Source organism: Novosphingobium sp. YAF33 (genome assembly GCF_052113265.1).
In the GTDB taxonomy this organism is placed as follows: domain Bacteria; phylum Pseudomonadota; class Alphaproteobacteria; order Sphingomonadales; family Sphingomonadaceae; genus Novosphingobium.
This window is the reverse complement of sequence record NZ_JBFRCW010000019.1, coordinates 1-49338: the sequence shown is the minus strand read 5'-3', so window position 1 is coordinate 49338 and position 49338 is coordinate 1. Positions and strand designations below refer to the sequence as shown.

General features: G+C 67.3%; 47 protein-coding genes and 1 tRNA gene. 25 read left to right on the top strand and 23 right to left on the bottom strand.

All coding sequences use genetic code 11. From position 1 onward, the window contains the following. From AB4Z00_RS24435 to AB4Z00_RS24380, 12 genes are all read right to left on the bottom strand, one after another. Positions 1 to 156, bottom strand: a 156-nt coding sequence (locus AB4Z00_RS24435) for an FAD-dependent oxidoreductase (protein WP_442047583.1), incomplete at its 3' end; no start/stop codon positions are given. Positions 157 to 158: 2 nt separating this feature from the next. Next, the gene (gene pcaF, locus AB4Z00_RS24430) at positions 159 to 1361 is read right to left on the bottom strand and encodes a 3-oxoadipyl-CoA thiolase (protein ID WP_442047578.1); all 1203 of its coding nucleotides are present in this window, start codon (positions 1359 to 1361) and stop codon (positions 159 to 161) included. Positions 1362 to 1366: 5 nt separating this feature from the next. Next, positions 1367 to 2137, bottom strand: coding sequence for a 3-oxoadipate enol-lactonase (gene pcaD, locus AB4Z00_RS24425; protein ID WP_442047577.1), 771 nt, complete (start codon positions 2135 to 2137; stop codon positions 1367 to 1369). Positions 2138 to 2140: 3 nt separating this feature from the next. Beyond that, entirely contained in the window at positions 2141 to 2458 is a 318-nt protein-coding gene (locus tag AB4Z00_RS24420) for a 2Fe-2S iron-sulfur cluster-binding protein (RefSeq protein ID WP_442047576.1), read from the bottom strand. A 14-nt stretch (positions 2459 to 2472) separates the two neighbouring features. Further along, a complete protein-coding gene (locus AB4Z00_RS24415) occupies positions 2473 to 3120 on the bottom strand; it encodes a 3-oxoacid CoA-transferase subunit B (protein ID WP_442047575.1) in 648 nt (215 codons plus the stop codon). Then, positions 3120 to 3827, bottom strand: a complete 708-nt coding sequence (locus AB4Z00_RS24410) for a CoA transferase subunit A (protein ID WP_442047574.1) — start codon at positions 3825 to 3827, stop codon at positions 3120 to 3122. Before AB4Z00_RS24410 ends, AB4Z00_RS24415 begins: the two co-directional genes overlap by 1 nt. Positions 3828 to 3838: 11 nt before the next feature. Next, positions 3839 to 4624, bottom strand: a complete 786-nt coding sequence (gene benD / locus AB4Z00_RS24405; protein ID WP_442047573.1) for a benzoate diol dehydrogenase BenD — start codon at positions 4622 to 4624, stop codon at positions 3839 to 3841. Positions 4625 to 4780: 156 nt separating this feature from the next. Further along, complete coding sequence (gene benB, locus AB4Z00_RS24400) at positions 4781 to 5293, bottom strand: benzoate 1,2-dioxygenase small subunit (RefSeq protein WP_442047572.1); 513 nt, start codon at positions 5291 to 5293, stop codon at positions 4781 to 4783. Continuing rightward, positions 5290 to 6633, bottom strand: coding sequence for a Rieske 2Fe-2S domain-containing protein (locus tag AB4Z00_RS24395; protein ID WP_442047582.1), 1344 nt, complete (start codon positions 6631 to 6633; stop codon positions 5290 to 5292). Before AB4Z00_RS24395 ends, benB begins: the two co-directional genes overlap by 4 nt. A gap of 40 nt (positions 6634 to 6673) precedes the next feature. Then, entirely contained in the window at positions 6674 to 7594 is a 921-nt protein-coding gene (locus tag AB4Z00_RS24390) for a dioxygenase family protein (RefSeq protein WP_134095922.1), read from the bottom strand. Positions 7595 to 7634: 40 nt separating this feature from the next. Then, positions 7635 to 7925, bottom strand: a complete 291-nt coding sequence (catC, locus tag AB4Z00_RS24385) for a muconolactone Delta-isomerase (RefSeq protein WP_086489968.1) — start codon at positions 7923 to 7925, stop codon at positions 7635 to 7637. A gap of 3 nt (positions 7926 to 7928) precedes the next feature. Further along, positions 7929 to 9086: a muconate/chloromuconate family cycloisomerase gene (locus tag AB4Z00_RS24380; RefSeq protein ID WP_442047571.1), complete on the bottom strand. Its 1158-nt coding sequence runs from the start codon at positions 9084 to 9086 to the stop codon at positions 7929 to 7931. A 112-nt stretch (positions 9087 to 9198) separates the two neighbouring features. Here AB4Z00_RS24380 and AB4Z00_RS24375 point away from each other — a divergent pair, with 112 nt between their 5' ends. The 4 genes from AB4Z00_RS24375 to AB4Z00_RS24360 all read left to right on the top strand — a co-directional run bounded on the left by AB4Z00_RS24375 (position 9199) and on the right by AB4Z00_RS24360 (position 14295). Then, a complete protein-coding gene (locus AB4Z00_RS24375) occupies positions 9199 to 10122 on the top strand; it encodes a LysR family transcriptional regulator (protein ID WP_132268978.1) in 924 nt (307 codons plus the stop codon). A 123-nt stretch (positions 10123 to 10245) separates the two neighbouring features. Continuing rightward, complete coding sequence (locus AB4Z00_RS24370) at positions 10246 to 11574, top strand: MFS transporter (protein WP_132268920.1); 1329 nt, start codon at positions 10246 to 10248, stop codon at positions 11572 to 11574. Positions 11575 to 11584: 10 nt separating this feature from the next. Continuing rightward, positions 11585 to 12775, top strand: a complete 1191-nt coding sequence (locus AB4Z00_RS24365) for a benzoate/H(+) symporter BenE family transporter (protein ID WP_442047570.1) — start codon at positions 11585 to 11587, stop codon at positions 12773 to 12775. A gap of 59 nt (positions 12776 to 12834) precedes the next feature. Further along, the gene (locus AB4Z00_RS24360) at positions 12835 to 14295 is read left to right on the top strand and encodes an alginate export family protein (protein WP_442047569.1); all 1461 of its coding nucleotides are present in this window, start codon (positions 12835 to 12837) and stop codon (positions 14293 to 14295) included. Positions 14296 to 14304: 9 nt separating this feature from the next. On the opposite strand, the gene AB4Z00_RS24355 is transcribed toward AB4Z00_RS24360, so the two are convergent. Further along, the gene (locus AB4Z00_RS24355) at positions 14305 to 14766 is read right to left on the bottom strand and encodes a MarR family winged helix-turn-helix transcriptional regulator (protein WP_132268924.1); all 462 of its coding nucleotides are present in this window, start codon (positions 14764 to 14766) and stop codon (positions 14305 to 14307) included. A 302-nt stretch (positions 14767 to 15068) separates the two neighbouring features. Between AB4Z00_RS24355 and ectA the strand changes: the two genes are divergently transcribed. From ectA to AB4Z00_RS24295, 12 genes are all read left to right on the top strand, one after another. Further along, a complete protein-coding gene (ectA, locus tag AB4Z00_RS24350) occupies positions 15069 to 15551 on the top strand; it encodes a diaminobutyrate acetyltransferase (RefSeq protein WP_442047581.1) in 483 nt (160 codons plus the stop codon). Between the two features lie 16 nt (positions 15552 to 15567). Then, positions 15568 to 16878 carry a diaminobutyrate--2-oxoglutarate transaminase gene (gene ectB, locus AB4Z00_RS24345; RefSeq protein WP_442047568.1) on the top strand — a complete coding sequence of 437 codons (1311 nt, stop codon included), beginning with the start codon at positions 15568 to 15570 and terminating at the stop codon, positions 16876 to 16878. A 54-nt stretch (positions 16879 to 16932) separates the two neighbouring features. After that, a complete protein-coding gene (locus AB4Z00_RS24340) occupies positions 16933 to 17349 on the top strand; it encodes an ectoine synthase (protein ID WP_442047567.1) in 417 nt (138 codons plus the stop codon). 16 nt (positions 17350 to 17365) lie between these two features. After that, on the top strand, positions 17366 to 18280 hold the full coding sequence (gene thpD / locus AB4Z00_RS24335) for an ectoine hydroxylase (RefSeq protein WP_132268929.1): 915 nt from the start codon (positions 17366 to 17368) through the stop codon (positions 18278 to 18280). Beyond that, positions 18277 to 19752, top strand: coding sequence for an aspartate kinase (locus AB4Z00_RS24330; protein WP_442047566.1), 1476 nt, complete (start codon positions 18277 to 18279; stop codon positions 19750 to 19752). Before thpD ends, AB4Z00_RS24330 begins: the two co-directional genes overlap by 4 nt. A 14-nt stretch (positions 19753 to 19766) precedes the next feature. Then, entirely contained in the window at positions 19767 to 21002 is a 1236-nt protein-coding gene (locus AB4Z00_RS24325; protein WP_132268933.1) for an MFS transporter, read from the top strand. Continuing rightward, a complete protein-coding gene (locus AB4Z00_RS24320) occupies positions 20999 to 22282 on the top strand; it encodes an MFS transporter (RefSeq protein ID WP_132268934.1) in 1284 nt (427 codons plus the stop codon). Before AB4Z00_RS24325 ends, AB4Z00_RS24320 begins: the two co-directional genes overlap by 4 nt. A gap of 78 nt (positions 22283 to 22360) precedes the next feature. Then, complete coding sequence (locus tag AB4Z00_RS24315; RefSeq protein ID WP_442047580.1) at positions 22361 to 23626, top strand: mechanosensitive ion channel family protein; 1266 nt, start codon at positions 22361 to 22363, stop codon at positions 23624 to 23626. Position 23627: 1 nt separating this feature from the next. Then, positions 23628 to 24521 (top strand): hypothetical protein, encoded by an 894-nt coding sequence (locus AB4Z00_RS24310; protein ID WP_442047565.1) that lies wholly within the window; start codon positions 23628 to 23630, stop codon positions 24519 to 24521. 161 nt (positions 24522 to 24682) lie between these two features. Then, positions 24683 to 26239, top strand: coding sequence for a DUF389 domain-containing protein (locus tag AB4Z00_RS24305; RefSeq protein WP_442047579.1), 1557 nt, complete (start codon positions 24683 to 24685; stop codon positions 26237 to 26239). Continuing rightward, positions 26236 to 27957, top strand: coding sequence for an SLC13 family permease (locus AB4Z00_RS24300; RefSeq protein WP_134095912.1), 1722 nt, complete (start codon positions 26236 to 26238; stop codon positions 27955 to 27957). The genes AB4Z00_RS24305 and AB4Z00_RS24300 overlap by 4 nt, the downstream gene beginning before the upstream one ends. Before the next feature lie 87 nt (positions 27958 to 28044). Then, entirely contained in the window at positions 28045 to 29940 is a 1896-nt protein-coding gene (locus tag AB4Z00_RS24295; RefSeq protein ID WP_442047564.1) for a BCCT family transporter, read from the top strand. A gap of 10 nt (positions 29941 to 29950) precedes the next feature. On the opposite strand, the gene AB4Z00_RS24290 is transcribed toward AB4Z00_RS24295, so the two are convergent. Beyond that, positions 29951 to 30832: an AraC family transcriptional regulator gene (locus tag AB4Z00_RS24290; protein WP_442047563.1), complete on the bottom strand. Its 882-nt coding sequence runs from the start codon at positions 30830 to 30832 to the stop codon at positions 29951 to 29953. Between the two features lie 248 nt (positions 30833 to 31080). Between AB4Z00_RS24290 and AB4Z00_RS24285 the strand changes: the two genes are divergently transcribed. The 3 genes from AB4Z00_RS24285 (at position 31081) to AB4Z00_RS24275 (ending at position 34053) form a co-directional block, all read left to right on the top strand. Then, a complete protein-coding gene (locus tag AB4Z00_RS24285) occupies positions 31081 to 31977 on the top strand; it encodes an SMP-30/gluconolactonase/LRE family protein (protein ID WP_442047562.1) in 897 nt (298 codons plus the stop codon). 191 nt (positions 31978 to 32168) lie between these two features. Next, entirely contained in the window at positions 32169 to 33011 is an 843-nt protein-coding gene (locus AB4Z00_RS24280; RefSeq protein ID WP_165921497.1) for an SDR family oxidoreductase, read from the top strand. A gap of 34 nt (positions 33012 to 33045) precedes the next feature. Beyond that, positions 33046 to 34053 carry an alcohol dehydrogenase catalytic domain-containing protein gene (locus tag AB4Z00_RS24275; protein ID WP_442047561.1) on the top strand — a complete coding sequence of 336 codons (1008 nt, stop codon included), beginning with the start codon at positions 33046 to 33048 and terminating at the stop codon, positions 34051 to 34053. A 77-nt stretch (positions 34054 to 34130) separates the two neighbouring features. Here the strand turns inward: AB4Z00_RS24275 and AB4Z00_RS24270 are convergent, their stop codons facing one another. The 3 genes from AB4Z00_RS24270 to AB4Z00_RS24260 all read right to left on the bottom strand — a co-directional run bounded on the left by AB4Z00_RS24270 (position 34131) and on the right by AB4Z00_RS24260 (position 37381). After that, positions 34131 to 34760 (bottom strand): TetR/AcrR family transcriptional regulator, encoded by a 630-nt coding sequence (locus tag AB4Z00_RS24270; protein ID WP_442047560.1) that lies wholly within the window; start codon positions 34758 to 34760, stop codon positions 34131 to 34133. A gap of 227 nt (positions 34761 to 34987) precedes the next feature. Further along, entirely contained in the window at positions 34988 to 36163 is a 1176-nt protein-coding gene (locus AB4Z00_RS24265; RefSeq protein WP_442047559.1) for a hypothetical protein, read from the bottom strand. A 45-nt stretch (positions 36164 to 36208) separates the two neighbouring features. Beyond that, on the bottom strand, positions 36209 to 37381 hold the full coding sequence (locus AB4Z00_RS24260; RefSeq protein ID WP_442047558.1) for a DUF1214 domain-containing protein: 1173 nt from the start codon (positions 37379 to 37381) through the stop codon (positions 36209 to 36211). A 305-nt stretch (positions 37382 to 37686) separates the two neighbouring features. Here AB4Z00_RS24260 and AB4Z00_RS24255 point away from each other — a divergent pair, with 305 nt between their 5' ends. From AB4Z00_RS24255 to AB4Z00_RS24245, 3 genes are all read left to right on the top strand, one after another. Continuing rightward, on the top strand, positions 37687 to 38880 hold the full coding sequence (locus AB4Z00_RS24255) for a sulfotransferase family protein (RefSeq protein WP_442047557.1): 1194 nt from the start codon (positions 37687 to 37689) through the stop codon (positions 38878 to 38880). Between the two features lie 152 nt (positions 38881 to 39032). Continuing rightward, a complete protein-coding gene (locus AB4Z00_RS24250) occupies positions 39033 to 39455 on the top strand; it encodes a nuclear transport factor 2 family protein (protein WP_442047556.1) in 423 nt (140 codons plus the stop codon). 13 nt (positions 39456 to 39468) lie between these two features. Further along, positions 39469 to 40335 (top strand): SDR family NAD(P)-dependent oxidoreductase, encoded by an 867-nt coding sequence (locus AB4Z00_RS24245; RefSeq protein WP_132268952.1) that lies wholly within the window; start codon positions 39469 to 39471, stop codon positions 40333 to 40335. Positions 40336 to 40383: 48 nt separating this feature from the next. Here the strand turns inward: AB4Z00_RS24245 and AB4Z00_RS24240 are convergent, their stop codons facing one another. Both AB4Z00_RS24240 and AB4Z00_RS24235 read right to left on the bottom strand, forming a co-directional pair. After that, entirely contained in the window at positions 40384 to 40938 is a 555-nt protein-coding gene (locus AB4Z00_RS24240; RefSeq protein WP_132268953.1) for a nuclear transport factor 2 family protein, read from the bottom strand. Positions 40939 to 41078: 140 nt separating this feature from the next. Further along, positions 41079 to 41888, bottom strand: coding sequence for a sugar phosphate isomerase/epimerase family protein (locus AB4Z00_RS24235; RefSeq protein WP_442047555.1), 810 nt, complete (start codon positions 41886 to 41888; stop codon positions 41079 to 41081). Positions 41889 to 42189: 301 nt separating this feature from the next. Between AB4Z00_RS24235 and AB4Z00_RS24230 the strand changes: the two genes are divergently transcribed. Then, positions 42190 to 43272 carry a Gfo/Idh/MocA family protein gene (locus AB4Z00_RS24230; RefSeq protein ID WP_442047554.1) on the top strand — a complete coding sequence of 361 codons (1083 nt, stop codon included), beginning with the start codon at positions 42190 to 42192 and terminating at the stop codon, positions 43270 to 43272. Between the two features lie 122 nt (positions 43273 to 43394). Then, entirely contained in the window at positions 43395 to 43859 is a 465-nt protein-coding gene (locus AB4Z00_RS24225) for an outer membrane beta-barrel protein (RefSeq protein ID WP_442047553.1), read from the top strand. A gap of 30 nt (positions 43860 to 43889) precedes the next feature. Here AB4Z00_RS24225 and AB4Z00_RS24220 read toward each other — a convergent pair whose 3' ends face one another. The 3 genes from AB4Z00_RS24220 to AB4Z00_RS24210 all read right to left on the bottom strand — a co-directional run bounded on the left by AB4Z00_RS24220 (position 43890) and on the right by AB4Z00_RS24210 (position 47119). Then, complete coding sequence (locus AB4Z00_RS24220) at positions 43890 to 45029, bottom strand: BamA/TamA family outer membrane protein (protein WP_442047552.1); 1140 nt, start codon at positions 45027 to 45029, stop codon at positions 43890 to 43892. A 149-nt stretch (positions 45030 to 45178) separates the two neighbouring features. Further along, a complete protein-coding gene (locus tag AB4Z00_RS24215; RefSeq protein WP_442047551.1) occupies positions 45179 to 46321 on the bottom strand; it encodes an MFS transporter in 1143 nt (380 codons plus the stop codon). Positions 46322 to 46336: 15 nt separating this feature from the next. Further along, positions 46337 to 47119: a DeoR/GlpR family DNA-binding transcription regulator gene (locus AB4Z00_RS24210; RefSeq protein ID WP_442047550.1), complete on the bottom strand. Its 783-nt coding sequence runs from the start codon at positions 47117 to 47119 to the stop codon at positions 46337 to 46339. A gap of 299 nt (positions 47120 to 47418) precedes the next feature. Between AB4Z00_RS24210 and AB4Z00_RS24205 the strand changes: the two genes are divergently transcribed. Next, complete coding sequence (locus AB4Z00_RS24205; RefSeq protein WP_442047549.1) at positions 47419 to 48585, top strand: acyltransferase family protein; 1167 nt, start codon at positions 47419 to 47421, stop codon at positions 48583 to 48585. Between the two features lie 604 nt (positions 48586 to 49189). Here the strand turns inward: AB4Z00_RS24205 and AB4Z00_RS24200 are convergent. Beyond that, positions 49190 to 49266, bottom strand: a tRNA-Met gene (locus tag AB4Z00_RS24200). Positions 49267 to 49338: the final 72 nt, after the last annotated feature.

Here is a 49338-nt window from a genome sequence, read left to right as displayed (position 1 = left end):
GTATTCCTTGGAGAGCGGCGGCCGCTCGTAAGGATGCTCCGGCTCGCGGCCGATGACGGTGATGGTCCCCTCGAAACCGTTCTGGCGAAGGGCGATCGCGCATTGCGCACCGCCGTGCCCGGCTCCCACGATAACGACGTCTGCACGCTCCGCCATGGTCACACGCGCTCCAGCAGCACGGCCAGGCCCTGCCCGACGCCGATGCACATGAAGGCCAGCGCCAAGCGGCCGCCGGTGCGATGCAGTTCCTCCACCGCCGAAAGCGCGATACGCGCGCCGGACATCCCCAGGGGATGGCCCAGTGCGATGGCGCCGCCGTTGGGATTGACGCGCGGGTCGCCGGGATCGATGCCGAGATCGCGCAAGGTGGCGATGGCCTGGCTGGCGAAAGCCTCGTTCAGCTCGATCACGTCAAGGTCGTCCACGCCCAGCGCATGACGCGCCAGCACCTTGCGCGCCGCCTCGATCGGGCCTGCACCCATGATGCGCGGGGCGATGCCCGCGGCCGCCATGCCGACCACGCGGGCGCGCGGGGCGAGGCCGTGGCGTTTCGCCGCCTCCGCGCTGGCCACCAGCATGGCCGCTGCGCCATCGTTGAGGCCCGAGGCATTGCCCGCCGTCACGGTGCCGTCCGCCTTCACTACCGGCTTCAGCTTCGCCAGCGCTTCGAGGCTGGTGGCGCGGAGGTGCTCGTCCTGCGCGAAGATCACCGGATCGCCCTTGCGCTGCGGGACCGATACCGGAACGATCTCGGCGGCGAACCTGCCATCGGCCTGCGCGCGCGCGGCCTTTTCCTGGCTGGCGAGGGCGAAGCGGTCCTGCTCCTCACGGCTCACCTGCCACTGCTCGGCCACGTTCTCGCCGGTCTGCGGCATCGTGTCGACGCCGTAAGCCGCCTTCATCGCCGGATTGACGAAGCGCCAGCCCAGCGTGGTGTCCTCGATCTTCTGGTCGCGGCCGAAAGCGCTGCCGGCCTTGCCCATGACATAAGGCGCCCGGGTCATGCTCTCGGCGCCCCCGGCAATGAGGAAGTCCGCATCGCCGCCGCGGATCGCCTGCGCCGCCATGCCCAGCGCATTGAGGCCCGAGGCGCACAGCCGGTTGACGGTCACGCCGGGCACGCCTTCGGGCATCCCGGCCAGAAGCACGGCCATGCGCGCCAGGTTGCGATTGTCCTCGCCCGCCTGGTTGGCGCAGCCGAGGATCACGTCGTCGAGCGCGCCCCAGTCGGCATCCGGGTTGCGCGCCATCAGTGCCTTGAGCGGCAGCGCGGCAAGGTCGTCAGCGCGCACGGCGGCAAGCGAGCCGTTCAGCTTGCCGATAGGGGTGCGCACGGCGTCGCAGATGAAGGCTTCGGCCATGATCTTCAGCTTTCCAGGAACGAGGCGAGTGCCCCTGCCAGCGCCTCGGGCGCTTCCAGGGGGGCAAGATGAGCAGCTTCGAGCGAGACATGCGCCGCGCCGGGAATGCTCTGGACGAGGTGCTCGCCGTGCCCGGCGAAAGGCGTGGAGCTGTCGCGCGTGCCGGTGACGACCAGGGTGGGTGCGGCAATGGCGGGGATGCGCGGGGCCAGGTCCATGTCGCGGATCGCCGCGCCGCAACCGGCGTAGCCTTGCGGGTCCATGCCGAGGAGCTGGCGGCGCACGCTTTCGAACAGTGCGGGCACGGCGGCGTCCGAGAGGAAGCGGCCCATGGCGAGGTCGGCAATGGCGGCCATGCCTTCGGTGCGCACGGTGCCGATGCGGTCGTTCCACGAGGCGCTGTCCATTGTGGCGGAAGTGCAGACGAGCACCAGCTTTTCCAGCCGCTGCGGCGCGCGCAGGGCCAGTTCCATGCCGATCATGCCGCCCAGCGACACGCCCGCCAGCGAAAAGCGCGCGATCCCGGCGGCGTCGGCCACCGCCAGCACGTCTTCGGCCAGTCGCGCCATCGAGAAGTCACCCGGCTCCGCCACCGAAGCGCCGTGACCGCGGGTGTCGATGCGCAGCAGCGCGAAACGGTCCTGCAAGTGCGGCAGGACCGCGTCCCACAAGTCCATGTCCGTGCCGATGGAATTGAGCAGCACCAGTGCCGGCGCGTGGTCGCGGCCGTCGCGCTTCCAGTAGAGGCTGGCGCCGGGAACGTGAGTGAAGGCCATGGGTCAATCCTCCGGGGCGATGGCGACACGCAGCCCGTCGAGCGCGGCGGTCATGGCGATCTGGCAAGACAGGCGCGATCGGGCTCCGCGATGGTCGGAGGAATCGAGCAGGTCGTTCTCATCCTCGGACAAGGCTCCGGTCGCGGCGGTCCAGTCCTCATCGACGAAGATGTGGCAGGTGGCGCAGGAGCAGCAGCCCCCGCAGAGCGCCAGCAGTTCATCGAAGCCGCTGTCGCGGATCGCTTCCATCACGGAGCGGCCCTCTTCGGCATGGATGGCGGTTTCGTCTCCCGAACGGTCGACGACGATCAGTCTAGGCACGGAACAGTCCTGTCTTACGCCGCTTCCGGCAGGGCCAGCGGCGCACCGGTCTTCTCGGCGACTTCCGCTTCGGTGACGCCGGGGGCGAGTTCGACCAGCGCCAGCCCGCCGCGAATGCGGTCCACGGCGATGACGGCAAGGTCGGTGACGATCAGGTCCACGCAGGCCTTGCCGGTCAGCGGCAGGCTGCATTGCGGCAGGATCTTCGGCGCGCCGTTCTTCGAGACATGGTCCATGACCACGACCACGCGCTTCACCCCCGCGACGAGGTCCATCGCCCCGCCCATGCCCTTCACCATCTTGCCCGGGATCGTCCAGTTGGCGAGATCGCCCTCGGCCGAGACTTCCATCGCGCCCAGCACGGCCATGTCGATATGGCCGCCGCGGATCATCGCGAAGCTGTCCGCGCTGGAGAAGAAGCTGGACGTCGGCAGCGCGGTGATCGTCTGCTTGCCGGCATTGATGAGGTCGGGATCGACTTCGTCGTCATAGGGGAACGGGCCGATGCCGAGCATGCCGTTCTCGCTCTGGAGCGTGACCTTGATGCCCTCCGGCACATGGTTCGCCACCAGGGTCGGGATGCCGATGCCCAGGTTCACATAGTACCCATCGCGCAGTTCCTTCGCGGCGCGGGCGGCCATTTCATCGCGGGTCCAGCTCATCAGACCGCCTCCCTTTCCCGAATAGTGCGCTTCTCGATGCGCTTCTCGTTGATGGTCGAAAGCACCACGCGGTCGACGTAGATGCCGGGGGTGTGGATGCAGTCCGGATCAAAGGTGCCGGCGGGGACGATTTCCTCGACCTCGGCCACGGTGACCTTGCCCGCCGTGGCCATGTTCGGGTTGAAGTTGCGCGCGGTCTTGCGGAACTGGAGGTTGCCCTCCTCATCCGCGCGCCAGGCCTTGATGATCGACAGGTCCGCGCGCAGCCAGGTTTCGCGCACGTATTCCTCGCCCTCGAACACCTCGACCGGCTTGCCTTCGGCGACCACGGTGCCGACCCCGGTCTTGGTGTAGAACGCCGGGATGCCCGCGCCGCCCGCGCGAATGCGCTCGGCCAAGGTGCCCTGCGGGTTGAGTTCCAGCTCCAGCTCGCCCGAGAGGTACTGGCTTTCGAACAGCTTGTTCTCGCCCACGTAGGACGAGATCATCTTCCGGATCTGCCGGCTTTCCAGCAGCATCCACAGGCCGAACCCGTCCGCGCCCGCGTTGTTGGAAATGACCGTCAGGTCCTTCACGCCCGCTGCGCGCACTTCGGGGATCAGGCTCTCCGGATTGCCCGAAAGCCCGAACCCGCCGGACATGATGGTCATGCCGTCGAACAGCAGGCCATCGAGAGCGCTGCGGGGGCTATCGTAGATTTTCGACATCGCGTGTCTCCTTAACCGAGGTCGCCGCCCGCGACGGGCAACACGGTGCCGGTCACGTAGTTGGCCTCGTCCGAGGCGAGGAACAGGATCGGGGCGATCTGCTCCTCAAGGGTTCCGTAGCGTTTCAGGAAGGCGGAATCGGTCACTTGCGCGACCGCCTCGGCCATCCACGCCTGCTCCTGCGCATTGTCGCCTTCGGCGTTCCGGGCGACACGGCGCGGGGGAGCGCTGGTACCGCCCGGTGCCGTCGCGACGACACGAATGCCGCTTTCCGCATATTCCATCGCAAGACTCTGGGTGAGGCCGTTGATCCCGCCCTTCGCCGCCGAATAGGGCACCCGGCGAATGCCGCGCGTGGCGTTGGAGGACAGGTTCAAGATCGTTCCCGCGCCCTGCTCCAGCATCGCCGGCAGCACGGCATGGCAGCAATAGAGCGTCGGCATCAGCGAGCGGCGGATTTCCGCGTCGATCTGCGCAGGCTCGAACTCGGCATAAGGCCGCATCCGGATCGCGCCGCCAACGTTGTTGATGAGAATGTCGATCCGACCGAAAGCTTCGACGGCCTTGCCCATCGCCATCGCCGCGCCTTCGTAGGTCTCAAGGTCGCAGCAGACGGAGACGGCTTTTCCGCCCGCCGCCACGATGGCCTGCTCCACCTCGGTCACGAATTCGGCGCGGTCGACCAGAACCACGCTCGCACCCTCGGCAGCGGCGCGGGCCGCGACACCGGCCCCGATACCCTGTGCCGCGCCGGTCACGACCATGACCTTACCTGCGAAACGTCCTGCGAAGATCATGACACCGCACCCTTCGTCATTGCGAGCGTAGCGAAGCAATCCAGGGGCGGTTTTGCGCCGCTCTGAATTGCCGCGTCGGCTTCGCCTCCTCGCAATGACGAAGGTTGGGAGGAGGACGATCGCGAAGAGAGTGAGTGAACCGACATGCCCACCTCCTCAGACGTGGTAGATGTCGATGACCTGATGAATGTAGTCGTCCTTCAGGACGATCTTCTTCGTCAGGATCTTCGGCATCTCATCCGCAGTATCCAGCGTCAGGAACGTGGTCCCGAAGAACTGCTGCGTCTGCTGGTAGCGGTGGCTGAGCGTGTGCCAGTTGTAGCGCAAGTCCACCTGCCCATCGCGGCTCTCCAGCACTTCGACATTGCCGATGAAGTGCGCGGAGCGCGGCTCGGGCGTGGACGCGGAGGACCGCTCGGTGTTCAGGCGGTAGACGCGGTCTTCCAGACCCTGCCGGTTGGCGTAGTAGATCAGCGAGATTTCGGTCTGCGGGTCAGAGCAGAGTTCATCGTCGTCGGTCCACGCCGGCATCCAGTATTCGACTTGCGGCGAATAGCATTCCAGCCACTCATCGAACCGGCGGTCATCCAGCAGGCGCGCCTCGCGGTAGAGGAAGGCGCAGATCTCGCGGTAGGAGAGAACCTCACGGGTCATGTCGAGCGTGCTCATTCCGCCGCCTCCATCATCGGCGGCTGATTGGCCGCGTCCTTGGCCAGACCGTCGAGCATGATCTGCGCCCAGAACTCGTGCTGGCGCACGAACAGGCCCTCGTCCTCGCTGCGCTCGCTGGAGAGCAGCGGGTTCATGCCCATGGCCTTGGCATTGGCGTCCGCGCCGTGGATCCAGCGGGTGGCGCCGCGGCTGAGGTCGTTCCACAGTTCGCCCGCGCCTTCGTAAGCCTTCTGGCAGGAGCGGAATTCCTCCAGGTCGTCGGGCGTGCCCATGCCGGTGACGTTGAAGAAATCCTCGTACTGGCGGATGCGGTGGGCGCGGTCCTCGGCGCTCTCGCCCTTGGGGGCGTAGCAGTAGATCGTCACTTCGGTGGTGTGCACGTCGATCGGGCGGACGACGCGGATCTGGGTCGAGAACTGGTCCATCAGGAACACGTTGGGATAGAGCGCCAGATTGCGCGTCTGCTCGATGATGAACTTCGCCCGATCCTCACCCAGCCGGGCGTCGAGTTCGGGCTTGTGGTTCCAGATCGGCCGCACTTCGGGATTGATCACCTGCGTCCAGAGCAGGATGTGCCCATGCTCGAAGCCATAGACGCCGCTGGCGGGCGCCTTGGACCAGCCGTTGGCGTCCACCGCCTTGGTGCCGCCCTCGGCCCGGCGGCCCATGGTGGACTGGTAGTTTTCGTGAACGGAGCTGACGTGATAGCCGTCGCAGCCGTTCTCCATCTGCATCTTCCAGTTGCCGTCGAAGGTGTAGGTGGAATTGCCGGTCAGCACTTCCAGCCCCTCGGGCGCCTGATCGACCATCTGGTCGATGATGACTTTCGCCTCGCCCAGATGGTCTTCCAGCGGCAGCACGTCATGGTTCAGCGATCCGAACACGAAGCCGCGATAGCTCTCGACGCGCACCTTCGTCAGGTCGTGCGACCCTTCGTGGTCGAAGCTGTCCGGATAGGCGCCGGTGCTGGCATCCTTGGCGCGCAGCAGCTTGCCGTCGGTCTTGAAGCTCCAGCCGTGGAACGGGCAGACGAACAGCGGCTGGTTGCCCCGCTTGCGGCGGCACAGCTTGGCGCCGCGATGCGCGCAGGCATTGACCACGCCGTTGATCGCGCCGTCCTTGGCCCGGGTCAGGATCACGGGCGTGCGCCCGATGAAGGTCGTGAAGTAATCGTTCTTGTTCGGAAGCTGGCTTTCGTGGGCGAGGTACACCCAGTTGCTTTCGAAGATGTACTTCATTTCCAGTTCGAACAGCGCCGGATCGGTGAAGACGTCCCGGCGGCAGCGGAACTCTCCGGTTTCGACGTCATCGACCACGGCGGTCGAGACCCGGTGCATGAGGCGTTCGTACACGATCTTGTCTCCCGTTTTTCTGTGGTCAGGCCGTTTCTGTTTCGGGCTGCGGTTCGGCCTCGGCGCGGGCGCGGGACGAGAAGTGCTCGTCGTCCGCATCGGCGGCGCGCTGCATCTGGAAGTCGAACTGGATGTAGGCGCTGTCGCCCTGGCGGCTGGGCACCGGCAGCAGGCCGGCGCGGGTGCCGAAGGCGAAGTCGTCGGCCGCGAAGGGATCGTCGCCGAAGTTGATCTGCGTCGTCAGCGTGCGATAGCCCGGTGCCTCGATGAAGAAGTGGACATGGGCCGGACGATTGCCGTGGCGGCCCAGCGCCTGCATCAGCTGGTCGGTCGATCCGCCCGGCGGCACCGAGTAACCGCTCGGCTGCTTGGAATGAAACGCATAGCGCCCATCCTTGGCCAGCTTGATGCGGCGGCGGTTGTTGAACGGGGTCTGCTCGCCGGTGGGGTCGAAGTGCGAATACCAGCCCTTAGAATTGGCATGCCAGACGTGGACGATCGCGTTCTCCACCGCCTCGCCGTCCGGGCCGGTGACACTGCCGGTCATGTGCAGGACGGTGGTGCCCTCGTCCTCGTCGACGGAGAGGTTCACGTTGCCTTCCACCAGCGGCGCACCGGCAACGTAGAGCGGACCCTCGATGGTGCGCGGGGTGCCGCCGGAAAGGCCGGCCTCGGCATCCTTGGCGTCCATGTAGAGGTCCAGGAAGTGCTCAAGCCCCGTGCCCGGCACGATCAGGCCGATCTCGCCCGCGCTGTCCGAAAGGTACTTCATGGCGAGCCAGAACTCGCTTTCGGAAATGTCGTGGCGGACGATCAGCTCCATCACCGATTCGGTAAGGTCGCGCATGATCGCCTTGAGGCGGGGGCTGCCGCCGCTCTCGTTCACGCCGGCGGCGCGATCGAGCAGCTGCTGGATTTCCGGGGTCTTTACGAAGCTGACGTCCATTTTGTTCTCTCCCAAGGACTGTATTCAGTGGCTCCGGCGATCAGCGATCGTCGTCATGGATGGAGGATGGGTGCCGGCAGAGCGGCGTGATCTTCATGGTCATGAAGGGGTAGAGCGGCAGGCCCATCAGCGTGTCGTGCAGCGCCGCATTGCTCTCGACATCGAAGATCGAGACGTTCGAATAGAGCCCGACCTTGCGCCAGATATGGCGCCAGGTGCCCGCCTGCTGGAGCTTCTGGAAATAGGCCTTCTCGGCCGCCTTGATCTTCGCGGCTTCTTCCGCGTCGAAGTCCAGCGGAATGTTGACGTCCATTTCGACCATGAACAGCATGGCTCAGGCTCCTGCGTTTACGGCGTGAAGGCGCGGACCCGAACGGTCACGCCGGAAGAAGTCGACCTTGTCGGGATCGAGCGCGATGCCGAGGCCGGGGCCGGTCGGCACCTTCAGCGAAAAGTCCCCGTAGCCGAGCGGCTCGGTGAGAATTTCCTCGGTCTGCAGCAGCGGGCCGAACAGCTCCGTGCCCCAGGCAAGCTCCGGAACGGTGGCGAAGACATGGGCCGAGGCCGCCGTGCCCACGCCGCCTTCCAGCATCGTGCCGCCATAGAGGCCGATCCCGGCCGCCGTGCCGATGGCGGCGACTTCGGCGGTGGCGAACAGACCGCCCGATTGTGCGATCTTCAGCGCGAACACGCCCGCCGCACCGGCCGAGGCAATGCGCAGCGCCGTGCGCGGGCCATGCAGCGCCTCGTCCGCCATCAGCGGCACGCCGCGCGTGGTGGCAAGACGGGTCATCGCGGCAATGTCGTCCCCGGCGATGGGCTGTTCGACGAGGTCGCAGCCCACGTCCTGAAGCATCGCCATGCCCAGCTTGGCCTGCGCCTCGCTCCAGTTCTGGTTCACGTCCACGCGCACGCTGGCGCGGTCACCCAGCGCCTTGCAGATCGCGCCGACATGGGCGACGTCCTGTTCCACGCTGCGCTTGCCGATCTTCAGCTTGAAGATGCGGTGGCGGCGCAGGGAAAGCATTTCCTCGCCCTCGGCAATGTCGCGCGCGGTGTCGCCGCTGGCGAGGGTCCAGGCCACCGGCATATCGTCACGCACGCGGCCCCCGCCGATCAGTTCGGAAACGGGGACGCCCAGCCGCTTGCCCGCCATGTCCAGCAGCGCGGTTTCCACCGCGCACTTGGCAAAGTGATTGCCGCGCACGCACTTGGCGACTTTGGCCATCGTGGCGCCGACGCGGCTGATGTCGCAGGTCTTCAGGACCGGGACGATATAGGTGTCGATGGCGGACTTGATGCTTTCCGGGCTTTCCTCGCCATAGCTGAGGCCGCCGATGGTGGTGCCCTCGCCGATGCCCTCTACGCCGTCACTGTCGGTCAGGCGCACGATCACCATCGCCTGCGAATGCATCGTGGCCATGGCCAGAACATGCGGGCGGATCGTCGGTACATCGACGATTAAGGTATCAGCTTGGCTCAACAGGGCCATTGCAGCGACTCTCCCGAATGTTTAGCTTTCGATGGGAAAGTTAGGCCTCGGTCGCAGCGGCTGCAAAGATCAATGCGGTTACAGGCCTATACCTGAGAGGTATATTATCGTGATGGACGTGCGCCTTCTGCGCTACTTCGTGGCCGTGGCGGACGAGGGGAACTTCAACCGCGCCGCCGAACGGCTGCACATCGCCCAGCCGCCGCTTTCGCGCGCGATCCAGCAGTTGGAGGCGCATGTCGGCGCACCGCTGCTCGATCGCGGCACACGCCCGCTGCGGCTCACCGCCGTCGGCCGCCTGCTCCACGAACAGGCCCTGCAGGTGCTGGCGCGCATGGAGGACGTGGAGGCCATGGTAAGGGCCGCCGCCACCAGCGAGCGGCGGCGGCTGGTGATCGGCTTCGTCGCCTCCACCATCTATGCCCGCCTGCCCGAACTGATCCGCGAATTCCGCAAGGCGGCAGAGAACGTGGAACTGGTCATGGTGGAAGCCACCACGCTGGACCAGATCGCCGCACTGAAGGACGGACGCATCGATGTCGGCTTCGGGCGCATCCGCTTCGAGGACCCTTCGGTCCGCCGCATCATCCTGCGCAACGAGAAACTCGTGGCCGCCTTCCCAGTCGACCACCCGCTGGCCAACGGGAGCGGGCCGATCTCGCTGCGCGACCTGGCCGATGAGCCGCAGATCATCTATCCGCGCGCGCCCCGCCCCAGCTATGCCGACCAGGTGATCTCGCTGTTCCGCGACCATTCGATAGAGCCGCGCATCGTGCACGAGGCGCGCGAACTGCAGATCGCCATCGGCCTCGTCGCGGCGGAGGAAGGCATGGCCATCGTCCCGGAATCGGTGCGCCGCGCGCGCAGCCACGATGTCGCCTTCCGCGAACTGGTGGAACCGGCCACCTCCCCCATCATCATGAGCCACCGCCCGGGAGACCGCTCTCCCGAACTGGCGCTCATGGCCGCGGTGATCGCGCGGCAATATGCGCAGTGGGGCTACGACGTGCCCGCCGCGCTGAGCGAGGAATTGTGACCGGCGCGTTTCCGGCGATACCCGCTGCGTATTCGCATCGGACTTAAACGGTATTTGTTGAACCCCTGCAGGTCATTCACTTTCCCGGAAAATCACACAACGTGAAATGGGAGAGGAATCGATATGCAAGGTATCGATGTAAGTCGTCTTGTCGACGAAGCCAGATTCGGAAATCTGCACCTCAAGATAATTATAGCCTGCGCATTGCTGCTTATAGTCGATGGCTACGACGTATTCATTTACGGAGTCGTGCTCCCCAAGCTGATGGAGCAGTGGCAACTTACCGCACCGCAAGCCGGTTCTTTGGCAAGCTGGGCGCTGTTCGGCATGATGTCCGGCGCGCTTCTGTTCGGACCGATGGGTGACCGGATCGGCCGCAAGAAGTGCATCACCCTCTGCTTCACCCTGTTCAGCGCCGCGACCTTCCTGAACGGCTTCGTGACGACGCCGACGATGTTCGGCGTGCTGCGCTTCGCCGCGGGCCTGGGCTGCGGAGGGCTGATGCCCAATGCCGTTGCGCTCACCAACGAATATGCCCCCAGGCGGATGCGCAGCACGCTCGTGGCGCTGATGTTCAGCGGCTATGCCGTGGGCGGCATGGTCGCGGCGGGCCTGGGCATCTGGCTGCTGCCCCGGTTCGGCTGGCAGGCGATGTTCCTGGCCGCCGCCGTGCCGCTGGCACTGCTTCCGCTGATCCTGCGCGGCCTGCCGGAATCGGTCGGCTTCCTGGTGCGCAAGGGCGAGCAGGACAAGGCCCGCGCGATCCTTCGCCAGCTCTCCCCCGAGGCCGCCTCCGGCGCGCCGCTGGTCCTGCGCGAGGCCGACACGGGGCGCGCCTCGGTGGGCGAACTGTTCCGGCATGACCGCACGCTGGGCACGCTGTCCATGTGGCTGTGCTTCTTCTGCTGCCTGCTGATGGTCTATGCGCTGGGTTCGTGGTTGCCGCAGTTGATGCGCAGCGCCGGATACAGCCTGGGTTCCAGCCTCTCGTTCCTGCTCGCGCTCAATTTCGGCGGCATGTTCGGCGCGATCATGGGCGGGCGCCTGGCAGACCGTTTCGGGCTGCCCCGCGTGGTCATGGCCTATTTCGCCCTGGGCGCGCTCTGCATCGCCCTGCTCGGCCTGAACAGCGCCATGCCGGTGCTCTATCTGCTGATCTTCATCGCCGGCGCCGGCACCACCGGCACGCAGATCCTGCTCTATGCCAGCGTCGCGGAGTTCTACAGCCTCTCCGTGCGCTCCACCGGACTGGGCTGGGCCTCGGGAATGGGCCGGGTCGGCGCGATCGTGGGGCCGATGCTCGGCGGACTGCTGCTCGCGGCGGAACTGCCGATGGCGCTCAACTTCCTCGCCTTCTCCATTCCGGGCCTCGTCTCCGTACTGGCGACCGCGCTCTACATGGTGAGCCGCCGCCAGCAGCGCAGCCGGGAAGCCTACGCCCTGGCGGCGTGAACGGACGATCATGACCACCACCATCGAGACGCTCCCGGCACAAGGCCAGACATCGATGATCCCGGCTATCGTCGCCGGGATCATCGCCACCACTATATCCTACGCCGGACCGCTGGTGATCGTGTTCCAGGCCGCGCAAGGGCTGGAGCCGGCGGTCGTCGCCTCGTGGATCTGGGCGATCTCGATCGGCAGCGGGGTGCTGGGCATCGTGCTGAGCTGGCGCTGGCGCGTGCCGATCGTGGTGGCGTGGTCGGCGCCAGGTTCTGCGCTGCTGGTGACGATGCTGCCCCAGACCGACTTCGCCACGGCCGTGGGCGCCTATATCGTCGCCAACCTCGCGGTGCTGGCGGTAGGCGCTTCGGGCGCGTTCGACCGGCTGATGAAGCGCCTGCCCGCCGCGATCACCGCCGCCATGCTGGCCGGCATCCTGTTCCGCTTCGTGATCGACATGATCGGCGCCGTCCCCTCCGCGCCGGTCATGGTGATCGCGATGATCGCCGCTTTCTTCGCCGGGCGCGTGCTCGCCCCGCGCTATGCCGTCGTCGCCGTGCTGGTGACGGGCGTGGTGCTGACCATGCTGGACGGCGGCCTTTCGGGCACCATCGGCACCCCCCGCCTGACCGTGCCGGTCTGGACCACGCCCCGGTTCGACTGGGCCGCCACCGCCAGCATCGCCCTGCCGCTGGCGGTCGTGGCGCTGACCGGGCAGTTCCTTCCCGGCATCGCCGTCCTGCGCGCCGCGGGCTACGAGACCCCGCCGGCGCGCCCGATCGTCTCGGCCAGCGCCATAGGCTCGATCCTGATGGCCCCGTTCGGCTGCCACGGCCTGAATCTGGCGGCCTTCACCGCCGCGATCTGCCTCGGGCCGGACGCGCACCCCGATCCGGCGAAGCGCTATCTCGCGGGGATCGCGGGCGGCGTGACCTACCTGATCTTCGGCGCTTTCGCGGCGACCGTGCTGGCCCTGTTCGCCACTTTGCCCAAGACCCTGATCGCCGCGCTGGCCGGGCTGGCGCTGTTTCCGGTCGTCTCCGGCTCGCTCAGCACGGCCCTGCGCGCGGAGCAGGGCCGCGACGGGGCGCTCGTCACTTTCGCGGTCAGCGCCTCGGGCATGACACTGGCGGGCCTCGGCTCCGCCTTCTGGGGCCTGGTCTTCGGGCTGGCCGTGCACATGCTCCAGACTTTCGCCGCAAGACGATGACATAGCGGCTGCGACTGGGTCGCCCCCTTCAGAACAAACGAAAAAACGGGAGAGTATCGATGTTCCAGATCATGGCGCATGCCCTGACCGCAGCCGCTGCGCAGGTGCCTGCGGACGTTCCCGCGCCGGTGTCGGCGCAAGCCCCCGCCGAGGCGCCTGCCGCGACACAGACCGCCGCGACCGAGATCGCGCCGCCGCAAAGTCCGAACCGCCCCAAGGCGCCCAAGCCGGCCTTCAAGCCGATCAACCATGACGAGGACTATTCCAGCTTCCGCGCCGTGCGCGACGCCAATCTCTGGACCCGGATCAAGTACATTCCGCTGGCGGGCAATACGTATGCCTCGCTCGGCGGAGAGCTGCGCCTGCGGCCCGAGCTGCGCATCGGCGAACGCTGGGGACGCGGTCCGCAGGATGACGACGGCAACTTCCAGCAGCGCACCCGCGTCTGGGGCGACCTCCAGGTCGAGGGCCTGTTCCGCGCCTTCGTGGACCTGGAGCACGCCACCAGCACCGGGCTCGATTCCGTGGTCGCGCCGATCGAGGAAGGGCGTCTGGACTTCAACCAGGCCTTCGTCGAGGCGCATGTGCCGGTCGGCACGGCGCGGATCACCGCGCGCTTCGGCCGCCAGGAAATCGGCATCGGCAACCAGACCGTGTTCGACATGCGCGAAGGCGCCAATACCCGCCGCTCGCTGGACCTCCTGCGCGTGATGGGCACGATGGGCCCGTGGGACGGCGGCTTCCTCACCGGCCATGCGGTGCTGGAAAAGCTGGGCACCTTCGACGACGAGACCAACCACGACTACGACCTGACCGGGCTCCACGCCGGACGCACTTTTGGCGCCGGAAGCCATACCGGCCGGGCCGAAATGCTGTTCGTTTCCTCCGACCGCGCCAGCGTGTCCTTCGCCACCGCGCCCGCCGCGCGCGACCGGCGCCGCACGCTCTCGCTGCGCTATGCCGGGAAGGCCGATGCCTGGAGCGTCGATGTGGAGGGCATCCGGCAATGGGGCTCGTTCGGGAACCTCGACATCGATGCCTACTACGTCACCGGCACCATCGCTCACGGCTGGCAGGGAGGGTGGAAGCCCAAACTGGCCCTGCGCGTCGACGTGGGCTCGGGCGACCGCAATCCCGGCGACGGCAAGGCCGGAACCTACGGACCGCTGTTCCCCAAGCCGCTCACTTACAACGGCGACCTCGGGCCGCATAACCTGACGATCTTCCAGCCGATGCTGACGCTCCAGCCGACCGCGAAGCTGACGCTCGACTTCTCGGCGGCAGGGCTGTGGCGCACCTCGATCCACGACGGCGTCTATTCGCTGGGCGGGCAAGTGCTGCGCCGCGCCGACGAGACCGATTCCCGCTTCTTCGGAAAGCGTGCCACGGCGGCCGGGCGCTATGCGCTCAACCCCTTCACAACGCTCGGCTTCTACACGATCTACGGCGATGTTTCGGAGAAGTTCAAGCCGGGGCGCGACTTGTTCTATGCCGCCGCCTACCTGACGTTCCGGATCTAGCGGAGGAGCCTAGCGCGCCGGGGGCGGCGTCTCTTCGCCCCGGCCGGGGGTGAGCAGGGCATCGAGCCGCTCCAGCGCGGCCAGCAGCATGGCCTGCTCCCACCGCTCCAGCGCGCCGAAGCCCTGGCTGAAGCGCAGTTGCAGCGGAAACGGGGAGGCGCGCAGCTTCTCGCGACCCTCGTCCGTCGCCTGCAGCAGCATCTGCCGCTTGTCCGTCAGGCTGCGGGTGCGCGTGACCAGGCCGCCGGCGACCAGCCGGTCGACGATATTGGTGATCGTCGCCTGGCCGAACCGCAGCGCGGTTGCGACCGCACCGGGTGTGATCGACTCGTGCCCGCAGATCTGGCGCAGGACCAGGCCCTGCGACGGGGTGAGACCGGTCGCGGCGGCCATTTTCCGGTTATCCAGATCGGCGGCGTCGATAATTTTTCGCAGCGCCGTCAGCGCCGCTGGCGTGAGGTCCGATTCCATGCCCGACAGCTAGCTTTGACGGGGCTTTGCGCCAAGTGTGAATATGCTTCGGATATGGAAGATTTGCGACATGAAACGGCAGGGTCTCTGGAACCATTCCCCCGGTGGGCTGTTGCAATGCCGCGCCGAATCAGTATGTTTCGCCGCAAGCGCAGTCACTATGAGGCAATAGCCAAGCACAACGATGTGCTTCGGAGGGTGAAGTAATCTTAGATTTGAATGCGAACGAGGCAAGCCTCCGGGATCTTTCCGGGGGCCCCGAGAACGCGCCGCAGGAAGACGTGGCCAAAGCGCCGCTGCACCTGCGTTGCCCCACTGCCGAAGACGGCCCCGCCGTCACGGCCCTGATCGCGGCTTCCCCGCCGCTCGATCCCAACTCGGCCTATTGCAACCTGCTCCAGTGCAGCGATTTTGCCGATACTTGCGTGCTTGCGGAGCGGGATGGGCAGGCCGTCGGCTGGATCTCCGGCTATCGCCCGCCTTCGCATCCCGAGCGTCTTTTCGTGTGGCAGGTGGCCGTGGCCGCCTCGGCCCGCGGCGAGGGACTGGCAGGACGCATGCTCGATGCCCTGCTGACCCGGCCCGCCGTGCGCGGCGCCACCACGCTGACCACCACCATCACCGAGGACAATGCCGCCAGTTGGGCGCTGTTCACGGCCTTCGCGCGCCGCCACGGCGCGCAGCTTTCGAAATCGCCGCGCTTCGAGCGCGACGCGCACTTTGCCGGTGCGCACGACACGGAATGGCAGGCGAGCATCGCGCCCCTGCCGTCCGCCCAATCCTGAACAGGGGAACCCTGACATGACCAAGATGCCCATGCCGAGCGCCGCCGCGCCCGACACGAAAATCTACGAGCGCCGCGAATCCGCCGTGCGTACTTATTCCCGCTCCATGCCGCGCCAGTTCGGCAAGGCGCAGGGCGTGTGGATGCACGACAATGCGGGCGGCCGCTATCTCGACTTCCTTTCGGGCTGCTCCTCGCTGAACTACGGCCACAACCATCCCGTGCTCAAGGCCGCGCTGGTGGACTACATCGCCGGTGACGGCGTGACTCACGCGCTGGACCTGCACACCGACGCCAAGACCGAGTTCCTCCGCACTTTCGAGGATGTCGTGCTGGAGCCGCGCGGGCTGGACTATCGCATGATGTTCACCGGGCCGACCGGCACCAATGCGGTGGAAGCCGCGATCAAGCTGGCGCGAAAGGTGACCGGCCGCGAGATGGTGGTGGCCTTCACCAACGGCTTCCACGCCATGACGCTGGGCGCGCTGGCCTGCACCGGCAATGCCGGCAAGCGCGGCGGCGCGGGCGTGCCGCTCAACCATGTCAGCCACGAGCCTTTCGACGGCTACTATGGCGAGGGCGTGGATACCGCGGACCTGCTGGAACAGCGCCTGTCCGACCCGTCGAGCGGTCTCGATGCGCCGGCCGCCTTCCTGGTGGAGACGGTGCAGGGCGAAGGCGGCCTCAACGCCGCCAGCCCCGGCTGGCTGCGCAAGATCGCCGCGCTCGCCCGGAAGCACGGCGCGCTGCTGATCGTCGACGACATCCAGGCCGGCTGCGGCCGCACCGGCGGGTTCTTCAGCTTCGAGGGCATGGGCTTCACGCCGGATATCGTCACCCTGGCCAAGTCGCTTTCGGGCATGGGCCTGCCTTTCGCGCTCACCCTGATCCGCCCCGACCTCGATATCTGGGCGCCGGGCGAGCACAACGGCACGTTCCGCGGCAACAACCACGCTTTCGTCACCGCCACGGCGGCCTTGCGCGAATTCTGGGCCGATCCCGCCTTTGCCGACGACGTCGCCCGCCGCGGCGGCATCCTCGAAGGCCGGCTGGAGCGCATGGCCGACCGCCATGGTCTCTCGACCCGCGGGCGCGGCATGATGCGCGGCATCGACGTGGGCAGCGGCGAGATCGCCGCCCGCATCACCGGCGCCTGCTTCGATGCCGGCCTGATCATCGAGACCAGCGGCGCGCATGACGAGATCGTCAAGGTGCTCGCCCCGCTCGTGATCGACGATGCCACGCTGAATGCGGGCCTCGACATCCTGGAAACCGCGCTGGCCGAGGCGATCGCCCCGGTGAAGCGCCCGCTCGGTGTCGCTGCCTGAGCACCCTTCCAGATCGCCTCGAACTAGAGGCACAGATTTACAGGAATTGACCATATGATCGTTCGCCAACTCAAGGAAATCCGCAAGTCCGACCGCCACGTCGAGTCCAATGGCTGGCACTCCGACCGGCTGCTGCTCAAGGACGACGGCATGGGCTTCTCGTTCCACGTCACGACGATGTTCGCGGGCGAGGAACTGCACATGCACTACCAGAACCACCTGGAAGCCGTGCTGGTGCTGAAGGGCGCCGGGACCATCGAGGACCTGGGCACCGGCCTGAATCATGAGCTGAAGGCCGGCGTGATGTACGCGCTCAACCAGAACGACAAGCACATCGTGCGGCCCACCGAGGACATCCTCTGCGCCTGCGTGTTCAACCCGCCCGTCACCGGACGCGAGGTTCATGACGAAAGCGGCGCCTATCCCGCCGACGCCAGTGAAGATGCCGGCGAGCCGGCCCTCACGGACTGAGGAGGAAGGCCAGACGATGCAGGATCATTATCCCACCCGCTGCGCCGCGCAGCCGCAGCTCTTTCCCCGCGACGAACCCGTCGCGCGCCGCGAATGGCAGCCCGGCGCACCGCTCAGCGCCGAGCAGATCGCCCAGTTCGACCGTGACGGCTATCTGGTGCTGGAGGACGTGTTTTCCGAGGCCGAAATGGCCGCGCTCCAGGCCGAGACCGGCCGCCTCCTGGGCAACCCGGCGGGCCTGAAGGACGAAACCGTCATCGCCGAGCCCGGCAGCCGCGAGATCCGCTCGATCTTCGAGATCCACGAGCAGAGCGAGACCATGGGCCGCCTGGCCGCCGACGCGCGGCTGGCCGGCGTCGCCAGCTACCTGCTGGACGACGAGGTCTACATCCACCAGTCGCGGCTGAACTACAAGCCGGGGTTCAAGGGCAAGGAGTTCTACTGGCACTCCGACTTCGAGACCTGGCACGCCGAGGATGGCATGCCGCGCATGCGCGCGCTGTCGATGTCGGTGCTGCTGGCGGAAAACACGCCTCACAACGGCCCGCTGATGGTCATGCCCGGATCGCAGCACGTCTTCATCGCCTGCGTGGGCGAGACGCCGGAAGACCACTACCGCGCGTCGCTGCGCAAGCAGGAATACGGCGTGCCCGATGAAGATACGCTGGCCCAGCTGGCGCACCGCCAGGGCATCGTCTCGCCCACCGGCAAGCCGGGGACGGTCATCGTGTTCGACTGTAACACCATGCACGGGTCCAATGGCAACATCACGCCCTTCCCGCGCGCCAATGCCTTCCTGGTCTACAACGCCGTGAGCAACCGGCTCGAAGCGCCCTTCGCCGCCGCCACTCCGCGTCCGGACTTCATCGCCGCGCGCGAGGTGAAGACGATCACGCCGGTTTCCGGCATCCTCGAAGGAGAAGCCGCATGAACCGGACCCATTCCGTCGAGAAGATCGGCGGCACCTCGATGGCGGCCACCTCCACGGTGTTCGACAACGTGCTGGTCGCCGGCCGCAAGGGCGCGGACCTCTACAACCGGATCTTCGTGGTCTCGGCCTATGCCGGGATGACCGACCTGCTGCTGGAGCACAAGAAGTCGGGCGAGCCCGGCGTCCATGCCCATTTCATCCGCAACGAAGTGCCCGGCGCCTGGCGCTCCGCCCTGGCGGACGTGATGGGCGCGATGTGGGCGCGCAATGCCGAGATGTTCGCGCGCTCCGCCAGCCGGGAGGAAGCGGATGCCTTCGTGGCCATGCGCATCGCCGCGCTGGAAACCTGCCTGGACGATCTCGACCGCCTGCGCGCGCATGGTCGCTTCTGCCTGAAGGACCAGATGACCACCGTGCGCGAGATGCTGGCCGGTCTGGGCGAGGCGCATTCGGCGCACTCCACCGCGCTGATGCTGCGCGACCGGGGCGTGAACGCGGTCTTCGTCGACCTGACGCTCTGGGACCACGCGGACATGCGCAGCCTGGACGAGCGCATCGTCGAGGCCATGGCGCCGATCGACCTTGCCAGGCAGATGCCCATCGTCACCGGCTATGCGGGCTGCGAGGGCGGCATGGTGCGCCGCTATGCGCGCGGCTATTCGGAAATGACCTTCTCCCGCATCGCCGTGCTGACGCAGGCGCGCGAGGCGATCATCCACAAGGAGTTCCACCTTTCCAGCGCCGATCCGCGCCTGGTGGGCGAAACGGTGGCGCGCAAGATCGGGCGCACCAACTACGACGTGGCGGACCAGCTTGCCAACCTGGGCATGGAGGCCATCCACCCGCGGGCCGGGCGGGGCCTGCGCCAGTCCGGCATCCCGCTGCGGGTGCGCAATACGTTCGACCGGCACGACGGCGGCACGCTGATCTGCGGCGACTACGTTTCCGACCGTCCGCGCGTGGAGATCGTCACCGGGCTGGCCTCGGTCCAGGCGCTGCAGGTGTTCGAACAGGACATGGTCGGCGAGAAGGGCTACGACGCCGCGATCCTGGAGGCGCTGACCCGCCACGGGGCGTGGATCGTCAGCAAGAGCTCCAACGCCAACACCATCACGCACTACCTCTCGGGCACCAGTCCGGCGCAGATGGCCGCCATCGTCGCGGACATCGAGGCGCACTGGCCCGGCGCCGCCGTGACGGTGCAGCCGGTGGCGATGGTCTCGGTGATCGGCAGCGACCTTGCGGAGCCGGGCCTGGTCCCGCGCGCGCTGATGGCGATGGCCGAGGCCGGGATCGGCATGGCCGCGATGCAGCACCAGATCCGCAATGTCGACGTGCAGTTCATCGTCGCGGTCGAGGCTTTCGACCAGGCGGTGCGGGTGCTGCACAAGGCGCTGGTCGAAGGCGGCGCCGCCGCCCCGGTGGGCGGAACCCCGGAACCAGCCGGAACCCAGGAACTGGCTGCCGCCTGATCGCTTGATTGATCATGCTGAAAGCCATCCTCCCCGTGCGCAGCCTGCTGCTCGCCATCTTCGTGCTGATGGCGGGCGGCGGCTTCATGAACACGCTCGTCAGCGTGCGCCTGGAGCGCGGGGGGTCTGGCACCCTGGCGATCGGCCTGGTCGGCACCGCCTATTTCGCAGGACTGGTCGCAGGCTCCATGCGTGCGCCGTCGCTGCTGCGCCGCATCGGCCACATCCGCGCCTTCGCCGCTTTCGTGGCCGTGCTGAGCGCCAGCACGCTGGCTTATGCCATCCACCGCGACGTGCCGTTCTGGGGCCTGCTGCGCTTCACGGACGGAATCTGCCTGGCAGGCATCTACGTCTGCCTGGAAAGCTGGCTGAACGAACGGGCCGAAGGCGCCGGGCGCGGCAGCGTGCTGGCCGGCTATATGATCGCACTCTATGGCGGGCAGGCGATCGGGCAGTTCACGCTCAACCTCGGCGGCGCGGCATCGACGATGCCGCTGATGGTGGGATCGATCCTGATCTCGCTCGCCGCCGTGCCCGTGGTGCTGACCCGCATCGCCGCACCCGCGCCGGGGGAAGCCTCCTCGCTCTCGTTCCGCGAACTCTACGCGGTCTCGCCGCTGGGGATCGTCGGCGCTTTCCTGACCGGGATCATGCTCGGCGCCTTCTACGCGATGGGCGCGGTCTATGCCCGGCGCTCGGGGCTGGACCTTTCCGCGACCGCGCTGTTCATGAGCGTCGTCATCATGGGCGGCGTGGCGCTGCAATGGCCGCTGGGCCGCCTGTCCGACCGGATGGACCGGCGCATGGTGATCGTGATGGCCTTCGCCGGCACGCTGGCCGCCAGCCTCGCCATCGCCCTGACCGAGGGCAACCTGCCGCTGCTGACGTTCGGCGCGCTGTGGGGCGGCCTCAGCTTCGCGCTCTATCCGCTCTGCGTCGCCCATACCAACGACCACCTCTCGGCCGAGCAGCGCGTCGCCGCCAGCGGCGGGCTGGTGCTGCTCTATTCGCTGGGCGCCGCCATCGGCCCCTCGCTGGGGGCGCTGGCGATGACCCTGCTGGGAACGGCCGGGCTGTTCCTCTTCGTTGCCGCCTGCGCCGGCGCCGCGCTGGCATTCGGCCTGTGGCGACAGGTCCGCTCCGAGCCGGTCCCCGGCCATCTCCAGGAAACCTACGTCGTGCTGCCGCGCACCACGCCCATGTCCGCCGCGCTCGACCCGGTGGCCTCGGACGAAAGCACTCTTGAATGACCGACCAGACTTCGCCGGCCGTACTGCACCGCGCCATCGCCGCATCCGCGATCGGCAATGCCACCGAGTGGTTCGACTATGGCATCTATGCCTATGGCGTCAGCTATATCTCCGCCGCGCTGTTCCCTGGCGAGGCCGCCGAAGCGACGCTTTTCGCGCTGGCGACATTCGCGATCTCGTTCCTGGTGCGGCCGCTGGGCGGCTTCTTCTGGGGTCCGCTGGGCGACCGCTACGGCCGCAAGGCGGTGCTGGGCATCACCATCGTGATGATGGCGGCGGCCACGGTGGGCGTCGGCCTCATCCCCTCCTACGCGGCGATCGGCCTCTGGGCACCGGCGCTGCTGGTGGTGCTGCGCATGGTGCAGGGCTTTTCGACCGGCGGCGAATACGGCGGCGCGGCGATCTTCATGGCCGAGTATGCGCCCGACCGGAAGCGCGGCTTCTATGGCAGCTTCCTGGAAGTCGGCACGCTGGCGGGCTTCTGCGGCGGCGCCCTGCTGATGCTGGGCTTCTCGCTGCTGCTGGGCGACGCCGCCATGCGCGACTGGGCCTGGCGCCTGCCGTTCCTGCTGGCCGGGCCGCTGGGTTTCGTAGGCGTCTACTTGCGGGCGCGCATGGAAGAGACGCCGCTGTTCCGCGAAGTGGAAGAGAGCGGCCAGAACGCATCCGCCACGCCGCTGCGCGACCTGATGCGCCGCCACCGCCGCCCGCTGCTGGCGATGAGCGGGCTGGTGATCGCGCTCAACGTGGTGAACTACACCCTGCTCAGCTACATGCCGACATATCTGGAGCGCCGGCTGGGCCTTTCGACCGACGCCGCGCTGGCCGTGCCCATCGCCGGCATGCTGTTCATGATGGTGCTGCTTCCCTTTGCGGGCGCCCTGTCGGACCGGGTAGGGCGCAAGCCGATGTGGATGGCCTCGCTGATCGGGCTGATGCTGGCGGTGGTGCCGCTCTATCACTTCATGGATACCGGCCTTGCCAGCGCGGTGATCGGCTATGCCCTGCTGGGGCTGCTCTACGTGCCGCAACTGGCAACGATTTCGGCGACGTTCCCCGCCTTCTTCCCCACCCCGGTGCGCTTTGCCGGTTTCGCCATCGCCTACAACCTCTCGACCTCGCTGTTCGGCGGCACCGCCCCCGCGGCGAACGCCTGGCTGATCGACCGGACCGGCGATCCGCTCACCCCCGCCTACGTGATGATCGCCGCCTGTCTCGTCGGGCTGGTGGCGCTGCATTATACCGAGGAAACCGCCGGCAAGCCGCTGCGCGCCGTCTGACTGCCTAACCGAGGATTCCCTTTGAAAACCGATGCTTTCGCCGCCCTGGCTGCCCCCGGAACAAGCGGGCCCTGGGCCATGGCGCCCTGGGCCTCCGAGCCCTGGATGCACACCGGAATCGCCCTGCTGCTCCTGGCCGCCGCCGCCTGGCTGGCCAACTGGATCGCCAAGCGCATCGTCCTGAGCGGCATGATGCGCCTGCTGCGGCGCACGCCCTTCGATGTCGAGGCGGGGCATATCGGCGCCATCGTCGCGCGCCTGTCGAACATCCTGCCCGCCGTGATCGTGCAGGGCGGGATCGGCACGGTGCCCGGCCTGCCGCCCGCGCTGGTCGGCTTCGTGCACAGCCTTTGCGCGGCCGTAGTGATCCTGACGCTCGCCCTGGCCCTGTCCGGCGCGCTGACCCTGGCCAACGACGTGTACCAACGCCGCCCGGAAGCCGGGCACCGGCCGATCAAGGGCTATGTCCAGGTGGCCAAGCTGCTGGTCTACGGCGCCGCCGCGATCCTGGTACTGGCCGCGCTGATGGACCAGTCTCCGCTGCTGCTGCTGTCCGGACTGGGCGCCATGGCGGCCGTGCTGCTGCTGGTGTTCAAGGACACCATCCTCTCGCTGGTCGCATCGGTGCAGATCACCTCCAACGACATGGTCCGCGTGGGCGACTGGATCGAGATGCCCAAGCTCGACGCCAATGGCGACGTGATCGACATCGCGCTGCACACGGTGAAGATCCAGAACTTCGACAAGACCATCACCACCGTGCCGACTCACCGGCTCATCACCGAGAGCTTCCGCAACTGGCGCGGCATGTCGGAATCGGGCGGGCGGCGCATCATGCGCTCGCTGATGATCGACCAGAACAGCGTGCGCTTCCTGACGGCCGGGGAACTGGAGGCGCTCTCGCGCTTCACCCTGCTGCGCCAGTACCTGGCGGAGCGCCGCGGCGAAGTGAACCGCTGGAACCAGGACCACGCGCAAGGCGAGATCCTGGACATGCGCCGCCTGACCAATATCGGCACTTTTCGCGCCTATGTGCACGCCTACCTTACCGCGCACCCGGACATCGCGAAGGACAAGACCCTGCTGGTGCGCCAGCTCGAACCCGGCGAATACGGCCTGCCGCTGCAGATCTACGCTTTCGCCTCCACTACGGCCTGGGCCCAGTACGAAAGCATCCAGGCCGATATTCTCGACCACCTTATCGCGATCATCCCGGAGTTCGACCTCCGCGTTTTCCAGCGGCCCACCGGCCTCGACCTGTCAGGCGCGGTCGCGCGGTCGGTATCCTCGCCGGACGCCGTCCTGCCCCCCGCTCCCTCCCTTCCCGTTCAGGACCCTGCGTGACATGAAGGCCGCCTTACCCATGCCAGCCGCCCGCCGCCTTTCCGCAGTCTCCGCCATGGCGGCCGCTGCCCTGCTTGCCCTGACGCCCCCACCCGCCGCTGCGCAGGCAGGGCTCTCTGCTGCGCAGGCAGGGCCAACCGATGCCGACGTGGTCTCGCTCGCGAAACGGGCGGATATGGTCGTCAGGGCGCAAGTCGCCGGCGTGACGCGCGTGAACACCGCAAGCCAGCGCATCCCCGCGCCCGGCCATGCCCGCTATTATGTCGAGGCCACAACCGGCGCGCTGCTGTTCGGCGCCGCGCCGATCGGCGGATCGCTGCGCTACCTGGTGGACCTGCCCCAGGACGGCCCCGCAAACGGCGTCATTACCGGAATGGGACCGGCGGAACTGCCCGGCCGCGATGTCATCCTGTTCGCCTCCCCGGTGCCGGGCCGCCCCGAGGACCTGAAGCTGATCGCGCCCACCGCCCAGATCCTCTGGACCCCGGACGAGGAAGTGCGCCTGCGCGCCGTCCTGCGCAGCCGGGTCGCCCGCAATGCGCCCAGCAATGTCACGCGGGTGCGGGAAATGCTCTACGTGCCCGGCAACCTCGCCGGGCAGGGACGCACGCAGATCTTCCTCGATACCGAGGGCGGGCGCAGCGCCTCGATCACGGTCCGCCATGAACCGGGCCAGGCGCCCGCCTGGGGCGTCTCGTTCTCCGCGGTGGTGGCGACGGCGGGCCGCCCACCCGCGCGCGGCACGCTGGAATGGTACAGCCTGGCCTGCTTCCTGCCGCCCGCCCCGGCCGAGCGCGCCAATATTTCCGCCACCTACGAGGGCAAGATGCAGGCCCTCACTGACTACCGCATGGTGCTCGCCGCACTGGGCAGCTGCCCGCGCACCATGTCCTGAGCGCCGGCTTGCGCGGAACGGCAAGAGGGCCGATTTCGTGCCGGGCGGAAACCGAAGGGCGCGCGGCGGGTTGTTGCCGGACCGCGGATCGGGCCGGACTGCAGACAAGGAGGTAACGGGGGTTGGAACAGGCAGCAGGGGCGGAAAGCCCAAACAGCGCCATGCAGGACCGGTTCGAGCAGATCGCGCTCTATCGCTGGTGGCGGCGATCGGTCGTCGGACGGGTCGATCACGAGAGCGTGATGGCGCGCATCACCGAGGATTCCGGGTGGTCGCCGCGCTATGCCTTCATGGTGATGATGTCCGCGGGCATCGCCGTGCTCGGCCTGCTGCTCTCGTCGCCGGCCGTGGTCATCGGCGCCATGCTGATCTCGCCGCTGATGAGCCCGATCCTGGGGCTGGGCTTCAGCCTGGCCCTGTTCGATTTCTCCGAGATGCGCCGCTCGCTTACCGCCCTGGCGGTGGGCGCGGTGGCGGCGGTGATCTTCACCGCGCTGATCGTGGCCCTCTCCCCGCTGCAGGCGCCGACCAGCGAGATCATCGCCCGCACCCGGCCCAACCTGTTCGACCTGGCAGTGGCGCTGTTCGCGGCCCTGGCGGGGACTTTCGCGATCATCCGCGGGCGCGGCGACACGATCGTCGGCGTCGCCATCGCCACGGCCCTGATGCCGCCACTCGCAGTGGTCGGCTTCGGTCTGGCGACATGGAACATGCCCGTGCTGGGCGGCGCTTTCGCCCTGTTCGTCACCAACTTCGTGACCATTGCCCTCTCCGCCACGGCCATGGCGCGCTTCTACGGGTTCGGCCACCATCTCACCAGCCAGCAGAGCTGGACGCAGACGTTCGTCCTGCTGTTCGTCTTCGTCGCCATGGCCATTCCGCTGGGCATTTCGCTCAAGCAGATCGCCGGGGAAGCAGTCACCGTCAACCAGACGCGCTCCTTCCTGTCCGAGCGTTTCGGCGCCGACGCGCGGGTGACCCAGCTTGATATCGACTTCGATGCCGATCCCGTGGTGGTGCGCGCCGTGGTCATCACCCCGCGCGGGCGGATGCAGCGCACCGCGGCCCTGCAGGAAGACCTCACCAGCCGCCTGGGCAAGCCGCTGCGCCTGCGGCTGGACCAGGTGGTGCTCGAACCCGGCGCCGGCGCCATCGAGGCCCAGCGCGAGGAAATCCGCCAGGCGGGCGACGCCGCCGCCATCGAGACCCAGCGCATCGCCGCGCTCTCGCAGATGCTGGCCCTGACCGCCGGGACCACGGCGGACGGCGTCACCGTGGACCGCGACCATCACCGCGCCATGGCCGATGCCGTGCCGCTGCCGGGCGCCTCGCTGGCGACATACCGGGTGCTGGAGCAACGCGCCGCGGCGCAGGCGGACGGCTGGGACGTGGTGCTGACCCCGCCGCAGATGGCCACGCCGACGATCGCCTTCACCGGCAGCGCGGACACGCTGGATGCCCCCGCGCGGGAAGCGGTGCTGGTCAGTGCCTGGGCCGCGCGGCGCTGGAACGTGCGCAGCCTGGGCGTTCCCGGACTGCCCCCGGCATCATCGGAGCAAGCCCCGGAGGAGGCGCCGGAGAAGCCCACGCTCGTCCAGCGGCGCGCGCTGGCGGTGGCTGCGCTGCTCCGCGAGAACGGCATAGCGCCTCTCCCGGCCCCGGCCGCGGGCAGCCGTTTCGCACTGCGCCGCATCGATGAGGGCGAGACCCAGCCTTGAGCCCGGCCGCCCTCAGCGCCTTCATCCTGCTGGGCGCGCTCGTTCTGTTCGTATCCGAAAAGGTGCGGCACGATCTCGTGGCCTTCCTGGCCCTGATCGCCTGCCTCGTCACCGGTCTCGTCGCGCCGGGCGATGCCTTCTCGGGCTTCGCCGATCCGGCGGTGATCGCGGTGGCGGCCGTGCTGGTGGTGGGCCGCGCCATCGAACTCAGCGGCGCCGCCGGAGCCGTGGCGAACCGCATCATCCCCGCCCGCGCGCCTTTCGCGATGCGTCTTGCCTGCCTGCTGCTGGTGGGCGCGCTGCTCTCCGCGTTCATGAACAATATCGCCGCGCTGGTCATCACCATGCCGATCGCCGCGGAGATCGCCCGCTCGGCCAAGCGCTCGGCCGGCGCCACGCTGATGCCCCTGGCCTTCGCGACGATCCTGGGCGGCATGACCACCCTGATCGGTACGCCCGCCAACCTGATCCTCTCCTCGGTCCGCGAAACGCGGCTGGGCGCGCCTTTCGGGTTCTTCACGATGACCCCCGTGGGCGTGGCGGTGACGGTGGTGGGGCTGGCCTATCTCTGCGTGGTCGGCTGGCGGCTCCTGCCGGCGCGGCGCGGCGATGCGGCGGACGGCAAGCCGCCCTGGCGCGTCTACGAACTGGTCGTCCCCGACGAGCGGCTGGACGCGGCCCAAGTGCGGGCGCGCCTGCGCGGCGCCGGTGGACGCCTGCTGGCCGCCTTTCGCGGCATCGACCGGATCGGCGCGCAAGGCGCCTTGCAGGCGCAGGACCGGCTGCTGGTCCTCTCACGCAAGAACCAGTGGTCGGTCGGGACCACGGCCGGGCTGGTTTCGGATCTTTCCGTCGATCACGTCCCCGATGCCGTCACCGTGCGGGTCGCGGTGGCGCATGGATCGCCGCTGATCGGGCTGGGCTATGACGAAGTCCGCACCCGCAGCCGGCAGCAATTGCAGGTGGTGGCGGTGGGGCCGCGCGTGGCGCGGGAGCGGCGGCAACTGGCGGACATGCGGATCAGCGCAGGAGACCAGCTCTATATTCGCGGCCCGCAGGCGGAACTCGGCAGCTTCAGCGCCGGCGCCCGCGTGCTGGAGATCGACCGCCACGATCCCGTTCCCACCGCGCGGGGGCGCGCCTCGGGTATCCTCGCGGTCTTTGCCGCAGCCATCGCCTGCATCGTCGGGCTGGGCATGTCCCCGGCGCTGGCCTTCACCGGCGCGGCGGTGCTGATCGCGGCGCTGCGGCTGCTGCCGCCGGAGGAAATCTACCGCTCCATCGACTGGAGCGTCATCGTCCTCCTGGCGGCGATGATCCCGGTCGGCCAGAGCTTCGAGGACAGCGGCGCGGCGGCCATCGCCGCGCAGTGGCTGGGTCATGTCCTGGCGGGAATGCCGCTGGTGGCGGTGCTGGCGGCGCTCTGCACGGTGACGCTGCTGCTCTCGATCTTCCTCAACAACGTCGCGACCGCGATCATCATGGGGCCGCTGGCGATAGACGCCGCCGGCCTGCTGCACGTCAGTCCGGATGCGGCGTTGCTGGCGGTGCTGATCGGCGCGTCTTCCGATTTCCTCACCCCCATCGGGCACCAGAACAACCTGCTCGTCATGGGGCCGGGCGGCTATCGCTTCAGCGACTACGCCCGCATGGGCGCGCCGCTGGTGGTGGCGGTGGTCGCCTGCGCGGCGGTGACGCTCTCGGTTCTTTATGGGTAGGGGTCCGGCTGCGGGGAACAGCGACCGCCGCGACGCGTTCCGGTTCGTCTGCAGATATGCGTTAGGGCAACCATGATCGAAAGCCGAATGAACCCGCGGGTATTCTGGGGTGCCTCCGCTGTCATCCTGGCCATGCTTTCTGCCGCCCTGGTCGCCCCCGGCGCCTCCGACCTGGTCTTCAAGGCCGCGCAAAGCTGGGCGATCGACACGTTCGGATGGCTCTACATCGCCGCGGTCGTCGGTTTCCTGGTCGTGGTGCTGGCGCTCGGCTTCGGCCCGGCCGGCCGGTTGAAGCTCGGCCCGGAAGATGCCGAGCCCGATTTCCCCTACGTATCGTGGCTGGCCATGCTCTTCGCGGCCGGCATGGGCATCGGGCTGATGTATTTCGCAGTGGCCGAACCGATCCAGCATTACAGTGCCCCACCCGAAGCACAGCCCGGCACCATCGACGCCGCGCGCGAGGCGATGGCCATCACGTTCCATCACTACGGCGTCCATGCCTGGGCGATCTACGCGCTGGTGGGCCTGAGCCTTGCCTATTTCACCTATCGCAAGGGCCTGCCGCTGACGCTGCGGTCCGGCCTCTACCCGATCCTGGGCAAGCGCATCCGCGGGCCGATCGGCGATGCCATAGACATCTTCGCGGTCTGCGGCACGGTGTTCGGCGTCTCCACCTCGCTCGGCTTCGGCGTTTCGCAGATGACCGCCGGCCTCGCCTACAACTACGGCCTGCCCGACAACACGACGATGAAAGTGGGCGTGATCGTCCTGGTCATGGGCGCAGCGACGCTATCCGTGCTCAGCGGCGCGGACCGGGGGGTGCGGCGGCTTTCCGAACTGAACCTGGCGCTGGCCGTGCTGCTCATGCTCTTCGTGCTGGCGGAAGGGCCGACGCTGTTCCTGCTGCGCGCGCTGGTGCAGAACTTCGGGCTCTATCTCGACCATTTCTTCGAACGCAGCTTCAAGCTCTATGCCTATGAGCCGCGAGCCTGGATGGCGGACTGGACGCTGTTCTACTGGGCCTGGTGGATCGCCTGGTCGCCATTCGTGGGCATGTTCATCGCGCGAATCTCGCGCGGGCGCACGATCCGCGAATTCGTGATCGGCGTGCTCTTCGTGCCCACCGCCTTCACCTTCCTGTGGATGACGGTGTTCGGCAACTCCGCCATCGCGCTCGACCTCGGCACTGCCGGCGGCCAGATCGCGCATGTCGTGCAGGAGAACCTCTCCACCGCCCTGTTCAAGTTCCTGGAGTATCTTCCCGGCTCCGGCTTCACCTCCACCCTGTCGATCGTACTGGTGGCGGTGTTCTTCATCACGTCGGCCGATTCCGGCGCTCTGGTGATCGACACCCTGGCATCGGGCGGCGAAGAGGATACGCCGCGCTGGCAGCGGATGTACTGGTGCCTGCTGCTGGGCGCCACGGCCACCGCGCTGCTCATCGCCGGCGGGCTGGGCGCCTTGCAGACCGCCACCTTGCTGGCCGCGCTGCCGTTCTGCTTCGTGATGATCCTGCTCGCCTTCGGGCTGGTCCGCCAGACCAGCGCCGACCTTGCCGGCATCACCATTTCCGACGACGAGCCCGCGACCGTCAGCGAAAGGCTCAAACGCCTCTTCGTGCCTTCCAGCAAGGCGCAGATCGTCCGGCAACTGGCGGAGCGCGGCGCCCCCGCGCTGCGATCCGTCTGCGCAGCCATGCTGGCGGAAGGCTGGGCCGACAGCCATGTCACCGAGGGCGAGGGGCAGGCCGCGCTCACCATCACGTTCGGGCCGGAGAGCCGGTTCGTCTACAGCCTGGGCACCCGGTCGCGCCCCCTGCCCGCCTATACCGCGCTGGAAGCCTCGGAAGGCCGCCGCAGCCTGACCTGGATGCTGACGGGGCAGGTCGCCACCGAGCGCCACCGCGACCTTACCGGCCTTACCGAACAGCAGATCGTGAATGACGTGCTGACCCAGCTCGAACGATGGCGGCCTGCCGTCTGAACCGCGCGCGCTATTTCAGCGGCAGGAACAGCTCTGCCACCGCTTCGTGCTCCGGCACTTCCGGGAAGAAGCGCAGGCGCTGGCAATAGAGCGGGAAGTCGCGGACTTCCTCGCCGCTGCCGGGAAGCCAGTCGCGATAGAGAAAGAGCGCCGCCGGCTCCAGGTTATCCGTCCGGCCGACCTGCCGCAGCACCGCGCAGCGGCCGCCGGGGATCTCGCCGATCCGCACCGCCTCGCCATCGGCCGCGACCGGCCCCTCGATGCCCGCGCAAAGGTCGATGCCATAATCGGCCGGTGCGGCGGGGCGGCGCTCCGACCGCCAGATATTGAATGTCGCGCTTTTGGAGGGATGCAGACCGGCGCGGCGGCGCCAGGCGATGAAGCGCTGGATGGTGCCTCCCAACCCGGCCGGGTCGCCCCGGTGCTCCATGATCGCCACCAACTGCTTCGGCACCTCGCGGATAACGACGTCTTCCTGCGTGAATGTCCTGTGCATGAACTTGCTCCTGGCTGTGTCGAGAGGCTCGAAGGCCGAAAGCCACGGCGCCCAATCGGGGCTCTTGCGGAACGAGGACGGCGATTGCCCGAACCTCTGCCGAAACGCGCGGGCGAAAGCGTCCGGCGCCTCGTAACCGGCATCCAGTGCTATATCGGTCACGCTCTGCCCCTCGCGATAGGCCAGCCGGTGCGAGGCGCGCTTCATGCGGGCCAGCTGGACATAGCGATGGACGGAGATCCCGAACATGGCCGTGAACTGCCGGTGGAAGTGGAACTTCGAAAAGGCGGCCACGTGGCTCACCGTTTCGAGGTCCAGCGCCTTGTCGAGGTGCCGGTCGATATGGTCCAGCGCCCGCAGCATCCGGGCATGGTAGGTATCGAGCGCCGCCTTCATCGTTCCTTCCTCCGTGACGCCCTCCGTTAGCCACGGATCGCGGACACCTGCTCGACCGATCTTGCGCTTCGGCATGGATCGGCGGCGGGATTCGGGCAAGTGCCCCCAGGCCTCCCCGCCATGCCCCAGCGCGCTGATCCGCTTGGTCGCCGCCGGCCCGCCTCCGCCTTGACAGGATATGGCGCGGCCAACATCCTGCCCGGCGGGAAGACAGGGCCGATCAAACGGCCGGCGGGAGGAGGCAATCGATGCAGGCGGCAATCGAGGCATTCGACAGGATAGCGGCGGGGACCTACATCGAGGGCCTCGCGATCGACCATCTGCGCGACATCGTCTGGTACAGCGACGTCATTGCCGGCGGCATCCACGGCGTGAAGCCCGACGGCACCCGGGTCGCGTCCTTCAACCCCGATCGGCGGTGGACCGGCGGCGTGACGATGAACGCCGATGGCGCAGTGCTCTCCACCGGCGAGGGCGGCATCATGTGGAACCACCCCGAAACCGGGCGATCGGGCTGGCTGCTGCGCGAAATCGACGGCCAGCCGATCAACGGCATCAACGAAATGGCGCCGGACGGCCGGGGCGGGCTGTTCTTCGGCACGCTCGACATCGCCAGCGTCATCAAGGGCGAACCTGCCCGGCCGACGGCGATCTATCGCATGACCGCTTCCGGCGAAGTCATCCAGGTCGCCGGGGACATCGGCTTCACCAATGGCCTGATGTTCGATGCCGGACGCCGGCGCCTCTACTGCAACGACACGTTCCGGGGCACCTGGGCCTTCGACGTGGCGGACGACCTCACCGTGTCCAACCGGCGGATGATCCTCGACAAGGAAGATGCCGACGGCATGGCCCTCGACGCCGATCACAACCTCTGGATCACGGGCTTCCGCTCGCATGCCCTCACCCGCCTCGCACCGGACGGTACCCGGCTGGCGGACTGTCCCACCCCGGGCGGCGCCATCACCCAGGTGCGCTTCGGGGGCGCCGACATGCGCGACGTCTACGTCAATTCCGTACCTGCCGATGGCGGCGACACCCTGAAGGAAGGGGGCGAGATCACTGCCCGGAACTCCTTCCTCTATCGCGGTCGTTCGGACACGCCGGGTCTCAAGCTGGACCTGCCGCGCTTCAGGCTGGACTGAGCGTTTCGGGCGGGGCGCCGCGGCTGTCGGCGGGCATCGCCGCAGCGGTTTCGGGGCCCTCGGGATGCTGCGAAACAGGATAGTGCGCGCTATCCACCTTCTGCACGGCGCGCCGGGGTGATAGGTCAGGACACAAGGCGAGTCCGGCTCCAGCAGCGCGATCGGACCGGACCATGGCGAAGGGATTGAGCATGCAGAACCTCGACGGGCTGGGATATCGGGACAGGACAGTCGTGGTCACCGGCGGGTCGTCCGGCATGGGCGAGCAAGTCGCGCGCATCCTCGGCGAACTCGGCGCCAAAGTGCACATCGTCGACATCCAGCCGCCCAAAGTGCCGCACCTCAGCTTCCGGCAGTGCGATCTCTCCGACTTCGACCAGGTCCGCGCCGCCGCCGCCGCGCTGGCGGCAGAAGCGCCGATAGACTTCGTGTTCCCTTGCGCCGGCCTGCCGCCGCACATCAAGGGGCCGATGTATTGCATGCGGGTCAACTACATAGGCACGCGTCTGTTCGTGGAAGAACTGCTGCCCTCGGTCCGCGACGGCGGCGGGATCGCGCTGATCTCTTCCGATGCGGCGATGGGCTGGCAGGGCAACCTCGCCCAGTCGCTGGAGATGCTGGCGATCTCCGACCCGGACGAAGCCTATGCCTGGTGCGAGGCCGATCCCGATGCCCGCGTCCGCGACGGCTATACCAGCTCGAAGGAGATGCTGGTGGTCTGGGTCGCCAACAAGGCGGTCGAATACGGCAATGCCCGGCGCATCCGCTTCAATGCGATCGGCCCCTGTCCCACCCGCACCGCCTTCATGGACGAGCAGGAAAAGCTGCTGCCGGAAGGCTTTCTCGACGCCTGGCCCTATCCCTCGCTGGGGCGCATGGCCACGGCGGAAGATCAGGCCTGGCCGCTGGTCCTGCTCAACAGTCCGCTCAACGGCGCGGTTACCGGCAGCTTCCTCTACACCGACCAGGGCTTCGCCAGCGGCGTGTTCACCGGCGCCATCAATCCCGCCTTCATGAAAGGCGAGGTCGCCTGAACGCGATCGCGGTGACAACCATGGAGACGCATTCGTGAAAGCGGCCATCTATCCCGGGCAGGGCCAGCCTGTCGTCATCGAGACATTGCCCGATCCGGAGCCCGCGCCCGGCGAAGTGCTGATCAGGGTCAGCCGCTGCGGCATCTGCGGCACGGACCTGTCGATGACCAAGGGCGCCGGCTGGGATTTCGGCGCGGGTTCGCAGTTCGGCCATGAATATGCCGGCGAAGTCGTCGCGCTTGGCGCGGGCGTCTCCACCCTGGCGATCGGAGACCGCATCGCCGTGCTGCCCTCGGTCGCCTGCGGGGAGTGCCCGGGCTGCGCGCATCAGAACAACGTGCTGTGCCAGGCCTCGCCCGGCAGCGCGATGCATGGCTTTGCCGAACTGGCGCGGGTGCCGGCCGCCGTGGCCACCCGGCTACCGTCCGTCCTCACGCTCACCGACGGCGCCCTGATCGAACCGATGGCGATCAGCCTCTACGGCGTGAAGCACGCGCGGATCCAGCCCGGCGACAAGGTCGTGGTGCTGGGCGGCGGCACCGTGGCGCTCTACGCGATCTACTGGGCGCGGCGTCTTGGCGCGGGCAGGATCGTCGTCATGTCCCGTTCCGCCCGCCGCGCCGACCTGGCGCTGCAGATGGGCGCCGACCGCTTCATTCCCTATGGAAACGACGAAATGGGCGAAGTGAGGGAAGCGCTCGGCGGCGTGCCGGACGTCGTGTTCGAATGCGTGGGCGCGGAAGGGATGCTGGGCAAGGCGATCCTGCATGCCGGGCCGTTCGGCCGGGTCGTCTCGCTGGGCTTCTGCACCTCGCCCGACCCGGTGATACCCGCCCTCGCCTCCTACAAGTGCGTGAACGTGCAGTTCCTGGTCGGCTATTCGATGAAGGAATTCCTCTACATCGCCGACCAGATGGACAAGGGCCACGTCGACCCCAAGGCGATCGTCACCAGCACCGTGCCGCTGACGGCCCTGCCCGAGACGATGGCGATGCTGCGCGGCCCGAACGAGGAAACCAAGGTCCACGTCACGATGACGTGACAGGATGGCGTGAGACAGAATAGCGTGGGACCGGACCCGATCCGGTCCGCAGTCCCACCCCCCATCGACGCCCAGGGCTACGCGGGGTCCGCGTAGATCCCGTCCATCACGAAGCGCGTGGTCGCCGCGCGCAGGGTCTCGTCGTCGGCCATGCCTTCGGGATAGAGCCAGTCCTTGAACAGCACGCAGCCCAGCAGCGAGGCGAAGCTGATGCGGACCATCAGTTCGGGCGGCAGCTTGTCCGTGCCCCCGGTACGGCCGCGCACGACTTCGGCGCCGCGCGCGAAATAGTCGTGCAGGGCATCGACCGCGGCCATGCCCTGCACTTCGCCGCTCTTCCCGGTTTCCGCCATGATGAGCGAGAGGAACATGCGCTGGTGCTCGGCGATGAAGTCCTGCAACTCGGCGATATAGGTCTTGGCCTGCGCTTCCAGCGGTGCATCGCTGCTGGCGGCGGAGACGTTCGACATGAAGTTCTGGAGGTGGCTGTCCAACGGGCGCTGGATCGCTTCGCGGAACAACTCGGCCTTGGAGCTGAAGTAGCGAAAGATCTGCGTCTCGGTCGTATTGGCGCGCGCCGCGATGGCCGCCGTGGTGGCGCCCGAGAAACCATAGCGCGAATACTCCGCTTCCGCGGCGCGGAGAATTTCCTCCCGAACTTGCGCGGGAGCGCGCCTTTGCCGCGGCCTGTCGTTCTGCCTGCCCAAACTCTGCTCCGCCAAACACCGCCTCACTTGCGGCCGTCCTATAGCGCCGCCACGGCTTTGGCCACTCCTGGCGCCAAAGCGCGGTTTCACCAGCGCCGGCGGCGCTGGCCACTCCTGGCGCCAAGGCGCGGTATTACCAGCGCCGGCGGCGCTGGCCACTCTCGGCGCCAAGGCGCGGTTTCACCAGCGCCGGCGGCGCTGGCCATTCTTGGCGCCAAGGCGCGGCATTACCAGCGCCGGCGGCGCTGGCAGGCCCGCACGCGCCGGGCGATCTCTTCGCGCCGCTCGGCGGGGGTGACATGGGGCGTGTCTTCGGGAAGGTGATCGCGCAGCTCGGCCAGCTTGACGCGCCGGATCGTCGGCGTCGGCTCCGCGCTGCAATCGTACCAGCGGCCATAGATGCCGCCTTCGGTGTAGCCGGCCGGGTCCAGCCAGTTGGGCACGCCGGGGTCGGTCAGCGCGATCACCGCCCGAAACCGTCCGTCCGACGAGAGCCTGGCCATGGCGCCATTGGTGCTGGACAGCCGGTAGACATATTCCAGCGCATTGAAGAGCGGGTCGTTGAGCTGGATGTTCCAGTAAGGCGCCCGTTCGGGAATCTCGGTCTCGATGATCAGCGCCTCGTCTTCCGCGAGCTGGAAGCAGGCCGGCCAGTAGACCTGCTTGACCAGCGCGCCGGGCATGCGGACCGGCTCGAAGACGTTGAAGCCCACGCGGTCCTTCACGCCGTTCTGCATGGGGTAGTAGAGGTTCGTCTTGCGCGCCGGGAAGCGCGCCATCTCGCCGATCCGCGCCAGGATATCCTCGGGCGAGAGCCGGGGCTTGGGCGGAACCGGGTCCAGGCACTCGATCGAGAGCTGCGGATCGCTCTCGTTCTCCCAGTCGTACATCCGGTAGCGCAAGTACATGCCCCGCGCCTCCGGATCGATCGGCGCCCAGTGCCCGGCATGGCCTTCCGGCCGCACGGCGCTGAACAGGATCTCGAAGTCCTCGCCCAGTCCGATGCCCAGATCGTCGCAATCCACCTCGTTATGGCCATTGGGCCGGGGCATCTCGTCGACAGTGCCCGAAAGCGCCTTCTGCGTGGTGAACGAGAGGATGCGGCAGGTCCCGCGATTGCCCGAGACCCGGTAGCGCAAGTCCCCCCGGATCGGGCTCTGCACATAGATATCGTCCGGGTTGGGCTGAAGCGTGAAGACCGGGTTCCACAGCGGCGCCCAGTCGGGATGCTCGGCATCGGCGTGGAAATACATGAAATAGGCATAGGACAGGCTGGTCATCGTCTGGCGGTAGACATCGGCGCGATAGGCCGGGTCTTCGGGCCGCCAGCTCATCGCCAGATTGTCCACCGCCTGATCGAGATCGCCCAGGTAATCCAGGATCGAGGTTGTCTTGGTGGCCACAATGCGTCTCCAGTCGGAATGGTCGGTCTCGGGGGCGGAAGGGCCTTACCAGCGGCGCCGGCGCTGGGCGGCGCGCACGCGGCTGCGCAGGGCCTGCTCCCTCTCGGCGGGCGAAACCGTGGCCGTGCCGGGCGGCAGGTGCGCCTTCAGATCGGCCAGCTTGACGGTCGTGATGGTGGGGATCGGCAGGCTGGAGCAATCGTACCAGCGCCCGTAAAGCGTTCCCTCGGTATAGCCCGCAGGGTCCAGCCAGTTGTGCACGCTGGGATCGGTCAGCGCGATGACGATGCGAAGCCTGCCGTCGCCGTCGATGATCGCGGTCGATCCATTGAGGCTGCTCTGCCGGTAGACATATTCGACCGCGTTGAACAAAGGGTCGTTGAGCTGGATGTTCCAGTAGCGCGCGACCGCCGGCATCTCGGTCTCGACGATCAGCGCCTCGTCCTCCTCGAAAGAGAACACCGCGGGCCAGTAGAGCTGCTTGTCGAGGCCGGGCAGCCGCACCGGATGAATCCTGTTCTGGCCGACCGCCTCCAGGATCTCGTTCTGCATCGTGTAGAACAGCCGGTTCTGGTTGCGGGGAACCGCGGCCTGACGCCCCAGGCGCGCGGCGATCGCTTCGGGCGAGAGACGCGGCTTCATCGCCACTTCGTCCAGGCATTCGATGGTGAGCTGCGGATCGACCTCGCAGCTCCAGTCGATCATGCGATAGCGCACGAAGATGCAGTCGGCCCCGCTCTTGAGCTGCGACCAGTCGCCCTCGTATCCCTCGGGCCGCACGGCGCTGAACACGATGTCGATCCGCCCGTCGGGACCGACGGTGAAGTCCGAATCGTCGAAACTGCTGGCCGCGCCATATTCACCCACCGTTTCGAGCGTGCCGGGAATCCCGCGCTGGGTGACGAAGATCAGCTTGCTCACGGTGCCCCTGTCGCCGCTGACGCGGTAGGTCAGGTCATCGCGCAGCGGGCTGAAGAGGTAGATGTCGTCGGGATTGGGCTGGCACAGGAACACCGGGTTGTAGAGCGGGCTCCAGTCCGGATGCTCGGCATCGGCGTTGAAATGGACGAAATAGCCGTAGGACAGGTTCATCAGCGCCTGCCGGCAGACTTCCGCCCGATAGGCCGGGTCTTCCGGGTGCCAGGTGTTCGCCAGCTCCGCGGCCGCTTCTTCGAGAGGGGCCAGGTAGCTGGCGAGCGGTTCTATTGAAGGACCCATACGATATCCTCACCCATTCCCTCCGCGCCCACCCGAGGGTTTTCGCGGCATGGATTTCTGCTGAAAGCGTCCGGTTGTCCGGTCCCGTCGAGTGCGGCCGTCCCGGCACCGCGTCGGGCCGGGCATCGCGCCGAGGACAGCATGCACTGTCATAGTGCGGCGCTGCAAGTCTTCTGGCGGGAGCAGCCCCGCCACATCGCAGGCAGGATATCGGCCCGGCCAAGCTAGATAGTCTTGACTGTCTTGAATCGCCGATCGAACATGGTGCCTCGCGCAAGAACGGCCGCGGGCGAGGATGATTTCGAATGGACCTGACGTACGATCCCCCCAGCGCATTCCGCCATGCCGGCGATGCCCTGCACGAACTCGTCGCCGCGGAGATCGGCAGCAGCGACTTCGGCCCGGACGATTATCGCCCCGGGCTGAATGCCTACCTTCATGCCATGGACTACGACCCCCGCTTTCACGAACAGGGACGGCGCGCGGCCTGGGGCCAGATCGTGGCCATCCTGCGCGGCCGGGCGCATGCCTATCGCGCGATGAAACAGCATCCCGGTTTCGACCGCCATCCGGTGGTGAGCCCGGTCGTCATCACCGGCGTTCCGCGCACCGGCACCACGGCGCTGCACCGCCTGATGGCCGTGGACCCCCGCTTCCAGGGGCTTCAGACCTGGCTGATCGATTCCCCGATGCCCCGCCCGCCGATCGAGACCTGGGCCGACTATCCGCAGTTCCGCAAGACCATGGCCGGCATCGATGCCCAGCACGCCGCCGCGCCCGATCACCAGGCCGCTCATTTCCGCGCGGCCGAGGAAGTCCACGAATGCTGCATGATCCTGTGGCACGGCTTCACCTCGAACATCCTGGCCTGCGCCGGGCCCTCCGCGCAGACTTACGACGCCTGGTGGCGAAGCCAGTCCGAAGCGGCCTCCTACGATTACTTCCGCGCCTGCGTGCAGTTGATCGGCAGCAACGAGCCGCATCGCCGGTGGCTGCTCAAGAACCCGGGGCATATCGAGAACCTCGACCTGCTGCTTGCGGTGTTCCCCGATGCGAGGATCATCCAGACGCACCGCGATCCCGGCAAGGCGATCCCCTCGCTCGTGTCGCTCATGGCGAACCTTCACCCGCTCTTCGAAGAGGGCCGCCGGCAGGAGCGGTCGGAAAACATGCTGATCCGGGAAGTGGCCAAGTGGGCCGAGGCGGTCGAGAAGGCCCAGCGGGTTCGCAGCCGCTTTCCCGGGCAGGTCCTCGATGTCGTCCATGCCGATTTCCATGCCGATCCGATGGCCGTCCTCGAACGCATCTACGCCTTCATCGACATGGACATTCCCGAAACCCTCCGGCCGGGGCTGGCCAAGCGGATTGCGGAAAAACCCGAACTCGCGCGCGGGACGCACAAGTATGACATCGCCGATTTCGGCATGACCGCGGACCAGGCCCGCGAACCGTTCCGCGACTATATCCAGCGCTACGATCTCCTGGAGAAGGCCCGCTGACGGCGCCGCCAGCCGCCGCCTGAAAGGGCCCGGTCCCGGCCTCTGGCATCGCCCCTGCGCGCTCTGGGATGCCCGCATTGACAAGGCCCGCCGCCCGCTCGCAAATCGGCGGACACCGCGCAGGCCGGGGCGGGAACGGGAGAACGCAGGACATGTCCGATAGCAGGATCGAAGACCGGCTGCTCATCCGCGAAGTCTACGGGCGCTATGCCATGGCCGTCGTCCGCCAGGACGGCGCCGACTGGCTGGACTGCTGGTCCGCGGACGCCACCTGGAAAACGCCCCAGTTCGAAGTTGCCGGCCATGCCGCGCTGGAGCAGATGTGGACCGCGACCTGGACCGATTTCCGCAGCGTCACGCCTTTCAACGAAATCGGCCCGATCGCCTTCACGCAGGACGGCGCCAGCGTGCTCTCCACCGTGCTGGAGACCATCGCGCTGAAATCCGGAAGCGGCATGACGATGACCGGCCTCTATACCGACCGCCTTGTGCGGGAGGGCGGCGAATGGCGCTTTACCTACCGCGCCTATACCCCCATCGGGCAGCCAGCCTCGCTGGCCGGTCGCGCGGCCTGAGGGAGAACGGCACATGACAGAGCGGACCATCGCCATCGTCACCGGCGCCAGCAGGGGTGCCGGACGCGGGATTGCCATAGCGCTGGGCAGCCACGGATGCACCGTCTACGTCACCGGCCGGTCGGAACGGCAGGGCGACCATGCCTTGCCCGGCACCATCTACGAAACCGCCGAGGCGGTGACGCGCGCCGGGGGCAAGGGCATCGCCGTGCGCTGCGATCATGGCGACGACACCCAGGTGGAAGCGCTGTTCGATCAGGTCCTGGCGGACGAAGGCCGGATCGACATTCTCGTCAACAATGCCGCCGCCGTCTATGACGAGCTGTCCATGCCCGGGCAGTTCTGGGAAAAGCCGCGCAAACTTGCCGACATGATCGATGTCGGGATACGCAGCAGCTACGTGGCGAGCTGGCTGGCGGCGCCGGGCATGGCCGCGAAGGACCATGGGCTGATCGTCTTCACCTCGGCCTCGGGCGCCGCGCATTACGCGATGGGGCCTGCCTATGGCGCGCACAAGGCCGGGATCGACAAGATGGCCTTCGACATGGCGGTGGACTTCAAGGCGGCCGGTACCCGCGTCGCGGCCCTGTCGATCTGGATGGGGGCTTTGGCGACCGACAGATTGCTGGCCATGATCGCCGCCGATCCGGAAAAGTACGGCTATCTTCGCGGCCAGATCGAAACCCCGGAATTTACCGGCCATGTGATCTGGGCGCTCTACAACGATCCCGAATTGGCCGCGCTCAACGGAGAAACCGTGATCGGGGCCGAAATGGCCGTGCGATACGGGCTGACCGACGAGGGCGGCCGCCAACCGCCGTCATACCGCGATACCCACAAGGTGGCGCCGCATCGCCACCACCCCCTGATTATCCGCTGATTTCCGGCAGGAGGGCAGCCTTCCCAGCCCCCTTCACCGGTGCGCGCCTCACCAGCGCGTACCCGCCGCGCCCACTGCGACCGGGCGGTCGTAGGAAAGATCGTCCCGGTCGCGCCGTCCCTTGAGGAAGCCCTTCACGGCCGGGGTCTGCAACCACGAGGCATCGCCCTGCATCGCGGCCTCCACCGTCGAGCGACGCCACAGGATCCGCCACTCGCCGTCCCGCCGCTCCATCTGGTCCATGTAGCGACCCGCCGCCATCGTGCAGGTCAGGCCGTCGTGCGAAAGCAGGGTGCCGATGACGTAAGTCTCGCAATAAGCCGTGTCGCCGTCGATCTCGCAGGAATGGTTGGCCAGGTTGTGCTGGTTCATCGCGAACATCGCAGCATGCCCGCGATTGGCCTTCGCCGGATATTCCGTTGCGGGCAGCGGCACGGGGCCGTGTTCGTCCGCACCCTCGGGCCAGTAGCAACTTGCCGTCAGCGCCTCGTCGTGGCGGTCCCGCCCCCGCGATTCCCGGACGATGACATCGAGGATCTCCTGCCGGTCCCTGATGTGCTGCACGCTGCGCCTGAGGGCCGCGACTTCGCTTTCCAGATCCATTGCCGGCACCTCTCCACTGTTGAACGGATGTTTAGCTCAGCGGCGCGCGCAGGGTCAATTTCCGCCCGCCGGACATCGGCGCAGGTGCAGCCCCGGCACGCAACCATCGCTTGGGCGTTGAAGGATTTCCCGGCCGCTCCTCATGCAAGAAGCCGGCGTGCCGCCGCCAGGCAGCGCGCCATTCTGGCATCGAGGGAGACCCCGGCAGCGCCTGCCGATCGTTGCGGCACCTCGATCCCCACCACCCGGTCCGTGGGAAGCTGTGCGAGCGCCTCTGCCAGGGGGAATTCGCCTTCCCCGGGCACGGCCCGCTCGCACACGGCTTCTTCCATGTAGTCCGCGATGACCGGCGTGAAGGGCGCGTCGCATAGCTGGATATAGCCGATCGCGTGCGGGTCGATTGCAGCAATGTCCTGCGTTCGCCCGCCGGTGCGGAAGAAATGCATCATGTCGAACGTGAGCCGGCAATCCCTGCGGCCGACATGGCGGATCGCGCGCATCGCCGTCTCCACGTCGCGGATCGGGAAGATGGGGACGAATTCGATCAGGGTTTCGATGGCGAAGGAACCGGCCATTTCGCTCAGCCGCCCAAGCTGGTCGAATGTCCGCGCAAGGTCGGCATCGAGGCTCACCACATTGATCCTGGGAATGCCCAGTTCGGCCATGATTTCGAGGTCCCCGGCGTAGAGATCCCGAACATCGCGGCCGGGCAGCACGGCGATGCCTTCCCCGGAGGCAATCGTGACGCCGGTGTCGGTCATCGCTGCCAGCAGGTCCCGCCGCAGCGCCGCGTCGCTGCGCAGCGAGAAATGCGGGTGCCCCTCCAGACTCTCGCGGAACGGTTCCAGCACGGTGCTGACATGCTGATAGCCGAGCCGCGCCGCCAGTTGCACGGACTCGACGGGCGGCAGTCCAAAGGTGCTGACGAATTCAAGACTTACCGGCGGCATCCTGGTCCCGATCGAGCGTGCGCAGCGGACCGCCCGGCGCCGCTGCGGAGGTGAAAGGCAGGCGCCGCTCCATGAGAGCGCCGACTGCCTTGGCGGCCTTCCGGGGTGGCGGTGAAACAGGCCGAGGTAAAGCGCCCTGACCGCGGCAAGGGAGACATCGCACCGGCGAATAGCGCCGCGAGCGCGGTGGATCCGGCTTGCCCGGCATCGACAGTGCGCACTTTCTTGTGAACAATCGGCGGCGGAAATGCGCCGCTGGCGTCAAGACTACGGAGCCGGCCCGCTCCGCGGAGAATCGTGCATGAAGACCATCCCAGCCATCGTCGTCGGCACCGGTTTCGGCTGCCGCATTCATGTTCCGGCCTTGCGCGCCGCTGGGTTCGAAGTCGCCGCGCTGGTCGGGCGGAACGAGGAAAGGCTCGCCCGCAAGGCCGCCGACAGCGGGGTTCCCGCCTGGTTCACCGATCTCGACGAAGCGATCACCGCCACCGGCGCGGAAGTGGTGACGATCGCCACCACGCCCGACACGCATGCAAGCCTGGCCCACCGGGCCATCGCCCGCGGATGCCATGTTCTTTGCGAAAAGCCCTTCGCCTTGGATGCGGCCGAAGGCGCCGCCCTTCTGGACGCCGCGGACGAGCGGCAGATCGTGCACATGGTCTCGCACGAATTCCGCTGGCTGCCCGAGCGGGCGCTGTTCGGCCAGGCCATCCGGGACGGCCTGATCGGCGAGCCGCGCTTCCTGGTCATGGACCAGTTCATTCCGTTTTGCGCGGATCCTGCCGCCCGGCTCCCGCGCTGGTGGTTCGACGCGGAGGCCGGTGGCGGCTGGCTGGGCGCCGGGGGCTCCCATCTGATCGACCAGGTCCGCGCCTGGCTGGGCGACATCCATGCGCTGAGCGCGAACCTCCTGACCGTGTCCGACCGAAAGGACGTGGCCGAGGATTCCTATTCGGTGCGCTTCGTGACGAAGAGCGGTGTCGAAGGTTCGATGCAGCAATCGGCGGGCGCCTGGGGCCAACCGGCGAGCCTCTGCCGTTGCGCGGGGTCGAAAGGCACCGTCTGGATCGATGGCGGCAAAGTGTTCCTGGCCGACAGCAGCGGCACCCGCCAGCTTGAGGTGCCCCCCGAACTGGCGCTCCCGCAGGCTCCGGCCCCGTCCGATCCCGCCCCGTCCGATCCGGCCTCGTCCGGTCGTGCCGCGCCGTTCGAACTGGCGCCTTTCACCCGCCTCGCCGAGGCGCTGAAAGCGCGGATCACCGGCCAGGCCCAGGCGGGCGGCGTGGCGGTGCCGACATTCCGAGACGGCCTGGAATGCATGCGGATCATGGACGCCATACGCGCCTCCGCAGCGCAGGGCGGCGCCTTGCAAACGCTGGCGTGAACACCCCCGCGATTAGCCGGGGTGGGGCATCGTCTGCCCGGATAGCGGTGGAAACCCCGAGATCGTTCGCCAAACAGGGCTGCTAGGGTTGGGGCCGCCAATCCCATGGACGGTTCCGAAACATGCGCAGCGCAGCAGTTCCTTTCGCTCTCCTCCTGATGCTCGCCGGCACGCCCGCATGGGCCGACGAGGCCTATGTCGAAGTCACGGGCGGCGTGAACTGGAACGACGAGGACACCGATGCCATCACCGGCGTGGCCCTGGGCTACGATGTCGATTTGAACGAGACCTTCTTCGTCGGCGTCGAAGGCACGGCCGAGAAGCTGCTGACGGACGGCACCCGCGTCGCCTGGGGTATCGGCGGCCGCGCCGGAGCGGAAGTCCTGCCGCAAAGCAAAGTCTTCGTGGGCCTGAACTGGCAGTCCAAGGATTGCCGGGACTGCGGCAATGCCGTCGGGCTCGGAACCGGCTGGGAGCAGAACCTGACCGAAAAGCTCTATGCCAAAGTGGAATTCAAGCACCTCTTCGTGGGCAATGGCGAACCGAACGCCAATGTGGGGATCCTGGGTCTCGGCGTGATGTTCTGACGCCATCTGGCGGACGTCGCGGGCCAGGCGCTAGAAGGCCTCGGCAATCCCGAGATAGACGGCCTGCGAATCCTTCCCCACCGCAAGGTCGAGCCGAAGGTTGATGTTGGTGGCCCGCGAAGGCTGAAATCGCAGCCCGACGCCCCCGGCCGGCAGGAAATCGGTCCTGCCAAGCTGCGCAAGACTGGGGGCGATCCCGCCGATCCCGCCGAATGCCACCATCCCCACGCGGCCGAACAAGTGCCGCCGCCATTCCGCCTGAAGTGCCCAGCTCATGCCGTCGCGGTAGCGCCCGGCCTTGTACCCCCTGAGATCGTTCTTCTGCCCATAGAGGCACAAGTCGAAGTAAGGCAGATCGCCCGCGGCATCGCAGAGACCGGCATGGAACGCCCAGACCGTCCTGGTGCCCGAGGGAACGTAGACGCTGGCGCCCGCCGTGAATTTCCCGCCCTTGTAATCGCTGCCCAGCGCCTTGATCCCCCAGAGCCATTCGGCATGCAGGAATGCGCCTTGCCGCGGGTTCAGGCTGTCGTCGCGCCGGTCGTATGTCACGGCAGGGCCGAGCTGGACGAGGGTACTGTTGCGCTGGTCCTGGGGAATGGCCAGATCCGGAAAGGCCGGGTCCGCATCCCGCGGGTTCACTTTCACATGCATGGCCAGGGCGCGCACGCCGGCATAGAGCCCGGGCAGCACCCGCATCTGGGGCTGCAGCCGCAGCGCGACGGTCTTCTCGTCCAGTTGGGCGGCAACGTCCCGGTCTCCGGCAGCGTCGCCGGTTCCGTAGTAGTCCGTGACGAGCTTGCCGGCACCGACGGCGGCGGTGAAGCGAAAGCGGTCGTCTGCCAGCGACATGCTGTGGAAGCCGCCCAGCAGCCAGTTGTCGTTGTTGGTCTTCATCGCCGCGGCGCCGCTGATCCAGGGCGAAGGCGCGCCGTTCGGATTGTAGAACACCACGCCGGCCACGACGAGGCCGACGCCCAGCACCGGGCTGGTGATGGGCAAGGGCACGGCCAGCACGTCCTTGTCCCCTTTCTTCCCGGTGCCGGTCCTGGCAGCCTCGGCCACCGCGGTCGCCTGCTCGTCGATCTCGTCCATCTGGTCGTTCGGACCGGCGGCGCTGGCGGTCCCGGTCACAAAAGTGAGCCCCAGGGGCAGGAGCAGCGCCGTCATCCAGAGCCGCCGCCACGGCTCCCGGCTACCGCAGGACGCGCCGCCGGGTGAGCCGGACAAGGAAGCAGGCGGGGCCATTTCGCTTTCGAGAATGGCTGTATTCCCGGGTCGCCGGAATGGGCACTTACCCCGAGTTCAGGGCCGCCCGATCAGGACCCGCGCGAAGCCGGGCCAGTGGCAAGGCCGGCGCAGAGCGGCACCAGCAGCAGCATCGCTGCAAGGATCCAGAAGGCGTTCGGCAGTCCGATGCATTGCGCCACGAAGCCTACGGCGGCCGGGCCGACCAGGATACCGGCATAGCCCACCGTCGTGACCGAGGCGATGGCCAAGCCCGACGGCATCGCCTTCTGCGCCCCGGCCAGTCGGAACAGCACCGGCACCGTGTTCGATGCGCCAAGACCGATCAGCAGGAAGCCCGCGAAAGCAAGCGGCGCGACCGGCGCTGTCAGCAGCACGACATAGCCGGCAATGGCGAGCAGTCCGCCCCAGAACATTGTGCGCCGATCGCCGAGCCGCGCTACCACGGCATCGCCGGTCAGGCGGCCGAACGTCATCGCTACGGCAAAGACACTATAGCCGATGCCCGCCTGCGCTGCCGGCATCAGCCCCTTGCCGCTCAGCAGGAGCGCGCCCCAATCGAGGATCGCGCCCTCGGTCAGGAAAGTGAGCGCGGCCAGCAGAGAAAGCAGGACGACGATGCCGCGCGGCACGACAAGGAGCGGTGCCTCCTGCGCGCGGGGCGTCGCGATGAATCGAGGCGCCGCCAGGATCAGCGCCGCGATCATGAGCGCCGCGGCGACGATCGCGCCGGTCACCGCCGCCAGTCCGGCCGAAAGCGCAAGCGTCATCATCGATGCGCCGACAAAGCCGCCCACACTGAAGAGTCCGTGGAAACCCGACATGAGCGGACGATCGGCGCGCTTCTCGACTTCCACCGCGTGCACGTTCATGCCCACTTCGATCACGCCAAGAAAGCCCCCGAACAGCAGCAAGGCCAGCGCCATCGATCCGACGCCGGGCGCATAGGCCAGGAAAGGCAGCAGCACCGCCTGCCCCGCGCCGCCGACGATCACCGCCGGACGAGCGCCCATGCGCGAGGTCAGCGGGCCGGCAAGTTGCATGGCGGCGACCGAGCCCAGTCCCAGGCACAGGAGCAGCAACCCCAACGTGCCATCGCTCACGCCAAGGCGCGCCTTCGCCAACGGGACGAGCGGGGCCCAACAGGCAAGGCCGAAGCCGGCCACGAGAAAGGCAGCACGGGTCGCAAACCGGGAGGCGGCATCGTGTGTCATGATCGGTGATTTCCGTTAATTCGCCTGCGGGGCCGCAGCGCGCAGGATTTTTGCCCCGGCCCGCTCAAGCTCGGCAACCTGGGAGGAGGGGGCGTCGTGGGACAGCACGATGTGGTCGATGCTGTCCAGATCGGCAACCGTGAACGGCGCCGTTGCGGTCAGCTTGTCGTTCGAAACAAGCACGACCGTGCACCGGCTTCTCCCGACAAGCGCGCGCTTGAACGCCGCATCGGCCGCGTCGAAAGCGCTGGCGCCGCGCTCCGCAGAGACCGCACAGGCCCCCAGCAGGCAAAGATCGATGTTCAGACGCGACAAGGCTTCGATGGCCGTGCCGTCGACGCAGCCGCCGATCGCCAGATCCACGCCGCCGCCGAGCAGCACGAAGGGCACGTCCTGGCGCGTCGCCAGCCTTGCCGCCGCATGGACGGAATTGGTCGCGACCGAGAGTTCGGCATCGTCCGGCAGGAACTCCGCGGCCAGCACATTCGTGCTGCCATTGTCGATGAAAACGAAGCTTGCCGGCGATATGAGCGTCATCGCCGCCCTGGCCAGAGCGCGCTTCTCTTCCGAGTCCTCGCTCAAACGCGCTGCGATCGGGGTGCTGCCCGCGCCTATGGGCACGGCACCGCCATAGACCCGCCGACATGTGCCCTGCGCCGCCAGCGCCCGCAGATCGCGCCGCACCGCATCTTCGGAAACCGCGAATTCGCTGGCAAGCGCCGTACTGCTGACGGCTTCCCCGGCCAGAAGCCGAGACGCGATCAGTTCGCGCCGGGCGGAAGGAATCTCTTTCGTCATAAGCGCGGCCTACAGGATCGGCTGGTGCAAAACCAGCACAAACGAGAATAAATCATGCAATAACGTGCAATTCTGTTCGCCGCCTTGGCTCTGCCCGCAGGACCGCGAAGCCCGCATAATGAGCGCTATGGCCGTTTCATCTCTCCATCGGTGGCCCGAATGCCGGGCATTGCAGGAGCTTGGCGCTTCATGCCAAACCGCGCGCGGATCGCGGATCGGGCTGAAAAAGGCTCTTGTGATTTAACGGTAAATCACTCAGTCCCGCCGCAACAAGAAAAGCGACTGCGGGAGCGGACAAGTTGGATCGATTGGCAAGGCCACGGCTTACGGCAACACCGGAAGCCCGGCATGAGGCGCAAAACGCACCCAGGCTCGACCGCACGGCCACCGGCAAGGCGCATTTCGAAGTTCTGGACGGATTGCGCGGCACCGCGGCGATCCTGGTGGTCCTGTTCCATATCCAGGGTATCACCGTTGCATGGGAGGGCGCGCGCATCATCCTGCACCACGCCATCCTCGCCGTCGATTTCTTCTTCATGCTCTCCGGCTTCGTGATCGGCTATGCCTACGACGATCGCTGGGGGCAGATGACGGCCCGCCAGTTCATGACCCTGCGGCTGATCCGCCTGCACCCGCTAGTCATACTCGGCAGCGCGCTTGGTCTCGTCAGCTATCTGGTGGATCCCTTCGCGGGCGCCGCGCAGAACGTTCCGGTGCGAGACCTGCTGCTCGCCCTGTCGTTGGGGCTGCTGCTGCTGCCGTCACCCTCGCTGCCCAATCGCTGGGGGGACACCCATCCGTTCAATGGCCCGTGCTGGAGTCTGTTTCAGGAATACATCGGCAACATCGCCTATGCCTTCGCGCTGCGCCACATGGGGACGCGTTCGCTGGGGATTCTGGCCGTGCTCAGCGGCGCGCTGCTGGTGGTCTGCACGACCATGCTGGGCAGCATCGACCAGGGGTCGGCATGGCCTTCATTCTGGATGGCGCCGGTGCGGCTGTGCTTCCCGTTCGTCACGGGCCTCTGGCTCTATCGGGTCAGAGCCAGCCTTCCCTCGATCCGGCTGGGCTGGCTGCCGCTGACGGCGCTCATGACCGCCATTACCGCGGCCCCCACGCTGGCACCCATGGCCGGCGTTTCCATGAACGGCCTGTTCGAAGCGCTTTGTGTCGTGCTGCTGTTCCCGGTAATCGTTCACGCCGGCAGCCATTCTGAGGCAGGCCGAGGCATGATGGGCCTCTGCAAAGCCAGCGGGCGCATCTCCTACCCGCTCTACATCACGCACTTCCCGTTCCTCTATGTTTGGATGAACTACGTCGCCAACGACAAGCCGTCCGATGCGCGCATGACCGTCATCGGCCTGGCACTGGTTCCGTTGCTGCTGGCGGTGGCCTGGGCCGCGTCCAGGTTCTGGGACGAACCCATCCGCCGCCGACTGCGGCAGGTATGGCTCCGGCGCAGTTGACGGCTGCAAAGGACGCCCTCCACGGAACCTGGCGTGAGTATGATGAAGTGAAGAGGCCATCCGGTCTTCGTCAGACCGAGGCGAATCCAGGAAAGTGTTGCTGGAGCATCAGCGATGTGCCGCTTCGCTGCTCTCGAACAACCCTGAGCCATGTGTGCAGCCCCAGCAGGGTTCGGCAATGTTGAAAGTCTCTTTCCCGCCGGCCTCGGAATCATAGATCTATGCCTCCATGCCGCCTTCCTCGGAGCGTGGGACCGACGGATTAGGGGCCAGCGCCTACGTCCGCTTTGACTTTCTGCGGTATCAACAGACTGTTCGTCAGTCATGGCAGCATGATCGCACGTATTCGCAAAGCCTGCGATGGAGTCGATGCGATCCGGGCCTCCGAGGATTCTCCGGCGCGTGCGGGGCTATCTTCTGGAGATGATGAGCTTGGAAGGACGAGGTCCAGTTGCCGGGCGCGTCGCGCGTATAGCCAGCTGCACGCGCGAGGTAACGTCCCTGCGGCGTGCTCCGCGCCTCTCGGGTTCTGCTGCCGCGCGAGCGGCGCCAAGGCGCGCCCATGCCCGGGCTGTTGTGTGCGTGTGTATGGGAGGTAAGTTCATGGTTGCGGGGGCAGGATTTGAACCTGCGACCTTCAGGTTATGAGCCTGACGAGCTACCGGGCTGCTCCACCCCGCGTCACCATTGAGGGCTGAGCGTGTCAGCCTTGAAGCGTGTTTTGTTGTCTGTTCCGGGCGGTGCCGGCCCGGC

Excerpts from the sequence above, each read along its gene's own strand:
- pcaF (WP_442047578.1), bottom strand. The coding sequence starts at position 1,361 with ATGGCCGAAGCCTTCATCTGCGACGCCGTGCGCACCCCTATCGGCAAG.
- pcaD (WP_442047577.1), bottom strand. The coding sequence starts at position 2,137 with ATGGCCTTCACTCACGTTCCCGGCGCCAGCCTCTACTGGAAGCGCGAC.
- AB4Z00_RS24415 (WP_442047575.1), bottom strand. The coding sequence starts at position 3,120 with ATGAGCTGGACCCGCGATGAAATGGCCGCCCGCGCCGCGAAGGAACTG.
- AB4Z00_RS24410 (WP_442047574.1), bottom strand. The coding sequence starts at position 3,827 with ATGTCGAAAATCTACGATAGCCCCCGCAGCGCTCTCGATGGCCTGCTG.
- benD (WP_442047573.1), bottom strand. The coding sequence starts at position 4,624 with ATGATCTTCGCAGGACGTTTCGCAGGTAAGGTCATGGTCGTGACCGGC.
- benB (WP_442047572.1), bottom strand. The coding sequence starts at position 5,293 with ATGAGCACGCTCGACATGACCCGTGAGGTTCTCTCCTACCGCGAGATC.
- AB4Z00_RS24395 (WP_442047582.1), bottom strand. The coding sequence starts at position 6,633 with ATGCACCGGGTCTCGACCGCCGTGGTCGATGACGTCGAAACCGGAGAG.
- AB4Z00_RS24390 (WP_134095922.1), bottom strand. The coding sequence starts at position 7,594 with ATGGACGTCAGCTTCGTAAAGACCCCGGAAATCCAGCAGCTGCTCGAT.
- catC (WP_086489968.1), bottom strand. The coding sequence starts at position 7,925 with ATGCTGTTCATGGTCGAAATGGACGTCAACATTCCGCTGGACTTCGAC.
- AB4Z00_RS24380 (WP_442047571.1), bottom strand. The coding sequence starts at position 9,086 with ATGGCCCTGTTGAGCCAAGCTGATACCTTAATCGTCGATGTACCGACG.
- AB4Z00_RS24375 (WP_132268978.1), top strand. The coding sequence starts at position 9,199 with ATGGACGTGCGCCTTCTGCGCTACTTCGTGGCCGTGGCGGACGAGGGG.
- AB4Z00_RS24370 (WP_132268920.1), top strand. The coding sequence starts at position 10,246 with ATGCAAGGTATCGATGTAAGTCGTCTTGTCGACGAAGCCAGATTCGGA.
- AB4Z00_RS24365 (WP_442047570.1), top strand. The coding sequence starts at position 11,585 with ATGACCACCACCATCGAGACGCTCCCGGCACAAGGCCAGACATCGATG.
- AB4Z00_RS24360 (WP_442047569.1), top strand. The coding sequence starts at position 12,835 with ATGTTCCAGATCATGGCGCATGCCCTGACCGCAGCCGCTGCGCAGGTG.
- AB4Z00_RS24355 (WP_132268924.1), bottom strand. The coding sequence starts at position 14,766 with ATGGAATCGGACCTCACGCCAGCGGCGCTGACGGCGCTGCGAAAAATT.
- ectB (WP_442047568.1), top strand. The coding sequence starts at position 15,568 with ATGACCAAGATGCCCATGCCGAGCGCCGCCGCGCCCGACACGAAAATC.
- AB4Z00_RS24340 (WP_442047567.1), top strand. The coding sequence starts at position 16,933 with ATGATCGTTCGCCAACTCAAGGAAATCCGCAAGTCCGACCGCCACGTC.
- thpD (WP_132268929.1), top strand. The coding sequence starts at position 17,366 with ATGCAGGATCATTATCCCACCCGCTGCGCCGCGCAGCCGCAGCTCTTT.
- AB4Z00_RS24330 (WP_442047566.1), top strand. The coding sequence starts at position 18,277 with ATGAACCGGACCCATTCCGTCGAGAAGATCGGCGGCACCTCGATGGCG.
- AB4Z00_RS24325 (WP_132268933.1), top strand. The coding sequence starts at position 19,767 with ATGCTGAAAGCCATCCTCCCCGTGCGCAGCCTGCTGCTCGCCATCTTC.
- AB4Z00_RS24320 (WP_132268934.1), top strand. The coding sequence starts at position 20,999 with ATGACCGACCAGACTTCGCCGGCCGTACTGCACCGCGCCATCGCCGCA.
- AB4Z00_RS24315 (WP_442047580.1), top strand. The coding sequence starts at position 22,361 with ATGGCGCCCTGGGCCTCCGAGCCCTGGATGCACACCGGAATCGCCCTG.
- AB4Z00_RS24310 (WP_442047565.1), top strand. The coding sequence starts at position 23,628 with ATGAAGGCCGCCTTACCCATGCCAGCCGCCCGCCGCCTTTCCGCAGTC.
- AB4Z00_RS24305 (WP_442047579.1), top strand. The coding sequence starts at position 24,683 with ATGCAGGACCGGTTCGAGCAGATCGCGCTCTATCGCTGGTGGCGGCGA.
- AB4Z00_RS24295 (WP_442047564.1), top strand. The coding sequence starts at position 28,045 with ATGAACCCGCGGGTATTCTGGGGTGCCTCCGCTGTCATCCTGGCCATG.
- AB4Z00_RS24290 (WP_442047563.1), bottom strand. The coding sequence starts at position 30,832 with ATGAAGGCGGCGCTCGATACCTACCATGCCCGGATGCTGCGGGCGCTG.
- AB4Z00_RS24285 (WP_442047562.1), top strand. The coding sequence starts at position 31,081 with ATGCAGGCGGCAATCGAGGCATTCGACAGGATAGCGGCGGGGACCTAC.
- AB4Z00_RS24280 (WP_165921497.1), top strand. The coding sequence starts at position 32,169 with ATGCAGAACCTCGACGGGCTGGGATATCGGGACAGGACAGTCGTGGTC.
- AB4Z00_RS24260 (WP_442047558.1), bottom strand. The coding sequence starts at position 37,381 with ATGGGTCCTTCAATAGAACCGCTCGCCAGCTACCTGGCCCCTCTCGAA.
- AB4Z00_RS24255 (WP_442047557.1), top strand. The coding sequence starts at position 37,687 with ATGGACCTGACGTACGATCCCCCCAGCGCATTCCGCCATGCCGGCGAT.
- AB4Z00_RS24250 (WP_442047556.1), top strand. The coding sequence starts at position 39,033 with ATGTCCGATAGCAGGATCGAAGACCGGCTGCTCATCCGCGAAGTCTAC.
- AB4Z00_RS24245 (WP_132268952.1), top strand. The coding sequence starts at position 39,469 with ATGACAGAGCGGACCATCGCCATCGTCACCGGCGCCAGCAGGGGTGCC.
- AB4Z00_RS24240 (WP_132268953.1), bottom strand. The coding sequence starts at position 40,938 with ATGGATCTGGAAAGCGAAGTCGCGGCCCTCAGGCGCAGCGTGCAGCAC.
- AB4Z00_RS24235 (WP_442047555.1), bottom strand. The coding sequence starts at position 41,888 with ATGCCGCCGGTAAGTCTTGAATTCGTCAGCACCTTTGGACTGCCGCCC.
- AB4Z00_RS24230 (WP_442047554.1), top strand. The coding sequence starts at position 42,190 with ATGAAGACCATCCCAGCCATCGTCGTCGGCACCGGTTTCGGCTGCCGC.
- AB4Z00_RS24225 (WP_442047553.1), top strand. The coding sequence starts at position 43,395 with ATGCGCAGCGCAGCAGTTCCTTTCGCTCTCCTCCTGATGCTCGCCGGC.
- AB4Z00_RS24220 (WP_442047552.1), bottom strand. The coding sequence starts at position 45,029 with ATGACGGCGCTGCTCCTGCCCCTGGGGCTCACTTTTGTGACCGGGACC.
- AB4Z00_RS24215 (WP_442047551.1), bottom strand. The coding sequence starts at position 46,321 with ATGACACACGATGCCGCCTCCCGGTTTGCGACCCGTGCTGCCTTTCTC.
- AB4Z00_RS24210 (WP_442047550.1), bottom strand. The coding sequence starts at position 47,119 with ATGACGAAAGAGATTCCTTCCGCCCGGCGCGAACTGATCGCGTCTCGG.